This is a genomic window from Martinezella dioscoreae (assembly GCF_009176305.1).
GTDB lineage: Bacteria > Pseudomonadota > Alphaproteobacteria > Rhizobiales > Rhizobiaceae > Rhizobium > Rhizobium dioscoreae.
In genome coordinates, this window is record NZ_BLAJ01000012.1 from 56,898 (window position 1) to 106,960 (window position 50,063).

The 50,063-nt window shown below is 59.2% G+C and carries 58 protein-coding genes, 2 tRNA genes and 1 pseudogene (1 of these 61 only partly in view); 32 read left to right on the forward strand and 29 right to left on the reverse strand.

Annotated elements, in window-relative coordinates; translation table 11 throughout:
• The 3 genes in view from fabI to fabA are tightly spaced (at most 53 nt apart) and all read right to left on the reverse strand, a layout consistent with a single transcriptional unit that may run on beyond the window.
• Positions 1-694: the 5' portion of an enoyl-ACP reductase FabI gene (gene fabI / locus GDN47_RS27855; RefSeq protein ID WP_112722932.1), read on the reverse strand. Its footprint begins 113 nt before the window's first position; only the first 694 of its 807 coding nucleotides appear in the window; it begins with the start codon at positions 692-694; its stop codon lies off the left edge, out of view.
• Positions 695-698: 4 nt separating this feature from the next.
• A complete protein-coding gene (gene fabB, locus GDN47_RS27860) occupies positions 699-1,922 on the reverse strand; it encodes a beta-ketoacyl-ACP synthase I (protein ID WP_112434869.1) in 1,224 nt (407 codons plus the stop codon).
• Positions 1,923-1,975: 53 nt separating this feature from the next.
• The gene (gene fabA / locus GDN47_RS27865; protein WP_015338264.1) at positions 1,976-2,491 is read right to left on the reverse strand and encodes a 3-hydroxyacyl-[acyl-carrier-protein] dehydratase FabA; all 516 of its coding nucleotides are present in this window, start codon (positions 2,489-2,491) and stop codon (positions 1,976-1,978) included.
• A gap of 297 nt (positions 2,492-2,788) precedes the next feature.
• Between fabA and irrA the strand changes: the two genes are divergently transcribed.
• Positions 2,789-3,211: an iron response transcriptional regulator IrrA gene (gene irrA / locus GDN47_RS27870; protein ID WP_113332404.1), complete on the forward strand. Its 423-nt coding sequence runs from the start codon at positions 2,789-2,791 to the stop codon at positions 3,209-3,211.
• A gap of 62 nt (positions 3,212-3,273) precedes the next feature.
• On the opposite strand, the gene GDN47_RS27875 is transcribed toward irrA, so the two are convergent.
• The gene (locus tag GDN47_RS27875) at positions 3,274-3,909 is read right to left on the reverse strand and encodes a trimeric intracellular cation channel family protein (protein WP_113354148.1); all 636 of its coding nucleotides are present in this window, start codon (positions 3,907-3,909) and stop codon (positions 3,274-3,276) included.
• Positions 3,910-4,049: 140 nt separating this feature from the next.
• On the opposite strand from GDN47_RS27875, the gene GDN47_RS27880 reads away from it, so the two are divergent.
• A complete protein-coding gene (locus GDN47_RS27880) occupies positions 4,050-4,529 on the forward strand; it encodes a hypothetical protein (protein ID WP_113332405.1) in 480 nt (159 codons plus the stop codon).
• A gap of 61 nt (positions 4,530-4,590) precedes the next feature.
• Here the strand turns inward: GDN47_RS27880 and GDN47_RS27885 are convergent, their stop codons facing one another.
• Positions 4,591-5,382 carry a YdcF family protein gene (locus GDN47_RS27885; RefSeq protein WP_113397394.1) on the reverse strand — a complete coding sequence of 264 codons (792 nt, stop codon included), beginning with the start codon at positions 5,380-5,382 and terminating at the stop codon, positions 4,591-4,593.
• 99 nt (positions 5,383-5,481) lie between these two features.
• Complete coding sequence (locus GDN47_RS27890; protein WP_162751074.1) at positions 5,482-5,742, reverse strand: hypothetical protein; 261 nt, start codon at positions 5,740-5,742, stop codon at positions 5,482-5,484.
• A 626-nt stretch (positions 5,743-6,368) separates the two neighbouring features.
• Here GDN47_RS27890 and GDN47_RS27900 point away from each other — a divergent pair.
• Positions 6,369-6,713: a YdcA family protein gene (locus GDN47_RS27900; protein ID WP_152094683.1), complete on the forward strand. Its 345-nt coding sequence runs from the start codon at positions 6,369-6,371 to the stop codon at positions 6,711-6,713.
• On the opposite strand, the gene GDN47_RS27905 is transcribed toward GDN47_RS27900, so the two are convergent.
• Together GDN47_RS27905 and GDN47_RS27910 are read right to left on the reverse strand one after the other, a co-directional pair.
• The gene (locus GDN47_RS27905; protein ID WP_186450379.1) at positions 6,710-6,967 is read right to left on the reverse strand and encodes an SOS response-associated peptidase family protein; all 258 of its coding nucleotides are present in this window, start codon (positions 6,965-6,967) and stop codon (positions 6,710-6,712) included. The two genes, GDN47_RS27900 and GDN47_RS27905, sit on opposite strands and share 4 nt — an antisense overlap.
• A 570-nt stretch (positions 6,968-7,537) precedes the next feature.
• The gene (locus GDN47_RS27910; RefSeq protein ID WP_113397391.1) at positions 7,538-7,777 is read right to left on the reverse strand and encodes a hypothetical protein; all 240 of its coding nucleotides are present in this window, start codon (positions 7,775-7,777) and stop codon (positions 7,538-7,540) included.
• Positions 7,778-7,919: 142 nt separating this feature from the next.
• On the opposite strand from GDN47_RS27910, the gene GDN47_RS27915 reads away from it, so the two are divergent.
• Complete coding sequence (locus GDN47_RS27915) at positions 7,920-8,483, forward strand: hypothetical protein (protein ID WP_152094684.1); 564 nt, start codon at positions 7,920-7,922, stop codon at positions 8,481-8,483.
• Between the two features lie 239 nt (positions 8,484-8,722).
• Positions 8,723-9,025, forward strand: a pseudogene (locus GDN47_RS27920) (phospholipase D-like domain-containing protein); the annotation flags it as partial.
• A gap of 178 nt (positions 9,026-9,203) precedes the next feature.
• On the opposite strand, the gene GDN47_RS27925 reads toward GDN47_RS27920, so the two are convergent.
• From GDN47_RS27925 to GDN47_RS27950, 7 genes are all read right to left on the reverse strand, one after another.
• Entirely contained in the window at positions 9,204-9,695 is a 492-nt protein-coding gene (locus GDN47_RS27925; RefSeq protein ID WP_145637055.1) for a hypothetical protein, read from the reverse strand.
• A complete protein-coding gene (locus GDN47_RS27930; protein ID WP_173002588.1) occupies positions 9,688-10,104 on the reverse strand; it encodes a helix-turn-helix domain-containing protein in 417 nt (138 codons plus the stop codon). Before GDN47_RS27930 ends, GDN47_RS27925 begins: the two co-directional genes overlap by 8 nt.
• On the reverse strand, positions 10,091-10,627 hold the full coding sequence (locus GDN47_RS32155) for a hypothetical protein (protein WP_162751071.1): 537 nt from the start codon (positions 10,625-10,627) through the stop codon (positions 10,091-10,093). The genes GDN47_RS27930 and GDN47_RS32155 overlap by 14 nt, the downstream gene beginning before the upstream one ends.
• 375 nt (positions 10,628-11,002) lie before the next feature.
• A complete protein-coding gene (locus tag GDN47_RS27935; protein ID WP_152094685.1) occupies positions 11,003-11,305 on the reverse strand; it encodes a hypothetical protein in 303 nt (100 codons plus the stop codon).
• Positions 11,306-11,333: 28 nt separating this feature from the next.
• Positions 11,334-11,708 (reverse strand): hypothetical protein, encoded by a 375-nt coding sequence (locus tag GDN47_RS27940; protein WP_113397385.1) that lies wholly within the window; start codon positions 11,706-11,708, stop codon positions 11,334-11,336.
• 117 nt (positions 11,709-11,825) lie between these two features.
• Positions 11,826-11,901, reverse strand: a tRNA-Ala gene (locus GDN47_RS27945).
• Between the two features lie 151 nt (positions 11,902-12,052).
• Positions 12,053-12,433, reverse strand: coding sequence for a TIGR02300 family protein (locus tag GDN47_RS27950; protein ID WP_095436113.1), 381 nt, complete (start codon positions 12,431-12,433; stop codon positions 12,053-12,055).
• Between the two features lie 273 nt (positions 12,434-12,706).
• Between GDN47_RS27950 and aroA the strand changes: the two genes are divergently transcribed.
• The 4 genes from aroA (at position 12,707) to rpsA (ending at position 17,333) form a co-directional block, all read left to right on the forward strand.
• The gene (gene aroA / locus GDN47_RS27955) at positions 12,707-14,056 is read left to right on the forward strand and encodes a 3-phosphoshikimate 1-carboxyvinyltransferase (protein WP_113397470.1); all 1,350 of its coding nucleotides are present in this window, start codon (positions 12,707-12,709) and stop codon (positions 14,054-14,056) included.
• 95 nt (positions 14,057-14,151) lie between these two features.
• Positions 14,152-14,802, forward strand: a complete 651-nt coding sequence (locus GDN47_RS27960) for an FMN-binding negative transcriptional regulator (protein WP_113354152.1) — start codon at positions 14,152-14,154, stop codon at positions 14,800-14,802.
• A 14-nt stretch (positions 14,803-14,816) separates the two neighbouring features.
• On the forward strand, positions 14,817-15,449 hold the full coding sequence (cmk, locus tag GDN47_RS27965; RefSeq protein WP_152094686.1) for a (d)CMP kinase: 633 nt from the start codon (positions 14,817-14,819) through the stop codon (positions 15,447-15,449).
• Positions 15,450-15,629: 180 nt separating this feature from the next.
• On the forward strand, positions 15,630-17,333 hold the full coding sequence (gene rpsA, locus GDN47_RS27970; RefSeq protein WP_112722941.1) for a 30S ribosomal protein S1: 1,704 nt from the start codon (positions 15,630-15,632) through the stop codon (positions 17,331-17,333).
• A 101-nt stretch (positions 17,334-17,434) separates the two neighbouring features.
• Here the strand turns inward: rpsA and GDN47_RS27975 are convergent, their stop codons facing one another.
• From GDN47_RS27975 to GDN47_RS27985, 3 genes are all read right to left on the reverse strand, one after another.
• Positions 17,435-19,123, reverse strand: a complete 1,689-nt coding sequence (locus GDN47_RS27975) for a hypothetical protein (RefSeq protein WP_152094687.1) — start codon at positions 19,121-19,123, stop codon at positions 17,435-17,437.
• 236 nt (positions 19,124-19,359) lie between these two features.
• On the reverse strand, positions 19,360-19,986 hold the full coding sequence (locus tag GDN47_RS27980; RefSeq protein WP_095433486.1) for a ribonuclease D: 627 nt from the start codon (positions 19,984-19,986) through the stop codon (positions 19,360-19,362).
• A gap of 83 nt (positions 19,987-20,069) precedes the next feature.
• The gene (locus GDN47_RS27985) at positions 20,070-20,900 is read right to left on the reverse strand and encodes a MerR family transcriptional regulator (RefSeq protein ID WP_113354155.1); all 831 of its coding nucleotides are present in this window, start codon (positions 20,898-20,900) and stop codon (positions 20,070-20,072) included.
• A gap of 222 nt (positions 20,901-21,122) precedes the next feature.
• Between GDN47_RS27985 and GDN47_RS27990 the strand changes: the two genes are divergently transcribed.
• Entirely contained in the window at positions 21,123-22,394 is a 1,272-nt protein-coding gene (locus GDN47_RS27990; RefSeq protein WP_152094688.1) for a 4-aminobutyrate--2-oxoglutarate transaminase, read from the forward strand.
• Positions 22,395-22,465: 71 nt separating this feature from the next.
• Positions 22,466-23,947 carry an NAD-dependent succinate-semialdehyde dehydrogenase gene (locus tag GDN47_RS27995; RefSeq protein ID WP_152094689.1) on the forward strand — a complete coding sequence of 494 codons (1,482 nt, stop codon included), beginning with the start codon at positions 22,466-22,468 and terminating at the stop codon, positions 23,945-23,947.
• Positions 23,948-23,954: 7 nt separating this feature from the next.
• On the opposite strand, the gene GDN47_RS28000 is transcribed toward GDN47_RS27995, so the two are convergent.
• Entirely contained in the window at positions 23,955-24,728 is a 774-nt protein-coding gene (locus GDN47_RS28000; RefSeq protein WP_152094690.1) for a metallophosphoesterase, read from the reverse strand.
• A 378-nt stretch (positions 24,729-25,106) separates the two neighbouring features.
• Between GDN47_RS28000 and copD the strand changes: the two genes are divergently transcribed.
• Positions 25,107-25,991 carry a copper homeostasis membrane protein CopD gene (gene copD / locus GDN47_RS28005; RefSeq protein ID WP_152094691.1) on the forward strand — a complete coding sequence of 295 codons (885 nt, stop codon included), beginning with the start codon at positions 25,107-25,109 and terminating at the stop codon, positions 25,989-25,991.
• Between the two features lie 97 nt (positions 25,992-26,088).
• Here copD and GDN47_RS28010 read toward each other — a convergent pair whose 3' ends face one another.
• Together GDN47_RS28010 and GDN47_RS28015 are read right to left on the reverse strand one after the other, a co-directional pair.
• Entirely contained in the window at positions 26,089-26,859 is a 771-nt protein-coding gene (locus GDN47_RS28010; RefSeq protein WP_113397379.1) for a TIM barrel protein, read from the reverse strand.
• 60 nt (positions 26,860-26,919) lie between these two features.
• Positions 26,920-27,873 carry a helix-turn-helix domain-containing protein gene (locus GDN47_RS28015; protein ID WP_233788792.1) on the reverse strand — a complete coding sequence of 318 codons (954 nt, stop codon included), beginning with the start codon at positions 27,871-27,873 and terminating at the stop codon, positions 26,920-26,922.
• Between the two features lie 86 nt (positions 27,874-27,959).
• Between GDN47_RS28015 and GDN47_RS28020 the strand changes: the two genes are divergently transcribed.
• From GDN47_RS28020 to GDN47_RS28040, 5 genes are all read left to right on the forward strand, one after another.
• The gene (locus GDN47_RS28020) at positions 27,960-29,234 is read left to right on the forward strand and encodes an ABC transporter substrate-binding protein (protein ID WP_069615354.1); all 1,275 of its coding nucleotides are present in this window, start codon (positions 27,960-27,962) and stop codon (positions 29,232-29,234) included.
• A 177-nt stretch (positions 29,235-29,411) separates the two neighbouring features.
• A complete protein-coding gene (locus GDN47_RS28025; RefSeq protein ID WP_069615394.1) occupies positions 29,412-30,272 on the forward strand; it encodes a carbohydrate ABC transporter permease in 861 nt (286 codons plus the stop codon).
• Positions 30,269-31,105 carry a carbohydrate ABC transporter permease gene (locus GDN47_RS28030; protein ID WP_069615353.1) on the forward strand — a complete coding sequence of 279 codons (837 nt, stop codon included), beginning with the start codon at positions 30,269-30,271 and terminating at the stop codon, positions 31,103-31,105. The genes GDN47_RS28025 and GDN47_RS28030 overlap by 4 nt, the downstream gene beginning before the upstream one ends.
• Positions 31,106-31,120: 15 nt before the next feature.
• Positions 31,121-32,209, forward strand: coding sequence for an ABC transporter ATP-binding protein (locus GDN47_RS28035; RefSeq protein ID WP_113354163.1), 1,089 nt, complete (start codon positions 31,121-31,123; stop codon positions 32,207-32,209).
• A gap of 50 nt (positions 32,210-32,259) precedes the next feature.
• On the forward strand, positions 32,260-34,263 hold the full coding sequence (locus GDN47_RS28040; RefSeq protein ID WP_152094692.1) for an aldo/keto reductase: 2,004 nt from the start codon (positions 32,260-32,262) through the stop codon (positions 34,261-34,263).
• A gap of 294 nt (positions 34,264-34,557) precedes the next feature.
• On the opposite strand, the gene GDN47_RS28045 is transcribed toward GDN47_RS28040, so the two are convergent.
• Complete coding sequence (locus tag GDN47_RS28045; RefSeq protein ID WP_113332434.1) at positions 34,558-35,091, reverse strand: methylated-DNA--[protein]-cysteine S-methyltransferase; 534 nt, start codon at positions 35,089-35,091, stop codon at positions 34,558-34,560.
• 250 nt (positions 35,092-35,341) lie between these two features.
• Here GDN47_RS28045 and GDN47_RS28050 point away from each other — a divergent pair, with 250 nt between their 5' ends.
• Positions 35,342-35,677 carry a DUF6665 family protein gene (locus GDN47_RS28050; protein ID WP_113332422.1) on the forward strand — a complete coding sequence of 112 codons (336 nt, stop codon included), beginning with the start codon at positions 35,342-35,344 and terminating at the stop codon, positions 35,675-35,677.
• Positions 35,678-35,680: 3 nt separating this feature from the next.
• On the opposite strand, the gene GDN47_RS28055 is transcribed toward GDN47_RS28050, so the two are convergent.
• Positions 35,681-36,883, reverse strand: coding sequence for an ROK family transcriptional regulator (locus tag GDN47_RS28055; protein ID WP_113354164.1), 1,203 nt, complete (start codon positions 36,881-36,883; stop codon positions 35,681-35,683).
• Between the two features lie 212 nt (positions 36,884-37,095).
• Here GDN47_RS28055 and GDN47_RS28060 point away from each other — a divergent pair, with 212 nt between their 5' ends.
• The 9 genes from GDN47_RS28060 (at position 37,096) to GDN47_RS28095 (ending at position 44,737) form a co-directional block, all read left to right on the forward strand.
• Positions 37,096-38,334 carry an extracellular solute-binding protein gene (locus tag GDN47_RS28060; RefSeq protein ID WP_113354165.1) on the forward strand — a complete coding sequence of 413 codons (1,239 nt, stop codon included), beginning with the start codon at positions 37,096-37,098 and terminating at the stop codon, positions 38,332-38,334.
• Positions 38,335-38,407: 73 nt separating this feature from the next.
• Positions 38,408-39,292 (forward strand): carbohydrate ABC transporter permease, encoded by an 885-nt coding sequence (locus tag GDN47_RS28065; RefSeq protein ID WP_069615347.1) that lies wholly within the window; start codon positions 38,408-38,410, stop codon positions 39,290-39,292.
• Entirely contained in the window at positions 39,292-40,137 is an 846-nt protein-coding gene (locus GDN47_RS28070) for a carbohydrate ABC transporter permease (protein ID WP_152094693.1), read from the forward strand. Before GDN47_RS28065 ends, GDN47_RS28070 begins: the two co-directional genes overlap by 1 nt.
• A complete protein-coding gene (locus tag GDN47_RS28075) occupies positions 40,134-41,156 on the forward strand; it encodes an SIS domain-containing protein (RefSeq protein WP_113397376.1) in 1,023 nt (340 codons plus the stop codon). The genes GDN47_RS28070 and GDN47_RS28075 overlap by 4 nt, the downstream gene beginning before the upstream one ends.
• On the forward strand, positions 41,157-42,086 hold the full coding sequence (locus tag GDN47_RS28080; RefSeq protein WP_152094694.1) for a PfkB family carbohydrate kinase: 930 nt from the start codon (positions 41,157-41,159) through the stop codon (positions 42,084-42,086).
• On the forward strand, positions 42,083-43,147 hold the full coding sequence (locus GDN47_RS28085) for an ABC transporter ATP-binding protein (protein WP_113389906.1): 1,065 nt from the start codon (positions 42,083-42,085) through the stop codon (positions 43,145-43,147). The genes GDN47_RS28080 and GDN47_RS28085 overlap by 4 nt, the downstream gene beginning before the upstream one ends.
• 18 nt (positions 43,148-43,165) lie before the next feature.
• Complete coding sequence (locus tag GDN47_RS32625) at positions 43,166-43,300, forward strand: hypothetical protein (RefSeq protein ID WP_267904840.1); 135 nt, start codon at positions 43,166-43,168, stop codon at positions 43,298-43,300.
• Between the two features lie 270 nt (positions 43,301-43,570).
• Positions 43,571-44,200, forward strand: a complete 630-nt coding sequence (locus tag GDN47_RS28090; protein WP_113354169.1) for an outer membrane protein — start codon at positions 43,571-43,573, stop codon at positions 44,198-44,200.
• A 264-nt stretch (positions 44,201-44,464) separates the two neighbouring features.
• Positions 44,465-44,737: a hypothetical protein gene (locus GDN47_RS28095; protein WP_113389904.1), complete on the forward strand. Its 273-nt coding sequence runs from the start codon at positions 44,465-44,467 to the stop codon at positions 44,735-44,737.
• Positions 44,738-44,793: 56 nt separating this feature from the next.
• On the opposite strand, the gene GDN47_RS28100 is transcribed toward GDN47_RS28095, so the two are convergent.
• On the reverse strand, positions 44,794-45,165 hold the full coding sequence (locus GDN47_RS28100; protein ID WP_371865539.1) for a hypothetical protein: 372 nt from the start codon (positions 45,163-45,165) through the stop codon (positions 44,794-44,796).
• Positions 45,166-46,089: 924 nt separating this feature from the next.
• Here GDN47_RS28100 and GDN47_RS28105 point away from each other — a divergent pair.
• Positions 46,090-46,302: a hypothetical protein gene (locus tag GDN47_RS28105; RefSeq protein ID WP_113354173.1), complete on the forward strand. Its 213-nt coding sequence runs from the start codon at positions 46,090-46,092 to the stop codon at positions 46,300-46,302.
• Between the two features lies 1 nt (position 46,303).
• Here GDN47_RS28105 and GDN47_RS28110 read toward each other — a convergent pair.
• Positions 46,304-46,387, reverse strand: a tRNA-Leu gene (locus tag GDN47_RS28110).
• A gap of 294 nt (positions 46,388-46,681) precedes the next feature.
• Between GDN47_RS28110 and GDN47_RS28115 the strand changes: the two genes are divergently transcribed.
• From GDN47_RS28115 to GDN47_RS28125, 3 genes are all read left to right on the forward strand, one after another.
• A complete protein-coding gene (locus GDN47_RS28115) occupies positions 46,682-46,975 on the forward strand; it encodes a hypothetical protein (RefSeq protein WP_113354174.1) in 294 nt (97 codons plus the stop codon).
• Positions 46,976-47,268: 293 nt separating this feature from the next.
• A complete protein-coding gene (locus GDN47_RS28120) occupies positions 47,269-47,712 on the forward strand; it encodes a hypothetical protein (RefSeq protein WP_145637029.1) in 444 nt (147 codons plus the stop codon).
• Between the two features lie 47 nt (positions 47,713-47,759).
• The gene (locus GDN47_RS28125) at positions 47,760-47,951 is read left to right on the forward strand and encodes a hypothetical protein (RefSeq protein ID WP_113354176.1); all 192 of its coding nucleotides are present in this window, start codon (positions 47,760-47,762) and stop codon (positions 47,949-47,951) included.
• Between the two features lie 56 nt (positions 47,952-48,007).
• On the opposite strand, the gene GDN47_RS28130 is transcribed toward GDN47_RS28125, so the two are convergent.
• The 3 genes from GDN47_RS28130 to GDN47_RS32230 form a co-directional block, all read right to left on the reverse strand.
• The gene (locus tag GDN47_RS28130) at positions 48,008-48,298 is read right to left on the reverse strand and encodes a type II toxin-antitoxin system RelE/ParE family toxin (RefSeq protein WP_113354177.1); all 291 of its coding nucleotides are present in this window, start codon (positions 48,296-48,298) and stop codon (positions 48,008-48,010) included.
• Complete coding sequence (locus GDN47_RS28135) at positions 48,295-48,540, reverse strand: CopG family ribbon-helix-helix protein (protein ID WP_113354178.1); 246 nt, start codon at positions 48,538-48,540, stop codon at positions 48,295-48,297. Before GDN47_RS28135 ends, GDN47_RS28130 begins: the two co-directional genes overlap by 4 nt.
• Positions 48,541-48,604: 64 nt before the next feature.
• Positions 48,605-49,363, reverse strand: coding sequence for a site-specific integrase (locus GDN47_RS32230; protein ID WP_210386775.1), 759 nt, complete (start codon positions 49,361-49,363; stop codon positions 48,605-48,607).
• A 149-nt stretch (positions 49,364-49,512) separates the two neighbouring features.
• On the opposite strand from GDN47_RS32230, the gene GDN47_RS32465 reads away from it, so the two are divergent.
• Positions 49,513-49,836: a hypothetical protein gene (locus GDN47_RS32465; protein WP_233790163.1), complete on the forward strand. Its 324-nt coding sequence runs from the start codon at positions 49,513-49,515 to the stop codon at positions 49,834-49,836.
• Between the two features lie 48 nt (positions 49,837-49,884).
• Here GDN47_RS32465 and GDN47_RS32630 read toward each other — a convergent pair whose 3' ends face one another.
• Complete coding sequence (locus GDN47_RS32630) at positions 49,885-50,010, reverse strand: hypothetical protein (protein ID WP_267904028.1); 126 nt, start codon at positions 50,008-50,010, stop codon at positions 49,885-49,887.
• Positions 50,011-50,063 lie beyond the last annotated feature (53 nt).

Below are 50,063 nucleotides of genomic sequence, written 5' to 3' on the forward strand. Positions count from 1 at the left end.
GGTAGAGCGACGACGAGCCGACCTGATCGATGGTGACGGACTTGCGCAGCGGCGCGTTGCGCTGGTTCCAAGAGAGGATGGCGCGGGCGTCGGAAATGCCGGCGCCGGCGAGCGTGCGGATCGGACCGGCGGAAACGGCGTTGACGCGAATGCCGCGCGGGCCGTAGTCCGCAGCGAGATAGCGGACGGAAGCCTCGAGTGCCGCCTTGGCGACGCCCATGACGTTGTAGTTCGGGATCACGCGCGTCGAACCATTATAGGTCAGCGTCAGCATGCTGCCGCCTTCCGTCATCAGTTCGGCGGCACGCTTGGCAACCTCAGTGAAGGAGAAGCAAGAAATCACCATCGTGCGGGTGAAATTCTCCCGCGTGGTGTTGGCATAGAGCCCCTTCAGCTCGTTCTTGTCGGAAAAGCCGATGGCGTGGACGATGAAATCCAGCTTGCCCCAGCGCTCCTTGATGGCGTCGAAGACGGCATCGACCGAAGCGAGATCCTCGACATCGCAAGGCAGTAGGAAATCCGAGCCGACTTCGGCTGCGAGCGGCTTGACGCGCTTGCCGAGCGCTTCGCCCTGAAAGGTGAAAGCCAGTTCAGCGCCTTCGGCGGCCAGTGCCTTTGAAATACCCCAGGCAATCGAATGGTTGTTTGCGACGCCCATGATGAGGCCGCGCTTACCCTGCATAATTCCCGTCATTGCCTTATCCGTTATAGCGCTGGAATACGAGCGTGGCGTTGGTGCCGCCGAAGCCGAAGGAGTTCGAAAGAGCGATATCGAACTTGGCATTGTCGATACGCTTGCGCACGATCGGCACGCCTTCGAATTCCGGATCGAGTTCGGTGATATGGGCGCTTTCGCCGATGAAGCGCTCCTGCATCATCAGGATCGAGTAGATCGATTCCTGAACGCCCGCTGCGCCGAGCGAATGGCCCGTCAGCGACTTGGTCGACTGGATCGGCGGGATCTTGTCGCCGAAGACTTCGCGGATCGCGCCGATTTCCTTGCTGTCGCCCACCGGCGTCGATGTGCCGTGGGTGTTGATGTAGTCGATATCGCCCTTCACGGTGGCGAGCGCCTGGCGCATGCAGCGCACGGCACCTTCGCCTGACGGCGCGACCATGTCGTAACCGTCCGAGGTAGCGCCGTAGCCGATGATTTCGGCATAGATCTTGGCGCCGCGTGCCTTGGCATGCTCAAGCTCTTCCAGAACCAGCACGCCGGCGCCGCCGGCGATGACGAAGCCGTCACGCTTGGCGTCATAGGCGCGCGAGGCGGTTTCCGGATGGTTCTCATTGAAGTCCGACGACATGGCGCCCATGGCGTCGAAGAGGTTCGACATGGTCCAGTCGAGATCCTCGTGGCCGCCGGCGAACATGACGTCCTGCTTGCCCCACTGGATCATTTCGGCAGCATTGCCGATGCAGTGCGCCGAGGTCGAGCAGGCAGACGAGATGGAGTAATTGACGCCGTGGATCTTGAACCAAGTCGCAAGCGTGGCCGAGGCCGTCGACGACATCGACTTTGGCACGGCGAAGGGGCCGATGCGCTTCGGGCTGTTGTTCTTGCGGGTGATGTCGGCAGCTTCGATCAGCGTGCGCGTCGACGGGCCGCCGGAGCCCATGATGATGCCGGTGCGCTCGTTGGTGATATCGCTTTCCTCAAGGCCGCTATCGGCGATCGCCTGCTTCATGGCGACGTGGTTCCAGGCACCGCCCTGCGACAGGAAGCGCATGGCGCGGCGATCCACCAGGTCGGTCGTATCGATCTTAGGCGCGCCCCAGACCTGGCACTTGAAACCGTGCTCGGCGAAATCGGGGGAGAAGGAAATACCGGATTTGGCGTCGCGCAGCGAGGCGGTCACTTCTTGAGCATTGTTTCCAATCGAAGAGACAATACCCAGACCCGTAACAACTACCCGTCTCATGTCGATGACCTTTTCTAAAACATCTGTCTTTGTGGAGGCGGCGGTGCCGCAGTTCAGGCAACCTTGTCCTTGGACAGGCCCACGCGCAGGTCCGTCGCCTGATAAATGGTCTCGCCATCGGCCTTCAGCCAGCCGTCGGCGGTGCCGAGGACGAGGCGGCCGCGCATGACGCGCTTGAAGTCGATGCCGTATTCGAGAAGCTTCGTGTCCGGACGAACCATGCCCTTGAACTTCACTTCGCCAGTGGAAAGCGCCATGCCGCGGCCGGGCTCGCCGAGCCAGCCGAGGAAGAAGCCGGTCAGCTGCCACATGCCGTCGAGGCCGAGGCAGCCCGGCATGATGGGATTGCCGGCAAAATGGCAGGGGAAGTACCAATCATCGGGACGCACGTCGTATTCGGCGCGAATATAGCCTTTGTCGAAGGCTCCGCCCGTTTCGGAAATATCTGTAATGCGATGGACCATCAGCATCGGTGGCAGGGGAAGCTGTGCGTTGCCCGGGCCGAACAGTTCGCCGCGGCCACAGGACAGGATTTCCTCGTAATTGAAGCTGGATTGTCTCGTCGTCATAAAAATTCCGTTTCCCCCGCATGAATGCCGATGGATGTGAAGCTTTAGTGCAAGATCGACAGAAAATGAAGCGTAACCATCACACTCTCATTCAGCCGTTCGATCGAACACAGTAGCTCCTATGTGGTGGTCGCATACAGGAACGCCAGAGCTGCTACCAGTGCCAAATGCGGCAAAAGCCCGATTTTTCCGGCTTTTGAGCACCTTCCCACCCCATGGAAACTATTGAAAGCAATCAAGGCAAAAGTTATATGGCTTAGTAAAGAATTATAGAGATCAGGAATCCGGAGTCCCTGAATGGCGGAAGAAGCCGAAATCGCGATCGAAACCAGGCTGCGCAATGTCGGCCTGAGACCGACCCGACAGCGGATCGCACTGGGAGACCTCCTCTTCGCCAAGGGCGACCGGCATCTGACGGTGGAAGAACTGCACGAGGAAGCCGTTGCCGCCGGCGTTCCGGTTTCGCTCGCGACCGTCTACAACACGCTGCATCAATTTACCGAGGCGGGCCTGATCCGCGTGCTCGCCGTCGAAAGCACCAAGACTTACTTCGACACCAACGTCTCCGACCACCATCACTTTTTCGTGGAAGGCCACAACGAAGTGCTGGATATCCCGATCAGCAACCTGACGATCGACAATCTGCCCGAACCGCCGCAGGGCATGGAAATCGCCCATGTCGACGTGGTGATCCGCCTGCGCCGTAAGCAGAGGCAATAGGAAATAGAATTGTTTCATAGCGTCCCGCTATTGCCCACTGCCTAATTCCTGATGCCTCGCGTCTACATCACATCGTCCGGATGCCGGCCTGGCTTGTGGTGATAGGTCGGAAAGGTCCAGCCGAACCAGAGCGCGCCGCCGCGCACCGCGAAGGCCGCGATCACGCCCAATCCCGCAGAGACATAAAGCGGCAGCGTCGTCGCATTGGCGGCGGTGAAGACGCCGGCGCCGACGATTGAGGCCGTCACATAGATTTCCGGGCGCAGCAGGACCGAAGGTTCATTCGCAAGCAGATCGCGCAGGATGCCGCCGAAGGTTGCCGTCAGCGCGCCGGTGACGATCGCAACGGTGGGCGAGCCCGTGGCTGCCATACCCTTGGCCGCTCCCATCACGCAGTAGGCCGATAGCCCCACGGCATCGAGCCAGATGAGCAGCCGATAGCGCGATTCGAAGAGATGAGCGGTGAAGAAGACCAGAACGCCGACCATGGCGCAGATGATGATATAGGTCGGGTTCAGCACCCAGAAGACCGGCACCCGGCCCAGAACGATATCGCGCAACGTGCCGCCGCCGATACCGGTGACGGCCGCCAGGAACAGGAAGCCGATCAGATCGAGCTGCTTGCGCGAAGCCGCGAGCGCGCCGGTTGCGGCAAAAAGGGCGACGCCGGCATAATCAAGAAACGAGAGAAGCGACATCGAAAACTCCAACGGGAGGCCGGCAATTTTTCCGAAATGAATCACGACGGCAAGGGCCGCGCAAGCAGGCGCGTGCAAAGATGTCGCAGCGGCTGCGGTTGCTATCGTGGCCGTAACGGCGCTTCGAAAAGGAATCCCCCGTGAAATCCCTGCTGATCGTAATCCTCAACCTCTTCGCTCTCGTGATCATGCCTGCCGTGGCCGAGGCGCAGCAATCGATCCTGCAGGACCCCGTGGCCTTCGAGAAGGATCACTTCACCAAAAGCTGCGACGGCCAGGTGAGCTTCGGCGATCATTTCGCTACCCAGCAGGACATCAACAACGACAAGCTGATGGATATCGTCATTAATGAGGGCGAGATCACCTGCAAGGGCGAAAAAGGCCCCTACTGCACGGACGAAGGCTGCCCCTACAATTTCTACGTCCAAGTGGCCGAGGGCGGCTATCTGCTCGTCGCCACGGCGAAGATCTACGGCTACGATTTCATCCAGCGTTTCGGCAACATGGTGCTGGTCATGAAAATGCATCCGCGCTTCTGCGACCGCAAGGATGGCGAAGCCGCTTGCGAAATCACCGTCAGGGTGCGTGGCGTCAAATTCGTCACCATATCTCAGAAATAGAATTTGCGGTGCGTGCACGTCATTCGGCCCGGACATGTGGCGACGGTCCGGCCACATAATATTATGGTCCGGGATAGATTGCCGAGGTCCGGCCGACCGCGTAATAGCCGACCAGACCGACCCATTCGCGCAGGCCCGTCGCCAGCAGTTGGGCATTGCGTGATGGCTGGGTAAAATCGAGGCCGAGGCTTTCCTTGCCGGTGCTGCGATAATCGACCGGCCAAGGCACGACATCGATGCCCTGTTTGCGGAAGATGCCCATCGAGCGCGGCATATGGAAGCCCGAGGTGATGAGCAGGCAATTCGAAAGACCGTTCTGCGCCAGCAGCTCCTTCGTATTGACCGCATTCTCAAAGGTTGTGCGTGAAGTCTTGTCCTCGACCATGCGGCTTGTCGGAATGCCGAGTGCAGTGAAGAAGCGTTCGGAAATCACGGCATCGCCCTCATAGGTGCCGCCGATCGAGCCATCGCCGCCCGAGATCACGATGCGTGACTGCGGGTATTTCTGCGCGAGACGCAGCGCTTCTATCAGCCGATCGCCGGCCGAATCAAGCTCATAGCCGCCGCGCGCCGTCGTCACTTCGTTTTGCGTGGCGCCGCCCAGAACGATCATGCATTTGAGATCGGCGGGATCGGCTGCGGGGTGCGGAAAACGCTCTTCCAGCGTCTGAACAACATAAGCGCCGGCCGTCGTATACAGCGAGACGAACAGGATCAGCGCCGACAAGAGCGCCGAGGTGATGACGGTAGCGCGCCAGCGCAGCAGTGCGGCGATAAATGCCAGCAGGACAAACAGGAAGGCCAGCGACAGCGGCTGACCGAAAATCCAGACAAGTTTCGAAAAAACGAACACGGCACATCCTTACGCTTGTCGGTAAAACGATTCGTTTTCCTCCCTAGCAGATTTTGTGCGCTGCAATGTGGCTATTTCGCTCGCCGCGCCGTCGGGCGGTCACCGCAATTTCCCCTTTACCGGGTCAAAATTCAAATGGGCTGCTTTTTCAGTCAGTTGCAAGGCATTCAGCGGCCCTTTACTATCGCGTCGAGGTATACCAGTCAGCTCGAAAAGTGCTTGAATTCCTTTATGTTGATTAAAGAAATGAATCGCGCTTGGGTCGCGATTATCTTCCTCCGTCGATTCGATTATTGGACTAAAAGCAGCCCCTACCATCACCAACCGCCGGGCCGGGACATAGCGCTTCGGTTGCCACATAAAGTTCCATCGGTCGCCCGGTCGTAATACGAATAGCAGTTGCCCGGATATCGCGGCGCGGGCGTGTAATATGATCCACCCCCGCAATTATTGTTGGCGCAAACTGCCACCGCAGTTCCAACCAGGGCGACGGCGACTAAAGCTGCAGCTGCCTGCCTCTGTTGGATGACCATTTGCTGACACTCAGGGATGCTTATCCGGCGCCGGTTTAGCTCGGTTAAGAGTTGTTGCTGAAACACAGGATCTTGTGTTTCGAGCACTGTCTTACATAGCGCTGCCTTGCTTACCGCCGCCGGCTTCTTGCTAAATTCTGCTTGGGTTGTGGTGCAACTCGCAAGCGCAATCGAAATCGCCACGGCGCTTACGCGTCGAGTCAGAAATTCTATTTTCACGGATAACCCCTCAGTTGCCCGAGGATACCATCGCATAATCTATTGCTACGTCAAATTGAATTTTAATATATCATTAACACAGCCTTTGGGAGTATGCGAAAGAGATGTTGAGGCTGGTTGGGCATCGCAAGGGAAGAATTTTATTGTGGCTGCATCGACTGTACTCGGGGCAGCCGGCAAGCACTACGACCGACGACATAGACAGACATCGTGCGGTTCAAGTTAGGGAAAGCAATGGGAAAACCGACTATCGTCCTTGCTACAGCACTCTTGCTGGCCCCATTCATTGCGCATGCACAAAATACGCCCTGCAGCGGTCATAAGGGCGGCATCAACCATTGCCAGGGCAATACCTTCGTCTGCAACGACGGACCTGTCAGCGGCAGTAAGAAATCCTGTCCAGCCTATACTGGAGGCCTCGGGATGGCGGCAGGTCTGATGGGATCGGGCTCAACCGAAATGGCGCCGACGGAGACCGGCGACTGTTCCTGCGACAGCGGCGAATATTGCACCGGCCCTCGCGGCGGCCGCTTCTGCACGACCCATGAAGGAACGAAGAGCTATATGCGGCATGATTAGTTCACTTCCTTGCCTTTGGCGCGCAGCTTATCGGCTCGCTTCGTGGCGGCGTCCAGCTGCGCCTTCTGAGACGACGGCAAGCCCCAGCGAACCTTCGCCAGCTCTCGGCCGGCCGGCGTGTTCCGCACGATCGGCCCCATCTGATCCGAATAGAGATCCAGCTCCGGCTCAAGGTTGCCGATGTTGTCGATCATCGCCCTGGTGAGCTGCCGAATGGCTTCCTGGTTCGTCGTCACATTATAAAGATTGCACATGGTCTTTCCCCCTAATCCCGTGGGGGCGAGCGGACGATGATCTTTGCCGAACCCTTTACGCCGCATTTTTTGCAAACAAGCTTGCCGGCGGCGTCAGAAATCAAGGCTTCCTTTCCCGCCGATTTCTCAAGTCGCTCACGATCGAGCTCGTTTTTCCGTCCGCAGCTGCATGCACGTAAAGCCTATGCCATCGGCTCAGGTCGGAAAAGCGAAGCTGTCCGCGCTTCTGCTCTCGGGGATCGATGTACCCCATGCGCTTCGCCCATTCGCCTGGCGAGAAGTGAAAATGCATCTTGCATCGGTCATAGAAGGCGTTCTCGGTGCGCTTGCATCCCAGCGACTTCGCGACAAGCGGCGGGAGCGACGGCATCGTCTGGTTACCGTATTGCTCCAAGAGAGCCGATGGTTTCAGCCACTTCAGAATCTCGCAATCCTCGCAGATGAAATCGACCGTTTCCCCCTTATGATCTGCAAGCATGTTTGGTGGGGAAGTGGCAGGTTCAGCGTTGCGCACGTCTCCGCTCCCGCCGCATTGCAGCAGGCCCTTTCTCATCAAATTTTCAATCTATCTCAGGCGGCGTTCAGGTCGGCGATTTCGCCGTGTTTCGCCAGCAGACGCGGCGACGACATATCGCCGGTTTCCTCGTCGACCATGACGGCGTAAGCCGCAACACCGATAAACCGGGCAGACATAGCCGTGGCAATCTTCTCGGCACTGACGGCGTTCGAAGCCTGTCGCATCTCGCCTGGAACAAGGTTCCCGCGATTCTTTCGATACGGCAGCACGATGAATTTTTCGGCGGTGCTCATTGCGTCTCCCTTAATATGTTCTATAAATGTTCTCATTTTGGGGAAGAGTCAAGTCTAGCGAAACTGATGAGAAAGAGGCCTTGCTAGTGCAACTGAGGGTGTGCAAGAAATGATGCGCATGGCCCGAGGCAGAGGCGATCCTATGAACGACACAACAAAGAAAAGATCGGCTCGCTGGATGCTCGCTTGCCTGGGCCTTGTGCTTCTCTTTTCGCTGGTTCTTTCCCTAATAAGCGCGTTCGCGCATCAATTTGGATACGGGTACGTGCCATCGAAGGCTTGGACGACTACTTCGAGCTATTTCCGCGTGGCGGCCGGCATTATCGCTACGGGATTCGTAACTGGTAAATTTGTGACGAGTCCGGAAGTCGGGGCGCTCCAAAAGATTCTTGGGATATTTATCGTTCCATTTATAGGCTACTTCCTGGGAAGTGCGCCAATACTGGCGGGGGTGCCGATGCTGGTTGCAGCAATTGCAGGCCACCATGTTGAACTGATCTACACCGTGACGAAAGCAGACAGCCGCGGTGGTAGAGGATGCTATTCGCCGATTGAACTTCGCGATTTGCCATGGTTCTTCGACAGTCTCTGTTACGTGCCGAATGACTTACGGCAACCGCTGAAGCCAGGCATGCAAATTGTAGTGGAAGGCAGGGGTACAAGCTTGGGCGTCTACGCGAAATCAATTCATCGCCTGGGCCTCTAATGCAGGGATTTCCGCGTTTCAGATCTATCACAACCCTTATCGTTCTGCTCGTGACCGCCTCAAGCACACTTGCCGGGCAGCCAGTTGCGGCGAAAATCTCCGTCTGCTTCACACCTGGCGAACAGTGCGAGACCAAGATCATCGCTCCGATCGACGGAGCTCGGTCATCCTTTCACGTTCAGGCTTACGGCTTTACGTCCCTTCCGATTATCCACGCGCTGTAACGAGCTGCAGGCAGGGGCGTCGAGGTGCTTGCGATCCTCGACAAGACGAATGAGAGGAAATATTCCGGCGCGACATTGCTCGAAGCCGCCGGCGTTCCGGTGTGGATCGATTTCGAGCCGGCGATAGCCCACAACAAGATCATCGTGATTGACGGACACCTGACCATAGGCGGCTCGTACAATTACACGACCGCAGCACAGAAGCGGAATGCAGAGAATGTGACGTTTACGGACAGCCGCGAACTGGCGCGCGAGTATCTAGCGAATTGGGATAGTAGGTTGAGAGTTTCGCGGACGTTTGAGGGAGCAATAAACTAAGGACGCTTTTCCGCGCGATGAGCGTCCTGAAGACTTCGTAGCTCAAAGCTTGAGGATATGCAGGGGAAGCCTTATAAGAGCATTTTCCAGATGCCGGTTGTGGAGCCGTGAGGGCTTGGACATTGAAAAGTGGGTCGCACAAAAAGAAACCCGCCGAAGCGGGTTCCGGTCCTAGAATTTAGTTTATTTTAATGGGTATTCGCTCGTTTGCATCGTTGGATTCTGGCGATGGCGCGATAGCCAGTGATCCTAATGGTACGAAATTGCCATTCCATATAGCAGCTACACGAATTCGCCCGTACCGAGTGATTGGGTAGGGTGCTCCCCCCATCTTAACAACTACATGCGCCCGAGGTCGAATAGGATGATCTCCTATTTCGGGAAGGCTCAGGAGCTTAAATTCTGGCTCGATCTCAAAAGAAATAGTAGGATTATCAAAATCTTCGCCAGGATGGGCTACTTTAATTACGATGTGCGCGGGGTGATCTCTTGGTTCATCAAATAAATGAACCGCCATACATAATTGATTGAGTTGGATTGGGAGCGGCTGACCAATGAACATGGCATCGCCGTACACTCCAACGTACGTTGTTTGGCCAGAAGTCTCCTCGCGCAGATCTTCACAGAAGATTGTGAAGCCATGAGGCTTGAAAGGGTCTATCTCAGGCACCGACTTTCGTCCCACGAAGTTCCACCGGGTTACCAGTAGTGCTGGACCAAACACGTAGCCCACTATCCATCGTTACGACATTTGACCTCGTGCTAATTGCAGCATGGATTTTCACCACCTCACCTGAGCACGTGAACATCTGACCAGTGGCTCTGTCCACCGCTGCAATTCGGATATCCAGTTCAAGCGCATCCGCTATATCCGCAATGGTGTTCAGTTCCCAATTCGGGCTTTTACCAGAAAACCATCTGGATACCGCTGACTTGTTTATCGAAAGCTTGTCAGCAAGGCCTTTCAGGCTGCCGCCATCCTGTTTTTTCTTGGATATGACAGACCAGAAAAGGCTAGCGAAAGCTGATTTCAGCATTTCGCGCTGATATTCCTTCGCAATCTTGTCAGTCTTTGTCATCGACATCGCGGTAAACCCCACCAAAATATTCATCAACTGTATTTGCGTCATATCGAACGCAATTACCAAGTACCTCGTTCCAAAGGGCCGGAATATCAGATGCGACGGCATTGTAATTTTCGCGCCACCCCAGGAGTATGCGCTCGTACAAGCCGAGACCTATGAAGGTTCCTTTGGAAATAAAGCGGCCAAAAATTCGCACCTGCCACATTTTTGGCTTTCTGGCGCAAATGGCCCAAACTTCGTCTAGGCCCTGAAGTCTCTCAAAATCGGGCTTTGCCGCCCCATTTCCAGAGAGGCTTGCGGTGACCAAATGGCCCGCACAAAACCGGCCGATGATCGCTTCCGTTTCCACCATAGGAAGATGTTTGAATTTTTCATCATCACCATCCAGAATCCTATTGACATCAGGTGTTACGAACAGCCTTCGCACGGATGCGCTTTGCCTAAGAGGTTCCCTTGCTACAAGGCGCCCCGTATCCACGGCTTGATACAATATGCGTTCGGTTGCCTTATAAGTCAACTATGCTTGCCCCAAATAGTTGACTTCAAGTTGTGACCTATGTTCATTCTGGAATAGTCTCGGAAAACAGCGCGGCTTAAAAATTGACCCTTTTCTGCCCGGCCCATCAGTGAAGAAGGTGTTAACCAAGAATCATAAGGTTCGATTTTGGGTTGTAAATTGAAACAAGTAATGACGAACAGTCAAGTATGTTGGCCGCTTCATCCTCACGTAGAAACGTATCCGGCTTCGGTCACATCTATCGCGGCTCTAAAGGCAATCCGGCCTAAGCTTAGAACGGGATGCGGCCTTCCGGTTTGACATCCGAGCGGGTTGCTACAGTTACCGGTTTCGCGTCAGCGCCAGCCGTCGATAGGACGAACGAGTAAAAGATATTCAGGCGTTACCCGAACAGGCCCTGCGCCCCATGAACGGCTCAAATTCATCATCGCCGTCCAGATATTCTAGCTCATGGTCGATATGGTCGATTGCCCAGCCCAGCGGCTCGATCTGACTTTTCAGGTGGTGGGCCAAGTCCTCGGTAATGATGGCGATATCGGCCGCCGGCAGCGATGCCCTGTTGTTGATGATTTTGATCGCGTCAGCCTCTAGGCGTAGCAGATGGTAATTGGCCTGCTTGATCTGGAACAGCAGCTTGTCGCGGTGGTCGAGCACGTATTCTCTCGTTTCGTCGAGCATCGTGGCGTCTCCAGTTTGCAGCAATTTTCTATATTTCAACGGCTCTCAAATGGTTTCTCGGATCAAGCAGAATAACCTTGTCGAAGGAATGTGTGACCTGTGTTTGAGCCACAAACAACGAAAGTTCAAAATCATCCATCCCGTAAGCGATATGGTCAGGCAAAATAAGCCACCAGCTCGGGTATTCGGCCCTATAAGGTGCGATTTTCGCAGTCTTCTCTTGGATTACGATGTGAAGATTTGTTTCAAGCTCGCCGAGAAGCCACCCTCCGGATTCTTCATCACTATGTCCAGCAGGGACGAATAAGGTGGGATGGGGTGACGGGGACGCCATAACATTCAGCTTGAAGCCGTCGCCCAGATCTCGATCGAAACCAGTCGCTGTAGTGATGATAAGCGTCATAGTACCGTCCTCTCGAGAACGAGATTAGTTCGCGCTTCCCCCGTGCTTCCCCGCAGATGCAAAAGGAGACGGGCAAAAATTACGAATTCATAAGCAACTGATTCTTCTAGGAAAATTTGGTGGAGCTAAGCGGGATCGAACCGCTGACCTCTTGCATGCCATGCAAGCGCTCTCCCAGCTGAGCTATAGCCCCATCAAGATGGTGCCGTTTGACCGGCCCTGGGTCCCTTCCGAGCGCTTCGCCCGTCGGGGTGGCGGCTTATTACTTGTGGTTTTCACAGATAGCAAGCCGAAAAATTCGGCCCGGGAAATTTTTTCTTTCACCGGGCCGACTGTCTTTCAGATCAGACGTCGTCTTCGTCGCCGGTGACGCCGATGATGTCGCTCATGTCGTCATCATCTTCATCTTCGTCGGCTTCGAGGAAGGTGTCGTCATCATCGTCGCCGATTTCGACGTCGTCATCGCCAATATCCGGAATGTCATCGCCGCCGGCAGCATCGTCGGCATCCTCGAGCGAGACCAGCTCGACTTCCGTGTTTTCGGTATCGACTTCGGCCACTTCGTCTTCTTCCGGAACTTCCTTGGAAGCGGAGGTTTCCTCGAAGAAGGACAAGGGCCAGGACTTGCCGGTATAGGGCGAGACCACCGGGTCCCGGTTCAGGTCATAGAACTTCTTGCCGGTATCGGGGTCGGTACGTTTTGTTCCAAGTTCCGCTTTCGCCACTGTCAAAGCCTCATGAATGGCCGAATGAAAATTCGGCAATGCCGGGGAAGCCGGCGTTTTAAGGGAAATATCAGCCGGTCCCCTTAATCGTTGCGGCCGTTTCTGTCAAAGCTAAACTTCAAGCCGCCTCGCACGTGCTTTTTGCGCATGGCGGGATGACTGGGGAACGGGCCTGTGCTAACCAGCTGGCGTGAACCGCAGAACATCTGGCGCAAGAGCAACGCAGCCAGCACAGAATGCGGATGGAATACCGGCATCGCAAAGGAATTGCCCATGCCGCACGATACCCTTCCCCAACCAGCCGTGGCACGACGCTCGGCCGGCCTTTCCGGCACGATACGCATTCCCGGCGACAAATCCATTTCCCATCGCTCCCTCATGTTCGGCGGCCTTGCCGCAGGCGAAACCCGTATCACCGGCCTGCTCGAAGGCGAGGATGTGTTGAATACCGGCAAGGCCATGCAGGCTTTAGGCGCCACAATCCGCAAGATCGACGACGAATGGATTGTCCGCGGAACCGGCAATGGCGGGCTACTGGCCCCGGAGACACCGCTCGATTTCGGCAATGCCGGCACCGGTTGCCGCCTCACCATGGGCTTGGTCGGCTCCTACGATTTCAAAACAACCTTCGTCGGCGATGCTTCGCTGTCGAAACGGCCGATGGGCCGCATTCTCGATCCGCTGCGCCGCATGGGAACGCAGGTCAGCGCCGCTACGGGCGACCGGCTGCCCGTCTCCCTACATGGGCCAGGTGTAGCGAGCCCGCTGACCTATCGCGTACCGATGGCTTCGGCGCAGGTCAAATCGGCGGTGCTGCTGGCGGGCCTCAATGCGCCCGGCATGACAACAGTCATCGAACCGGTCATGACCCGCGACCACACGGAAAAAATGCTGGCCGGTTTTGGCGCAGCGCTTTCGGTCGAGATCGATGCGGCGGGCGTCCGCACCATTCGCCTTGAGGGTCAGGGCAAGCTCACCGGCCAGACGATCGATGTCCCCGGCGATCCCTCCTCCGCGGCCTTCCCGCTGGTGGCGGCATTGATCGTGCCCGGCTCCGACATAACCATCCGCAACGTGTTGATGAACCCGACGCGCACCGGCCTCATCCTGACGCTGCAGGAGATGGGCGCGGATATCGAGATGCTCGACCGACGCATGACGGGCGGCGAGGATGTCGCCGATCTCCGCGTGCGCTCCTCTGCGCTCAAGGGCGTCACCGTGCCGGCCGAGCGCGCGCCGTCGATGATCGACGAATATCCCGTGCTGGCCGTCGCGGCTACTTTTGCAGAAGGCACGACCATCATGCAGGGGCTGGACGAGCTTCGGGTGAAAGAATCCGACCGGCTTTCGGCCGTCGCCGAGGGCTTGAAGCTCAACGGTGTCGACTGCATCGAAGGCATAGATATGCTGACGGTTCAAGGCAGGCCTGACGGCAAGGGTCTCGGCAACGCCGGCGGTGCCAAAGTGAGTACCCATCTCGATCACCGCATCGCCATGAGTTTTCTCGTCATGGGACTTGCGAGCGAACATCCTGTCACGATCGATGATTCCGCCATGATCGCCACCAGCTTTCCGGATTTTTTTGCTATGATAACAAGATTGGGCGCGACGATCGAAACTTAAGCCCGGTAGACCGTGCCATTGGCCATTCGAAGCCTTGTCACACAGGGTTTCCCGGCAGGGTTCCCTGGGAATGGCACAGCAAACGGACCGACGCCATGTATCAGCCGCCCCATCACCGCGAAGACGATCTCGACACGCAGCACCAGCTGATCCGCGCGCATCCGCTGGGGCTGCTCATCACGGCTGGTGACGGCGGGCTGATCGCCAATGCCGTGCCATTTCACCTGAATGCCGAGCTCTCGCCGAAGGGAACGCTGCAGGCGCATGTTGCCAGGGCGAACAGCCAGTGGAAGGAGATTGCGGCCGGCGCGCCCGTGCTCGTCGTCTTCCAGGGCGCCGATACCTATATCACGCCTTCTTGGTATGCGACAAAGCGGGAGACCGGCAAAGTGGTGCCGACCTGGAACTATGCGATCGTGCAGGTGCGCGGGAGCGCGCGAACGATCGACGACCCCGCCTGGCTGCGCGCGCAGATCGGCGCGTTGACCGGCGAGAACGAGAGCGATCGTGCGCAGCCCTGGGCGGTGGAAGATGCGCCGCCAGAGTTCATTGCCGCCCAGCTGAAGGGCATTGTCGGCATCGAAATCGACATCGAGACGATTGACGGCAAATGGAAGGTGAGCCAGAACCGGCCGCTGGCTGACCGACAGGGCGTGGCCGAAGGTCTTGGCGCAATCGATCGAACAGATGCCGCCGAGATGGCCGATCTGGTGCGTCGCTACAGCAAAAAACGAGATATCGGGTAGGGACGGAAGAAGACATGATCATCGCCATCGACGGACCAGCGGCTGCCGGTAAGGGAACTCTGGCACGTCGGATCGCCGAGGCCTATGGCTATCATCATCTCGATACCGGCCTCACCTATCGCGCCACCGCCAAGGCCCTGCTCGATGCCGGACTGCCGCTCGACGACGAAGCAATTGCCGAAGGCATGGCGCGCAAGGTCGATCTCGCCGGGCTCGATCGAGCCATTCTATCCCGGCACGAGATCGGCGAGGCCGCATCGAAGATCGCCGTCATGCCGGCCGTGCGCCGCGCTCTGGTCGAAGCGCAGCGCCGTTTTGCGCAGAAGAAGCCGGGCGCCGTGCTCGACGGCCGTGATATCGGCACCGTGGTCTGCCCGGATGCGCCGGTAAAACTCTATGTGACGGCTTCGGTCGAAGTCCGGGCGAAGCGGCGCTACGAAGAGATCATCGAGGCCGGCGGCAGTGCCGATTACGATGCCATTTTCGAGGATGTGAGGCGGCGCGACGAGCGCGACATGGGCCGCACCGACAGCCCTTTGAAACCAGCTGAAGAGGCGTACTTGCTAGATACCTCAGAAATGAGTATAGAAGCGGCGTTTCAGACGGCAAAATCGATCATCGACGCTGCTCTGAGCCGAAATGCCTGAAAATTTGAGCGGCTTTCGCGCGCCTCGCGCCGGAAACTGCCGATTTCAAGATAGCCTGACATTCCGTCCAAGCGCCGGATAGCTTCCTTAAGGGAGGCGGACTGGGGTCAGGCCTGTTCAACGCGAACCACCGGCGCATCAGTGTCCAGATTGCATGATCGGGACACGCCAGGAGATTTTATGTCTGTAACTTCCCCCTCTCGCGAAGATTTCGCGGCCCTTCTTGAAGAATCCTTTGCCAAGAACGATCTGGCTGAAGGCTATGTCACCAAGGGCATCATCACCGCCATCGAAAAGGATGTCGCCGTTGTAGACGTTGGCCTCAAGGTCGAAGGCCGCATCGCGCTGAAGGAATTCGGTGCACGCGCCAAGGACGGCACGCTCAAGGTTGGCGATGAAGTCGAAGTCTATGTCGAGCGTATCGAAAACGCGCTTGGCGAAGCCGTTCTCTCGCGCGAAAAGGCTCGCCGCGAAGAAAGCTGGATCAAGCTCGAAGCCAAGTTCGAAGCTGGCGAGCGCGTTGAAGGCGTCATCTTCAACCAGGTCAAGGGCGGCTTCACCGTCGATCTCGACGGCGCTATCGCCTTCCTGCCGCGTTCGCAGGTCGACATCCGTCCGATCCGCGACGTCACCCCGCTGATGCACAACCCGCAGCCCTTCGAAATCCTCAAGATGGACAAGCGCCGCGGCAACATCGTCGTTTCGCGTCGTACGGTTCTGGAAGAGTCCCGTGCCGAGCAGCGTTCTGAAATCGTTCAGAACCTCGAAGAAGGCCAGGTTGTTGACGGCGTCGTCAAGAACATCACCGATTACGGTGCGTTCGTTGACCTCGGCGGCATCGACGGCCTGCTGCACGTCACCGACATGGCATGGCGCCGTGTGAACCATCCGTCGGAAATCCTGTCCATCGGCCAGCAGGTCAAGGTACAGATCATCCGCATCAACCAGGAAACCCACCGTATCTCGCTCGGCATGAAGCAGCTCGAGAGCGATCCGTGGGATGGCATCCAGGCCAAGTATCCGGAAGGCAAGAAGATCTCCGGTACGGTCACGAACATCACCGACTACGGTGCGTTCGTCGAGCTGGAGCCGGGCATCGAAGGCCTGATCCACATCTCGGAAATGTCCTGGACCAAGAAGAACGTTCACCCCGGCAAGATCCTGTCCACGAGCCAGGAAGTCGAAGTCGTCGTTCTCGAAGTCGATCCGACCAAGCGTCGTATCTCGCTCGGCCTGAAGCAGACGCTGGAAAATCCGTGGGCAGCATTCGCCCGCAACCATCCGGCTGGCACCGAAGTCGAAGGCGAAGTCAAGAACAAGACCGAATTCGGCCTGTTCATCGGCCTCGACGGCGATGTGGACGGCATGGTTCACCTCTCCGACCTCGACTGGAATCGTCCGGGCGAGCAGGTCATCGAAGAGTACAACAAGGGTGACGTCGTCAAGGCTGTCGTTCTCGACGTCGACGTCGAGAAGGAACGCATCTCGCTCGGCATCAAGCAGCTCGGCAAGGACTCGGTTGGTGAAGCTGCTGCTTCCGGCGACCTGCGCAAGAATGCAGTCGTTTCCTGCGAAGTCATCGCAGTCAACGACGGCGGCATCGAAGTGAAGCTCGTCAACCACGAAGACATCACCTCGTTCATCCGCCGCGCCGATCTGTCGCGTGACCGTGACGAACAGCGTCCGGAGCGTTTCTCGGTTGGTCAGGTTGTCGACGCTCGCGTCACCAACTTCTCCAAGAAGGACCGCAAGATCATGCTGTCGATCAAGGCTCTGGAAATCGCAGAAGAGAAGGAAGCCGTTGCTCAGTTCGGTTCTTCCGACTCGGGCGCTTCGCTCGGCGACATCCTGGGTGCGGCTCTGAAGAACCGCAACGCCGAATAATCCTCGGTCGAAGCCTGAAAACAAAAACCCGCCGGAGCGATCCGGCGGGTTTTTCTTTGTCCGCTCTGCGACGTCTGCGCCTGCTATTCCATTTTGGCGCTTTATTCCCAGGTCACCATGCGCCGATAGAAATCGAAGGCGTGGTCTTGAAGCGGGTCGCGCAGAGGCTGCGGCAAGGCAACGAGTTCCGGTCTGACGTTATCGTCCTCCGCAGAGGCCGGGCCAGCTTCCGCTTCGTCGGATACCTCGCCCTCTGCCTGTGCCGACGATTCCTCTGCATGGGCCTGCTCTTCATCCTGATCTTGCGGGTTCTCCTCGTCCTGAGCTTGTCCGCCCTCCTCATCGCCGACGGGATCGACGCGATTGAGCAGCTTCGACTCGCTATTCTTGGCGGAAGTGTCGACCGGCAAATAGCTAGCCACGACGAAGGGAACGCCGAGTGGCAGGGGCGCCGACATCGTCGCCTGCTCCGCAGCCTCATATACCGCCACCGGCGTTGCAGGCGACGTCTGCGACGGCGGCTTGCCGGAAGCGATGGGAAGAGCACCGGATGTTTCGGGCCCTTCCGCCAATGACGCCGGCAGGGCCGCCACTGCGACCGGGCGATTGGAGCCTTCGTTAACGATCGGCGGCTGCGTTGACGATGCCTGCGTCGCGCTATTGCCGGTCAACGCCTGGGCGATGATCTTCTCCACGGAAGAGGAGGGATTGTTGATGATCTGCAAAAGGTCGGGATCGGCCGCCATCGCGGGCGGACTGATGACGACCTGCAGGCCCTGTTTGATGTCGGCTTCTATCTGCTGGATATCGCGCGGCACCGGCGGCGGCGTCAGCGGCGACCGGATCAATGCAATTTCGGTCGGGAGGTCGACTTCGGCTGCGATTGCCGTCAGCAGCGCGCTTGCAGTCAGATCATCGACAAGAGAAGCGAGTACGGAAGGCTGGACAGTGGCGGCCGCCGTAGCGGCAGGCGTGGCTTGCGGGGCGGCGGGGCCGTTTTGCGCGACCGTCTGCGCTTGGGTCGGCTGTGCTTGGGCCGCTTGTGCGGAAGCCGGCGCGGGTTGAGATTGTGCGGGGATGCCCACTTGCGGCGTCTGCTGCTCCGCAGGTGCTGGCTGCGCGGCGGGCTGGGCCGTCGCCGGTGTAGCCACAGCAGGCGCAGGTGTCGGGATAGCGGAAGCCGGTTCGTCTGCAGCAGCGGCGAGCGCCGTTGCCACGGCGGCTAGCTCGGCCGCCTTCTGCAGCGGGGCTGATACGGGTGTCTGGGAGGCTGGCGTTTCCACTTGGCCGGCATTCTGCCCATAGGAATTGACGACTGCCTTCAGCACGGCATCCGGCTCGGCTACCGACGTCTGTTCAAGGCTGAGAGCCAGCTGCACCGCCTGCGGACTTTCCGGGTCCTGCAACGCCGCTGCCAGAACCGGCAATGGCACCGGCGTCCTTATCTGCCCATCCATACGCTGCTGCGCGGTGGCGAGCTGTGGCGGCGTCAGGCTGCGGATTGCGGCGGCAACACGCTGGGCATAGGCGGCATTGCTTTCGCCCGGCTCACGGGAAACATTCACCACCTTGCTGGCGGCATCGATCGCGGAAAGCAGACTGTCGAGCATGCGTTCGCGAGCCGCGACCAGCAGCATGTTCAGCTTGCCCTCGACGCTGGCATTAACGGTACTCGACAGAACGGCGAGCGGCGTTGCCGTCGTCTGAAGCCCGGAGGTCTCGGCCGTTGCGGCGATCGGCTTCTCAATGGATACACCCACAGCGGACACGGCACCAACGGGAAGCAACATGACATGCTCCTTTGTCTGGCAAGGCGACGATGGAAGCGGGAAGCAGGTTCAATCGAGGTCCGCTCATGCGGCCTGTGGACTTCCTAGCGCCGAGTGGCCGAATTGGCGAGGCGCGAACGCGCAGACCTGGAAATCATCCGCAAAATAGCAGTCAAGTCCTTAACATATCCCTAAATAAAGGAGCCGATGCCGCTTGCGCAGCACCGGCTCAGGAATTCCTGTCGCAAGCGAAGCAATCAGCTATGCGCGAAGATATCCGCCTCTTCCCAGCCGAGAAGGTCGAGCTTGGCACGCGTCGGCAGGAATGCGAAGCAATCATCGGCATAGTCCATGCGGCCGTCGCGCAGCAGGCGCTGGGTCAGCTTCTCGCGCAACGCGTGGAGATAGAGTACGTCGGAGGCAGCATATTCGAGCTGCGCCGGGGACAGCGTTTCCGCGGCCCAATCCGACGACTGCTGCGCCTTTGAGATATCGACGTCCAACATCTCCTTGAGATTGTCCTTCAGGCCGTGACGGTCGGTATAGGTGCGGCAGAGGCGCGAGGCGATCTTGGTGCAGAAGACCGGGGTCGTGGTGACGCCAAACGTATGAAACAGGACGGCGATGTCGAAGCGGCCGTAATGAAAGATCTTCTGATGCGTCGGGTCGGCGAGCATGGCGACGAGATTGGGCGCCTGCTTCTGACCGGCGGCGATACGGATGATATCGGCCGTGCCGTCGCCGGGCGAAAGCTGCACGAGGCAAAGCCGGTCACGGCGTGGAACGAGGCCGAGAGTTTCGGTATCGATGGCAATAGCGCCGGTGTAGCGTGCGGCATCCTCAGTGGAAATATCGCCTTCGTGATAACGGATGGTGGCAGCCATGAGATTCTCCCGGCTCTGTCCTTCTGAATTCGCTTTTCGTCCGTTCTATAGAACAGACGGGGTGAGAACCATACCGGCGCCTGTCAAAAAGTCGGCGGCGTATTGATCCAGAGCAATATGGTCTCACCATCATGGCGGTTGCGCCAGGAATGATAACGGCGGCTTTCAAAATAAAGCGAATCTCCCGGCAGTAGATCGAAGAATTGATCGCTGTCGAGCACCAGTTCCAGGCGACCGGCGAGAACATGGATGAACTCTTCTCCCTCGTGCCGATAGGCGCCTTCGCTTGTCGCACCTGGCGCGAGCACGAAGCGATGGCAATCCATCATCGTCGGTCCTTCGGCAAGAAGCTGGACAGTGACGCCCGGCGTCGTCGCTGGCCAGGAACGCCATTCGCCTGACCGGATGAGTGCGGGAACATCCTCGCGCTCCTCACCAGACAGGCGCGATACCGTTGTGCCATAATAATCCGCGAGGTCATGCAGCGTCTTGAAACTGACACCCTGCGAGGTGCGCTCCAGGGTCGAGAGCGTCGACGACGTCATGCCCATGTCGGCGGCGACTTGCTCCAGCGTCTTGCCGGCGGCGTGGCGCAGCGAGCGAAGTCTGCGGCCGATATCCGAAGAGGCCAGTTGCTCGCCATTCTCCGATCCGGCGGCACCGCCCTCCTCCATCTCGAGCGCTTCGCGAATCGCCGCCGGATTGAGGCCACGCTCGGCGCGGAACCAGGAGATGCGCTTCAGCCGCGCCACGTCGTCGGCGCTGTACTGGCGGTGCCCGGTCTCGGAGCGGGAGGGGACGACAAGCCCCTGGCTTTCCCATAGGCGCAAGGTGGAGGCCGATACGCCGGCAAGACGCGCCGCTTCCGCCACCTTGTAGCGCACGGGGTAGCGCTCCGGCTCGATGCTGCTCATTTGCCAATATCCCTGATTTTCGTCTTTCGATCCGTTTAGCATGGATTGCGCGGCTTAGCGCGCCTTAAAAGCCGCGCGGCGCTCCATGGGAGCCTTTCGCACATTCTTGTCACCCGCACAAAATCCCGCTTGAAATCTTGCAGGAAAAATGTAGGAGTTTTCTAAATAACTTGCAGAACTTCTGCAAGATAATTCGAAAACGCCTTCCTGGGAGCCCCTGCAATGATCCTGACCGAGCGGAAGAACGCCGCCATTTCTCGCGGCGTCGGCATGACGACGCAGATCTACGCCGACCGCGCTGAAAACGCCGAGATCTGGGACAAGGAAGGCAATCGCTATATCGATTTTGCCTCCGGCATCGCCGTGGTGAATACGGGCCATCGTCATCCCCGCGTCATTGCTGCCGTCAAGGAACAGCTCGATCGCTTCACGCATACCTGCCACCAGGTCGTACCCTATGAGAGCTATGTTCATCTGGCCGAGCGGCTGAACGCGATCGTCCCCGGCAATTTCGCCAAGAAGACGATCTTCGTGACGACAGGCGCGGAAGCGGTCGAAAACGCCGTGAAGATCGCCCGCGCCGCCACCGGCCGCTCCGCCATCATCGCTTTCGGCGGCGGCTTCCATGGCCGTACCTTCATGGGCATGGCGCTGACCGGCAAGGTCACGCCCTACAAGATCGGCTTCGGCCCGATGCCGGGCGATGTCTTCCATGCGCCCTTCCCCGTGCCGCTGCACGGCATCAGTGTCGAGCAGTCGCTGGCGACGCTGAAAAAGCTCTTTGCAGCCGATGTCGATCCGCAGCGCGTGGCCGCGATCATCCTCGAGCCCGTCCAGGGCGAAGGCGGCTTCTATCCGGCGCCGTCAGCCTTCATGAAGGCGCTTCGCGAGATCTGCGACCAGCACGGCATTCTCCTGATCGCCGACGAGGTACAGACCGGCTTTGCGCGCACCGGCAAGATGTTTGCGATGGGTCACCATGAGGTGGCGGCCGATCTCGTTACCATGGCAAAGAGCCTCGCCGGCGGCTTCCCGCTTGCCGCCGTCACCGGCCGCGCCGAGATCATGGATGCACCCGCTCCAGGCGGCCTTGGCGGCACCTATGGCGGCAATCCGCTCGGCATCGCCGCAGCCCATGCCGTGCTCGACGTTATCGCAGACGAGGGTCTGTGCGACCGCGCCAACCAGCTCGGCTCGCGCCTGAAACAGCGGCTGGAATCGCTGCGCGACAAGGCGCCTGAAATTGCTGATATCCGCGGCCCCGGCTTCATGAATGCGGTGGAATTCAATGATCCGGCGACCAAGCTGCCGAGCGCGGATTTTGCCAACAAGGTGCGGCTGATCGCGCTCGACAAGGGGCTGATCGTTTTGACCTGCGGCGTCTTTGGCAATGTCATCCGCTTCCTGTCGCCGATCACCATTCAGGACGGCATCTTCAGCGAAGCCCTCGACATTCTCGAAGCATCGCTGATCGAGGCGAGCGCCTCGCATTAACGAAGCCGACCCGCGTATTTCCCTTATCCGTCCGTGCAGCCTGCCGGGCAAAATCTATCGGAGTGCATAGCATGTCCTTTACAACAGCAATGACCAAGCATGTTCCCTTCTCTTCGCGCCTCCTGCGCGCCGCCGGCTATATCAACGGCGCATGGACGGGCGGCGGGGCGACGAAGACCTTCGATGTCATCAATCCCGCGACCGGCGAAGTGCTTGCCTCGCTGCCGGATATGGGCGCTGCCGAGACGGCGGCCGCCATCGATGCCGCCTATATCGCCCAAGTCACCTGGGCCGCCCGTCCTGCCAAGGAACGAGCAGCAACCTTACGCAAATGGTTCGATCTCATGATCGCCAACGCCGATGAGCTGGCCGCCATCCTGACGGCCGAGATGGGCAAGCCGCTGCCGGAAGCCAGAGGCGAAATCCTCTACGCCGCCTCCTATGTCGAATGGTACGCGGAGGAGGCCAAGCGCATCTATGGCGAAACCATCCCCGCGCCTTCGAACGACAAGCGCATGGTCGTCATCAAGCAGCCGGTCGGCGTCGTCGGCACGATCACGCCATGGAACTTCCCGGCCGCCATGATCGCCCGCAAGATCGCGCCGGCCCTTGCCGTCGGCTGCACCGTCGTCTCGAAGCCCGCCGAGCAGACGCCGCTGACGGCGATCGCGCTGGCCGTGCTTGCCGAAGAAGCGGGCATTCCCGCTGGCGTCCTCAACATCATCGTCGGCCTTGACGGCCCGGCCATCGGCCGCGAACTCTGCGGCAATGCGAAGGTGCGCAAGATCAGCTTCACTGGCTCGACGGAGGTCGGCCGCATCCTGATGCGCCAGTGCGCCGACCAGATTAAGAAGGTCAGCCTCGAGCTTGGCGGCAATGCGCCCTTCATCGTCTTCGATGACGCCGATCTCGACGCCGCCGTCGAGGGGGCCATGGCTTCGAAATACCGCAATGCCGGTCAGACCTGTGTCTGCGCCAACCGCATCTATGTGCAATCCAGCGTTTACGACGCCTTTGCCGCCAAGCTTGCCGCGAAGGTCGGCGAACTTAACGTGGGCGACGGCTTCAAGCCGGGCGTGACCGTTGGGCCGCTGATCGACGAACAGGGTGTCGCCAAGGCCGAAGACCATGTGCGGGATGCCGTCTCAAAGGGTGCTCGCGTCGTGCTCGGCGGCAAGCGCATAGAAGGCACCGGCACATTCTTCGCTCCGACCATCCTGACCGGTGTCGACCGAAGCATGAAGGTTGCCCGCGAGGAAACATTCGGTCCAGTTGCACCGCTCTTCCGCTTCGACACCGCCGAGGATGTCATCGCACAAGCGAACGATACCGAATTCGGCCTTGCGGCCTATTTCTTCGCCGGCGACATGAAGAAGGTGTGGCGCGTGGCGGAAGCGCTGGAATACGGCATGGTCGGCATCAATACCGGCCTGATGTCGTCGGAAACGGCACCCTTCGGCGGCATCAAGCAATCCGGCCTTGGCCGCGAAGGCTCGCGCCACGGCGCCGACGACTATCTGGAAATGAAATACCTCTGCATCGGCAATCTATAGCCGGCTATCAGGTTGAGGTGATGTGAATGCGGCTCTGCCACAGCCGGGCCGCGCTCAGCCGGTCGCTGTAGAAGGCTCCAGTATCGAGATTGAGCCTGAGACCATTGACTTCGGCCCGCTGGACTGGCGTGTGGCCGTGGATAATCAACTTCGGCAGTGGCTGTGCGCTGTCGTAGAAGCGGGAGCGGATGAAGACGAGGTCGTCGTCTTGCTGATCGGCAATCGACCGATCCGGATCGATGCCGGCATGGACGAACAAAGCTTTCGGCGTGTCCAGCAAGATCGGCAGGCGGCGCAGGAAATTGACATGATCGTCCGGCAGCCAGGTTCGGATGAACGTATCGAGCTTCTTCCGCTTGGGATATAACTGCTGTAGACGAGGGATATCCACGCCATAGGAGGCGAGTGTCGCATCACCGCCAAGCGCCACCCAATCCTCGAGCGATATCTCACCATCGACATAGGCTAGCATCGCCATCTCATGATTGCCGGTGAGGCATATGCGGTCGAAACCGTTCGGCGGCGGCGCCATGAGGCGGCCGACCACCTGCGCCGACGCGGGACCACGATCGATGAAATCCCCCAGCATGATGATGAGCTTTCGGCCGGGAAGCCCCGCCGCGTCTGCAAAAATCTTGCGCTCCAGTGCACTGAGGAGATCGTAACGGCCGTGGACATCACCGATGACGTAGGTGGGCATGTCGAGATTTTCGAGCCACTCCCGGCGCCGACGGTGGCCAAAGCCATTGGCCATTTTTTCGCGTATCCTGGATGCCGCCATGAAACTGCCTTTCGAGCGTACACCCCGGAACGCCTCAACTGTGTCTGCAAAAAGGACTCAAAAGCGACGATTCTTTGCCAGAAAGGCGGAAATCATCGCTGATGATGGTTCCACGGCAGACCTCGGCCTGCGACACCAACCCGCCTTGCGGCAAAGCGTCCCGAACGGCGCCTTTATGCATGGAGAAAGTTGACAGTGCGTATCCGCAATCTTATCGCGCTGACCACGTTGGCGCGAGAAATTCCCGCCGTTCAACCCGAAAAAAACATGAGTGCCGGGCAGCTTCAGCATATTGGCTGCCGGATTGCCGACGCAAACAACATGCCTCAAACTGGAACGTCCCATTCATGGCGCCTGTAAACTTATCGTGAAACCCTGATGGAAACGACGACAGCGCTCCAACTCTGCCGCTTCCTGCATGACGCGTCCCTGATGTTTCTATGGGGCGCCTGTGCCTATCTATCTCTGTTCGTGCCGAGAGCGCTTGCCGACACCGTCTGGCGTATAGCTGCAAAACCGCTTTTGCTGATTGTTGCGATTGCGGTTTTAACGGCACTGGCCGCATTGCCGGTGACGACGGCGAATATCGGCAACGGCTGGAGCGATGCGCTCAATGCCGACATGATGCATGACGTGGTTTTCGAAACCACGGTCGGGATTGCATGGCAGGCACAAGTGCTGGCGGCCATCGTGATGGTTTGCACCTTGCTGTTGCCGCAGAGCCGGCGCCGCCATGGGCTGACCCTGGGCGCCGGCCTCGGGCTCGCCTCGCTGTCACTGACCGGGCATGCCTCGATGCTGGAAGGCTGGGCGCGGCAGGCGCACCGGGCCAATGATATCCTGCATGTGCTTGCAGGTGGTGGCTGGCTGGGGGCGCTGGTGCCGCTGATCCCTATCCTCAAGCTTCTCGGGCGGCCGGAATGCCGGGCGGAAGCGCAAGTGGCGTTGCGCCGGTTCTCCAATGCCGGGCACATAGCAGTCGCGCTCGTCATCCTCTCCGGTATCGTCAATACGCTGCTGATCCTGAAACGCCTGCCGACGGACTGGTCTTCGTCCTATCAGAAGTTGCTTGCCATCAAGATCGCGCTGGTCGCCGTCATGGCGATGCTGGCCATCATCAACCGCTACGTCTTCGTTCCCTGGATCGGCCGCAAGCCGGCTCGCGCGCTGCTGGCCCTCCGGCTTGGAAGCATCGCCGAGATCGGCATCGGCATTGTCGTCATCGGGCTCGTTGCCGTCTTCGCCATGCTGGAGCCGGTCTAGAGCCGTTTCGCTTTTCTTCGAATCGCGAAAATGCTCTATCTCCTTGTTTTACGCAGTTCCTGAGGGAAAACCGCTACGCACTTTTCCTGGAATCGCTCTAACCGCCGAGCGATTTCACGACAGCGCGAACGGCCGCCGGATCTTGCGTCGCCGGTTTGTATTCCAGACCCACCCTGCCACGATAGCCTTGGGCGTATAGCCAATCCAGCCGCTTCGTCAGATCGATATGGCCAGTGCCGGGGTCGTTACGGCCGGGATGATCGGCAACATGGAGATGGATGATGCGGTCGATTTGATCGGCGACGACCTCACGCGTATCCTCGCCCATGACGGCCGAATGATAGAGATCGTAGACGATGCCCACTTCCGGGCGGTCGACCTCATCGACGATATCGAGGCCTTCCGCGGTCGAGGACAGATAGTAGCCGGCATGGTCTATCTTTGTGTTCAGCGGCTCGAGGCCAAGCCGCACGCCCGATCCTTCGAGAATATCGGCACCGGCACGGAGGGTGGCGACGATGGCCGCCCTCTGGTCGGCACGAGAAAACTCCGCCAGATCATCGCCGGCCTGCGCGATCAGCACCGGCGCGCCGAGACGCTGGGCGACAGCAACGGACTCTCGCAACCCCGTCAGCCACGCCTCTTTGTTTGCCGGATTCGTCAGCGCGATCATCGGCTCCGCGACGAGGCCGGACACGGCAATGCCGGTCTCGGCTACGGCAGCCGCGATCGCGTCCAGGTCCTTGTTAGTCCAGTGCCAGAATTCGACCGCATCGAGCCCCGCGGCATGTGCCAGCCGGACACGATCGGCAAAGGCATCGCCGTCGCGTGCAAACAACCATTCGATACAAGCTGAAAACTGCCGCATGAGATACTCCTCCCTCAATCGGTGAGGAGCAATGCGCGAGATCGCCCATGACTGCAAGTCTCACGAACGATAATGTTGCTGTGGCGGTCGATGCATCGAAGGCTTGATGGCTTCGACATTCATTGCCGACAGCACGCGCATGTCGCGGCGGAAATCGGAAGGCGTCATGCCGGCAATATGGCGGAAGGATTTGTTGAAGGCGCTGATCGAGCCGAAGCCACTATCCATCGCCACCTGCAGCACATTGGCGCCGTCCCGCATCAGCATCGCCTGGGCGCGCGACAGGCGCAGCAGGTTCACATATTTCGCCAACGTCATGCCGGTGGATTTCTTGAAGAGGTTCATCGCGTATTTCGGATGGAGATGCGCCGCCTTGGCGATATCGACGGTATCGATGTCGTGCAGAAAATTATCGGCGATGAAATCGCACATGCGCGCCAGGCTGCGCGAGGATTGCGGATGGGCCTGATCGTTGGTCAGATTTTCCTGCTTCTCCGGCACCATGCGATAGGGCTCGAAAGCGATGCGCTCCAGGCGCAGGAGAAGTTCCGCGACGGCATGTTCGGCCTTGGCGCCGTCCTCGGACATGACATAACGATGCCATCGGGCGAAATTTTCGTCGTCTGCGGCATCGGTCGCCGAGCTTATCAGCGCCTGCCCGCGAATGAGGCGACCGGAAATATCGAGCGGCAGCCGCAGGCGGAAGAAATGCACAAGCGGCAGATGCGCGCCCGCATAGATCGAATCTTCCGACAGCTCGTCCAGCTGATGCGGTTGGCCACCCCAGAAAAGGCAGATCTCGCCGGCTCTCAAAGTAAGCTCGTGATCGCCGATGCGGTAATGCACGGTGCCGCGGACGATGTAATTGACTTCCACCTGCGCGTGCCAATGCGGCTTTGCCATCGGCAACGGGTGGTTATGAAACATCTGCAGGACGTTTGGGAGCCCTTCGACACTGCTCGCCCCCGGCTGATAAACCGCCCGTTGACCCACCTTACTTTTCGCCAAGTCGATGTTCCTTTTTTAGGAGACAGAAGCGTACCGACAGCTAGTTTAAGCGTGTTCTCTTGAGGACGGCAATTGAAAAGGGAGGATTTTCAATGCGTTTAAAACTTGCTGGAGCGACGGCCCTTGCTGCCCTGCTCGCTTCCGGTTCTGCCTTTGCTGAGCAAACCACCATTACGGTCTGGAGCTGGAACATCGCCGCATCGGCGCTGAAGTCCACAGTCGAGGGGTTCAACAAGAAATATCCTGACATCAAGGTCGAGGTTCAAGACATCGGCAACCCGCAGGTCTTCGACAAGATGCTGGCCGCTTGCGCCGCCGGCGGCGACGGCCTGCCTGACGTCATGTCGATCGAAAACCACAAGGCTTCGATCTTCTGGAACCGCTTTCCGGACTGCCTGACCGATCTCACGAAGCTTGGCTACAACGACGAGCTGAAGAAGCAGTTCCCGGATTTCAAGCGCGCCGAGCTTGAAGTCGGCGATGCCGCCTACGCCATGCCGTGGGACTCCGGTCCGGTCACCATGTTCTATCGCCGCGACATGTATGAAAAGGCCGGCGTCGATCCGGCAACGATCAAGACCTGGGACGATTTCATCGCCGCCGGTAAGAAGATCTCCGCCGCTAATCCTGGTGTGGTCATGACGCAGGCCGATCTAAACGGCGACAGCGAATGGTTCCGTATGCTCGCCAACGAACAGGGTTGCGGCTATTTTTCGAGCGACAGCCAGAGCATCACCGTCAACCAGCCCGGCTGCGTCAAGGCACTGGACAAGGTGAAGGAGATCAAGGACGCGGGCCTGATGACCGCGGCGAACTGGAACGAGAAAATTCAGGCGAACACTGCAAGTAAGGTGGCATCGCAGCTCTATGGCGGCTGGTATGAAGGCACCGTCCGCTCCACCTCGCCGGATCTCGCCGGCAAATGGGGCGTCTATCCGATGCCGAGCATGACGGCTGACGGCCCGCATGCAGCCAATCTTGGCGGTTCCTCGCTCGCAATCGCCAGTGGCTCCAAGCACAAGGAAGCCGCCTGGAAATTCCTTGAATACACGCTTGGCACCAATGAGGGCCAGGTGACGATGCTGAAGTCCTTCGGTCTCGTGCCGTCGCTGTTGACGGCGGTCAAGGATCCCTTCGTCAACGAACCGCAGCCTTATTGGGGTGGGCAAAAGGTCTGGGCCGATATCCTCGCCACCCTGCCGAAAATCCACCCGAGCCCAGGTACCCAGTATTTCAGCGACGCCGATGAGATCATCAAAGCCGTTCAGACGAAATATCTTGCCGGCGGATATCCAAACGGCAAGGCTGCGCTCGACGACGCGGCCCAGCAGATCGCCTCGGCGACGGGCCTGCCGCTCGCGAAATGATTGACACCACCGGGCGTGCCTCCCAAGCCGCGCCCGGCATCCCCGCCGCTCTAGAATCAAAGAAGCAGAGCGCGGCGTCGTCCGAAAATCGCCTACACTTTTCGGCGTCACGCTCTAGAGGGCGGCGGGGATGTGATGTTACGCATCATTTTTCTGCGCATAAAGGAGAAGGCTTTCATGCGGTTGCGAAACCGGAGCGCCTATGCGTTCCTTGCACCCTATCTTCTGGTATTCGCCGCTTTCTGGGTCTGGCCGATCATCGATTCGTTTCTGATCTCGTTCCAGAATACCCGTGTTAATCCGTGGACCTTCAATCTGTCGCTCAATTGGGGGCGGCTGTTCGGTGATCCGGCATTCTACAACGCGCTTGAAAACACGTTGATTATCCTGATCGTCCAAGTGCCGGTCATGATCACACTCGCCACGGTCATGGCGGTGCTGCTGAACTCACCGCTGTTGAAGGCCCGTGGCATTTTCCGCTTCGCTTTCTTCGCGCCCGTCGTCGTTGGCGAGGTCGCCTATGCCGCGGTCTTCCGCCTGATGTTCAACGTCGATTTCGGCATCATCAACAAGCTGCTCGGCAGTGTGGGCATCGCGCCGGTGTCGTGGTTCGCCGATTCCCACGCCGCCATGGTGCTCATCGTTATCGCCGTCACCTGGCGCTGGGCGGGTTACAACGCCATCATCATTCTGTCCGGGCTGCAATCGATCCCGGAGGATGTTTATGAGGCCGCAACCCTCGACCGCGTCAGCCGCTTCAAGCAGTTCATCCATATCACACTGCCACTCCTGAAGCCGATCATCCTGTTCTGCGTGGTCCTGTCCGTCATCGGCACCATGCAGCTCTTCACCGAACCATATCTGATCACCAACAGAGGAGGCCCCGGCGGCGGGACGGAAACGCTCGGTCTGCTGCTCTATCGCCAGGCTTTCCAGTCGACCAACTTCGGCTATGCCTCGGCGATCGCCTATACGATGGCGGCGCTTGCGGTCGTCATCTCTCTTCTCAATCTCTGGGTGGGGCGCGAACCGAAATGAAATCAAAATCCAGATCCACTCTGATCCGCTCGATCGCCTTGCATGGCCTGCTGGCGCCGCTCGCCATCATCTGGCTGTTTCCGCTCTGGATGATGTTCGTCTTCTCCACCATGCCCGATTACGGCATTTTCAGTCCCGGTATCATCCTGACACCGTCGACGGGTTTCATGGACAACTTCCGGAACCTGCAGGCCGACACCAACTTCGTCGGCGCGATGACGATCTCCATCGTCGTTGCGGTCATCTACACCTTCCTGTCGGTGCTGCTGACATCGATGGCCGGATGGGCGCTAGCGCGCTATCAGTTCGCCGGCCGTTCGGGCGTCATCGGCATCATCCTCGGCACCATCACGCTGCCCTACTCCGTCGTCATCATTCCGCAATTCATCATGGTGGCGCGCGATTTCGGGCTGGCGAACACATGGGTTGCGCTGATCGTGCCGCCGCTCTTCAACTCACTCGGCGTTCTCTTCATGCGTCAGGCTTTCTCGATGATGCCGGGCGAACTCTTTGATGCCGCCCGCGTTGAGGGCGTCAAGGAATGGCAGATCTTCCTGCGCATCGCCCTGCCGCTCGCAAGGCCGACGATGGCAGCACTCGCCATCATCCTGTTCCTGGCTTCCTGGAACAACTATCTCTGGCCGCTGCTCATCAACTCCCGGCCGGGGATGATGACAGCGCCTGTCGCGCTCGGAACGCTGATCGGCCTCACAAGGGTCTCCTGGGGCGGCATCATGGCCGGTGCCGTAATGCTGACGGCGCCGATTCTCATCATCTTCGTTCTCCTGCAACGCCACTTCATCGCCGGCATTGCCGCCGGCGCAATCAAATAATTCCGGGAGATCCGTATGGCTGAACTTTCTCTCACCAATATCGTCAAACGCTATGGTTCGCTGGAAATCATCCACGGCGCCAATCTCGAGGTGAAGGACGGCGAATTCGTCGTCTTCGTCGGGCCGTCCGGATGCGGCAAGTCCACGCTGTTGCGCATGATCGCTGGGCTGGAGGATATTTCCGGCGGCGAGCTCAAGATCGGTGGCCGAATCGTCAATGACGTGGAACCGGCCGATCGCGGTATCGCCATGGTTTTCCAGTCCTATGCCCTCTACCCGCATCTGACCGTCGAGCAGAACCTCAATTTCGGGCTGCGCATGAACGGCAATCCGAAGGCCGATACCGACCGCCGCGTCAAGCAGGCCGCCGAGATCCTGCAGATTACGGAACTCATGCAACGCCGGCCGAAGCAGCTTTCCGGCGGCCAGCGCCAGCGCGTCGCCATCGGCCGCGCCATCGTGCGCGAGCCGCAGATCTTCCTGTTCGACGAGCCGCTGTCCAACCTCGATGCCGAGCTGCGCGTGCAGATGCGCGTCGAAATATCGCGCCTCCATAAGAAGCTCGGCACGACGATGATCTACGTCACCCACGACCAGACGGAAGCCATGACGCTTGCCGACAAGATCGTCGTGCTACGCGGCGGCAATATCGAGCAGGTAGGCGCGCCGCTGGACCTTTACGACGACCCGGCCAACCAGTTCGTCGCAGGCTTCGTCGGCTCGCCGAAAATGAACTTCCTGCAGGCCGAAGTGGCTGACAATCAGCAGGGCCGCATCGCCGTCGTGCTCAAGGGCCAGCGCAACATCCGCCTGACGTTGCCCGCCTCCTCGGCAAAGGTGGAAGTCGGCCAGCCGGTGACGCTCGGCGTCCGCCCGGAACATTTTCTCGAGGCCGGACGCGGCGATGTGGACATGACCGTCGATGTCGATGTCGCAGAGCATCTCGGCAATACCAGCTACATCTACGCCAATATCGAAGGCGGCGAGCAGATCGTCATCGAGCGCGAGGAATCCCGCAACACGGGCAACCGCGACAAGCTCACCGTGGCGCTCTCGGCGACAAAGACATTCCTGTTCGACAGCGCCGGCAACCGATTGCGATAGGCGCTGCCAATCCTCCCAAGACAGCATGCAGATTTAGAAAGGATCGTTCCATGACTACTGAGACACCAATCCGCTGGGGCATCATCGGCCCCGGCAGGATCGCACAGACTTTTGCCGATGGTATCGCCCATTCCAGCAGCGGCAAGCTGGTGGCCATCGCCAGCCGCAACCCGGACAAGCCGGGTCTCGGCGACGGTTTCCCGGGCGCGCGCATCGCCAATGGTTATGAAGCCCTGCTCGCCGACAAGGAAATCGACGCCGTCTACATCGCCACGCCGCATACCGGCCACGCCGAATGGGCGATCAAGGCGATCCGTGCCGGCAAGCATGTGCTCGTCGAAAAGCCGATCGCGCTTTCTGCCTTCGATGCCGAAGCTATCTATTACGAGGCCAAGAAGGCCGGTGTCTTCGCCGGCGAAGCCTTCATGTATCGCGTCCATCCGCAGACGGCGAAACTGATCGAGCTCGTCAAGAGCGGCGTGATTGGCGAGTTGCGCATCATCCGCACCTCCTTCGGTTTCAACATGGGTAAGGTCAATCCGGAACACCGGCTGTTTGCCAATGAGACTGCCGGCGGCGGCATTCTCGATGTCGGCGGCTATCCGGTCTCTATGGCCCGCCTGATTGCCGGCGCGGTCGACGGCAAGCCGTTCCTCGATCCGGAAAAGGTATCGGGCGTCGGCCATCTCGGTCAGACCGGCGTTGACGAATGGGCCTCCGCCGTCCTGAAGTTCCCGAACGACATCATTGCCGAAGTGTCCTGCTCCATCATGGCCAATCAGGACAACACGCTGCGCATCATCGGCTCCGAAGGCCGTATCGAAGTCAAGGACTTCTGGTTTGCCTCCGGTCACAAGGGCGGTGTCGGCAAGATCGAAGTCATCAAGGGCGGCGAGACCCAGACGATCGAAGTCAAGGAAGATCGCTGGCTCTATTCCTTCGAAGTCGATGCGGCCGGCGATGCCATCCGCGCCGGAAACAAGGAATTCGCCTATCCCGGCATCAGCTGGGCCGATTCGATCGGAAACCTCAAAGTGCTCGACCAATGGCGCGCATCGATCGGCCTTGAATATAGTATCGAGAAAGCAGCGAAGCGCACGAAGAACATCGCCGGCGGGACCGTCACCAAGGGCAACAGCATTCCGAAGCGCAGCATTCCCGGCATATCCAAGCCGGCATCGCTTGTTACGCTCGGCTTCGAATTCTTCCCAAATTTCGCAGCCGCCTCGCTGACGCTCGACGCCTTCTATGAAGCCGGCGGCAATGCCTTCGACACTGCCTATGTCTATGGTGGCGGCAAGACGGAGAGCATCTTCGGCGACTGGCACACCAGCCGCAGCGTGCCGCGCGAGGAGATCGTGCTGATCGGCAAGGGTGCGCATTCACCACTCTGCTATCCGGATGTGATCGCCAAGCAGCTCGACCAGTCCCTCAACCGCCTAAAGACCGACTATGTCGATATCTACTTCATGCACCGCGACAATACCGACGTTCCGGTCGGCGAGTTCGTCGATGCCATGGATGCCGAGGTGAAAGCCGGCCGTATTCGCGGCATCTTCGGCGGCTCGAACTGGACGCGCGCCCGCTTCGACGAGGCGATCGCCTATGCCGAGAAGAACGGCAAGACGGCACCGGCTGCCCTTTCCAACAACTTCTCGCTGGCGGAAATGCTCGACCCGATCTGGGCCGGCTGCATCGCCGCCTCGGACGATGAGTGGAAGGCCTGGCTCAATGCCAAGCAGATCCCGAACTTCGCCTGGTCGAGCCAGGGCCGCGGCTTCTTTACCGACCGCGCCGGCCGCGACAAGCGCGACGACGAGGAATTGGTCCGCGTCTGGTATTCCGACCGCAATTTCGGCCGCCGCGATCGGGCGATCGAACTGGCGCAGAAGCTCGGCCGCAACCCGATCCATATCGCGCTTGCCTATGTCGTCGCACAGCCCTTCCCTGTGATACCGCTGATCGGACCGCGCACGATCGCCGAGCTGGAAGACAGCCTCTCGGCGCTCGACATCAAGCTGACGCCAGAGCAGGTGAAGTGGCTCGAGGGCTGAAACGGGGCGGCCGGCTGATGACGTTCACGGTCGGCCGCTGAGCTTGGATATACGAAATGAAAGCAGCCCATCCGAAATGCCGGATGGGCTGTTTTCATATGGGAAGAGCCCACTGCCGCGCACCTCCTTCTCCCCGAGGGGAAAGGTGCCGGTAGGCGGATGAGGGGGATTCGCCCGGAGCATAAAGGCTTATGAGTCGAGGCGATTAGCCCCCTCATCCGACCCTTCGGGCCATCTTCTCCCCGAGGGAGAAGGGATTTACGGCAGGCAATGCGCCATACAATCGCCGCGAGATCAAGCGGCAAAATCGAATGTCTTCTCATCAGCCCCTTCGAGCCGCAGCAGATAGGCCTTGCGTTCGAGACCGCCGGCGAACCCGCGCAAATCACCAGCCGATCCCACCACGCGGTGGCAGGGCGCGATGATCGAGATCGGGTTGCGGCCATTGGCGGCACCGACGGCGCGGATCGCCTTGGCCGAGCCGATCTCGGTCGCGATCTGGCGATAGCTGCGCGTCTCGCCGAAGGGGATGGCGAGCAGCGCCTGCCATACCTTCTGCTGAAACTCAGTTCCGGCAAAATCGAGCGGCAGATCGAAAACCTGTCGTTCGCCGGCGAAATATTCACGGAGCTGCCGCTCGGTTTCCACGAGCACCGGATGGCTGTCATCCTCAGTCACGATGAGCAAGGGCACACGGCCTGGGCGATCATTGTCCCAAAGGATCGCGGCAAGTCCATCATCGCTGCCGACGAGCTTCAACGCGCCGACGGGCGAGTCCATGATCCGATAGACATACTGCTTTTCCGCATTTTTCGAGGCTTTGGTCATGCCGATATCCTTTCTTTGAATTGCGCTCATGGCATCGGGCGAGATTGCCTCTGATGGAGCGCTTATGCCCCCATTGGACCTCAAATGACCGTCGCCAACCACCCGAAAACGGACGGCGGGCAGGAAAATCCCGGCATTTCCGGATTCATGTGCTCAGCCGCAAGATGACGCAACCTCCATGCGCTTGGGGAATGGGCTGGAATTGTGTAGAATCGGCGAAGAGACAGATCGCCAGCTTGCGGAACCCGATATGACAGTTCGCCCGCCGCGCAATTTCAATCCATCGCAGACAAACGAGACCGGCCTCGGCATTCTCGAATATGAGATGATGTCGGAACGCGCCAGTACGCTCGGGCATCACGGCATGAAGGTGGAAGCGGCGCTTGCAGCCTTGCAGGAGGGCGAGGCCAAGGGCAAGGAGGGCGTCGAACACGAGCGGCTGGTGGATATCGCGGCGCAAGCCGTCTGGGCCATGTTCATCCATCGCGAGATCTGCGGCCTGCGCAACGGCCGTGACGTCATCCAGCGCTATGGCATTCCCAACAAGGTGCTTGCGCGCCTCGGCGCCAGCCCGAGACATCTCTAAATATTAGGATTTCAGGATCGCCTGGAAGCGCGGATCGAAGGCATGGCCGATCGGCTCTGCCGCCGCACCGCGCGCCACGGCCCAAGGATCGGTCATGCCGAGCTGGAGGCGCGGCAGCAATCGATCGGGACGATCGGCATTGGAGGGCAGGAGCGGCTGCATCGCGGCCATCAGCCTAGTTGCGAGCGCCGGGGGCGCGCCACCGCACAAAATCACCGTCTGCGGATCGAAGATGGTTTCGATGAGCTGCACGCTCCAGCGCAGGTCGATCGCCGCCCTTTCGATCCAGGCGAGAATATCTGGATCGTCGGCAGCGGCCCGTTTGTCTATCAGCGAATAGATATCCGGCGCCATCGGATCGAGGCCGAGGTGATCGTAGAGTGAAGCCAATGATGCGCGATGCTCCAGCTGCGTCTGTTTCCCGCCTGATGTCAGCAGCGCCATGCCGATTTCGCCGGCATTGCCATGCGCACCGCTATAGAGCTCACCACCGAGGATGAGCCCGGCACCGATACCATAGCCTACATAGAGGCAGACGGCATGGTCGAGGCCATGTGCGGCGCCGACCATGCGCTCGGCGGTCGCGCAGGCCGCGGCGTCATTCTGCAGGGTAACGTTAAGGCCGGTTCCGACCGACAACGTTTCCAGCAGCGGAAAGCGCTGCCAGGCGCCCATCATCCAGGGATTGTCGGCATCCTCCTGCTCGATACCAAACGGGCCTGGCATCGCGACACCGAGGCCGACGAGGCGCTTCTCCGCCTGAGCCGCTCGCTGCTTCAATTCGCTGCGCACGTCCTCCACGAGCTGCAAGACGATGGGCGTACCTGTCGCCGGTCCACCTCCCGGCAGGTTCGCTTCCTTGCGTATCAGCACATTGCCGACGAGATCGACGGCGATGGCGCGGGTGATGTGACGGTCGATCTGCAGGCCGATGGCGCAGGCGCCTTCCGGTACAAGACCGTAGGGCGTCGAGGGCTGACCGCGGCCGCGGCGCACCGTTTCCCTTGATGTGACGAGACCGTCGTTTTCCAGCTCCTCCATGATGTTGGAGACGGTCTGTTTCGTCAGGCGGGTGGCGCGCGCGAGATCTGCGCGGGAGAGCGCACCATTGAGCCGCAAGGCGTCGATGATCACCCGCCGGTTATGGGCGCTGGTCCCCTCGTGGTTCGTTCCGCTGGTAGCCCTGATCGGGCGAATATCGTGCATCCGCTTTTGCCCTCTTGACAGCAATAGAATATTGAAGAACAAATTAGTCAAGACAATTGACTTAAAAGAAACCACAGAGTTTCACCAGGGAACTTAAGCGACGCTCCGATCAATGTTCGGCAGCCAGCCCGGCCAATTGCCTGCTCGACAACCGATGGCGACGTCAGCCGCCTTTGGAAAAATCGCGTGACTGTCAAAAACTGGAGGATGGAATGTTGAAATCATTGAACAAGACATTGCTGGGCGCAGCGCTGATCGGCGTATCCTTCGCCTCGCACGCCCTTGCCGAAACGACGATCAATGCCCTCTTCATGGCGCAGGCTGCCTATAGCGAAGCCGATGTGCGCGCGATGACGGATGCCTTCTCCAAGGCCAATCCGGACATCAAGGTCAACCTCGAATTCGTCCCTTATGAAGGCCTGCACGACAAGACGGTGCTGGCGCAGGGATCTGGCGGCGGCTACGACGTCGTGCTCTTCGACGTGATCTGGCCGGCCGAATACGCGACCAACAAGGTTCTGGTCGACGTTTCATCGCGCATTTCGGACGAGACGAAGAAGAACGTGCTGCCGGGTGCATGGACGACGGTGCAGTATGACGGCAAGTACTACGGCATGCCGTGGATCCTCGATACCAAGTACCTGTTCTATAACAAGGAAATCCTGGAAAAGGCCGGCATCAAGACGCCACCGAAGACCTGGGACGAACTGAACGAGCAGGCCAAGATCATCAAGGACAAGGGCTTGTTGGCAACGCCGATTGCCTGGAGCTGGTCACAGGCCGAAGCCGCAATCTGCGACTACGCCACGCTCGTCAGCGCCTATAAGGGCGATTTCATCAAGGATGGCAAGCCGGACTTCCAGACCGGTGGCGGCCTCGACGCCCTGAAATACATGGTCACCAGCTACAAGTCCGGCCTGACCAACCCGAACTCCAAGGAATTCCTTGAAGAAGACGTTCGCAAGGTCTTCGAAAACGGCGACGCCGCCTTCGCGCTGAACTGGACCTACATGTACAACATGGCGAACGACCCGAAGGACAGCAAGGTCGCAGGCAAGGTCGGCGTCGTGCCGGCACCGGGCGTTGCCGGCAAGAGCGAGGCTTCGGCGGTGAACGGCTCGATGGGTCTCGGCATCACTACTGCCAGCAAGCATCCGGACGAGGCCTGGAAATACATCTCCTTCATGACCTCGCAGGCAACGCAGAACCAGTATGCGAAGCTTAGCCTGCCGATCTGGGCATCGTCCTACAGTGATCCGGCCGTCACCAAGGGTCAGGAAGAACTGATCGCGGCCGCAAAGGTCGGCCTCGCTGCCATGTATCCGCGTCCGACGACGCCGAAATATCAGGAACTGTCAACCGCACTTCAGCAGGCGATCCAGGAATCGCTGCTCGGCCAGTCTTCTCCGGAAGACGCACTGAAGTCTGCTGCCGACAATAGCGGTCTCTGATAATCTCATCGGGCGGCGCCAATCGCCGCCCGCCTCTAATTTCCTCCATGAAGAATGAAAGAAGGGGCCCGCCATGTCCGGCACCTCCATGACAACTCGCGCCTGGCTTTTGATGCTGCCACTGCTTGTGGTGATGATCGCCGTCATCGGCTGGCCCCTCGTCGACACGGTCGGCCTTTCTTTCACCGATGCGAAGCTTGTGGGAACCGGCGGCAATTTCGTCGGTATCGACAATTACGCGAAGATGTTGGCGAACTCCAATTTTCAGCGCACCCTGATTACCACGGCGTGGTTCGCGATCGTCTCCGTTGCCGCCGAAATGGTGCTCGGCGTGCTGGCTGCCCTACTGTTGAATCAGAATTTTAGGGGTCGCGGCGTGCTGCGTGCACTAATGATCCTGCCCTGGGCGTTGCCGACCGTCGTGAACGCGACGTTGTGGCGGCTGATCTACAATCCCGAATATGGCGCGCTCAACGCAGCCCTCACCCAGCTTGGCCTCATCGACGCCTACCGCTCCTGGCTCGGCGAACCGGGCACGGCGCTGACAGCACTCATCGTCGCCGACTGCTGGAAGAATTTCCCACTGGTGGCGCTCATTGCACTTGCCGCCCTGCAGGCGGTACCGCGCGATATCACCGCCGCGTCGCTGGTCGATGGCGCCGGCCCCTTCAAGCGCTTCCGCTTCGTCATCCTTCCCTATCTTGTGGGACCGCTGATGGTGGCGCTGGTGCTGCGCACCATTGAGGCTTTCAAGGTCTTCGATATCATCTGGGTGATGACACGCGGTGGGCCGGCAAACAGCACGCGCACTCTATCGATCCTCGTCTATCAGGAAGCCTTTTCCTTCCAGCGAGCGGGGTCGGGCGCATCGCTTGCCCTCATCGTCACGCTGCTGGTCACGCTGCTTGCCGCCGCCTATGCCGCCCTTGTCCGCAAAACCGCAGGGAGTGCCGCCTGATGGAACGCCAGAGCCCGCTCTTCACCTGCTTCATCTATGTCTGCGCCATCCTGCTCGCCGTCGTGATCCTGGCGCCAATCGCCTGGCTCTTCATCATGAGCATTTCGCCGGCTGCCGATCTCGCCGCCAAGCCGCTGCGCTGGTGGCCGCAGACGGCGGACTTCTCGCGCTACAAAGTGCTCTTGTCCACGCTGGAAAACAGCGAGGGTGCAGCCTTCACCTCGTCGCTGCGCAACAGCATCGAAGTCGCAGGCATGGCGACGATTGCCGCCATCGCGCTCGCCATCCCGGCCGGCTGGGCTGTGTCGCGCACGCCGTCCGTCAGATGGTCGCTCTCCATGGTCATTGCCACCTACATGCTGCCGCCGGTGGCGCTTGCCGTGCCGCTCTATATGGGGCTTGCCCATCTCGGCATGCTCAACAACGTTTTCGGCCTGGCGCTTGTTTATCTGACGATTCTCGCGCCATTCACGACCTGGCTGATGAAATCCGGCTTCGATTCCATTCCGAAGGAGATCGAGGCTGCGGCAATGATCGACGGCGCCGGGCTGTTCCAGACGCTGCGAATCATCACGCTGCCGCTTGCCATGCCCGTGATGGCGACTTCGGCGCTTTTTGCCTTCCTGCTTGCCTGGGATGAATTCTTCTACGCGCTGCTCTTCACGTCAGACCAGCGCGCCAAGACCCTCACCGTCGCCATCGCGGATCTCGCCGGCGGTCGTGTCTCGGATTACGGACTGATCGCGACTGCCGGCGTGCTAGCCGCCCTGCCCCCGGTGCTGATCGGCCTTGTCATGCAACGTGCCCTTATCTCGGGCCTGACCAATGGCGGCGTAAAGGGATGACCATGACCCAAGAGAAAACCCGCCCCGAAGGCCTTGCCGCCATCGACCACGAAATGGCGCGCCAGCATAGCGATGCGCTTACCTCCTTCGAGACGGCCGCCGACATGGCCGCCAAGGCCGCCGCCTCGCTGAAACGCACCGGCAGGCTGCTGCTGCTCGGCATGGGCGGTTCCCACGCGGTCAATCGCGCCGTCGAGCCGCTCTATCGCGCCGCCGGCATCGATGCGATCGCCCTGCCGCTTTCCGAACAGCTCGGCCAGCCGCTATCGCTGGAGGGCCGTACGATCTTCATGACATCGCAATCCGGCGAAAGCGCCGAAGTGCTGCGCTGGTTCAACGAGACGGGCGGCACTGCCGAGACCTTCGGCCTGACACTGGAGAGTAGCTCCTTCCTCGCCAAGACGGCGCCTTCTCTTGTCGGCGCCGGCGGCACGGAGCTTGCCTTTGCCGCTACACGCAGCCTCACGGTCACCTTCGCGCTGCATCTGGCTGTATTCGCCGCCCTCGGTCAGGATCCGGCGCCTGCGCTTTCCGTGCTTCGCGCGCCCGAAACGCTCGATATCAAGCCGGCGCTTGCGGCTCTCGCCAATGTGGCGACGGTTGTAACCTCCGGTCGGCATCTACAGGGTATTGCCGAGGCTCTGGCGCTCGGACTTACCGAACTTTCGCGCCGCCCGTGCTTCTCGCTCGAAGGCGGCCAGCTGCGCCATGGCCCGATGGAAATGCTCGGGCCTTCGATCGGCGTCGTTCTCTTCCGTGGCAATGATGCGACGGCTGGTCTCGTAACGGCCATGGCTGTTTCCGCGGTGGCAACCGGTGCGCCCGTGATCGTCTTCGATGGCTCCGGGGAAGAACCGGTTCCCGGTTGCGTCACCCTGCGCTTCAAGCCGGAAACCGGTCTTGCGGCGATCTTCCAGATGCTGCCTGTCGCCCAGTCGCTGATGATCGCCTTTGCCGACGAGCGGGTGGAGAATGCCGGCACGCCGGTGCGCTCCACCAAGATCACCCGGAGCGAATGAATGAAGCCGCTTGCAGTCATCGGCAACGTCAATATCGACCTGATCCTCGGGCCGGCAGCGCCGTGGCCGAAAGCCGGCACCGAGATCATTGTCGATCACGACGAGCTGCGCGTCGGCGGCCAGGCTGGCAATAGCGCCCTTGCCTGGGAGGGTCTCGGCGTTGATTACGAGATCGCGGCTAATGTCGGCAACGATCAGTTCGGCCGCTGGCTCAGCGAAGCCTTCGGCGCGCGCAGCAGCAAGTGGCCCGTACGACCGGAGAGCACGACGCTCTCGGTCGGCATTACCCATCCCGATGGCGAGCGCACCTTCTTCACCACGCGCGGCCACCTGCCAAGGTTCAATCTCAATGACGTGTTTACGGTTCTCAATGGCGAGAAGCTTGCCGGCGGCTATGCACTGCTCTGCGGCGCCTTTCTGACCGAAGATCTTACACGCGACTATGACGCGCTGTTCAACTGGGCCGACAAGCATGGAATCACAGTCGCGCTCGATACCGGTTGGCCGCTCGACGGCTGGACCAAGGAGAATTGCAATGCCACGCGGCGTTGGCTCTCCCGCTGCGGAATCGCGCTGATGAACGAAGTTGAAACGACGACCTTAGCCGGCATAGATGATCCCGCGGAGGCTGCGCGCGCGCTCCATGCACTGATGCCAGAAGGCGCGATCTTCGTCGTCAAGCGCGGTCCGGACGGCGCGATCGCCGTCGATGCCGACCGCAAGCTCGTTTCGGCCGCAGCACCAAAGGTCACGGTCGTCGACACGATCGGCGCCGGCGATGTCTTCAATGCCGGCTTTCTGGCCGCCCTTGCCCGCGGCGAGCCACCTGCGGCCTGCCTTTCGGCCGGGACCGCGGTCGCGTCTCGCGCCATTTCCACTCTGCCGCGCAGCTATGGCCCGGCCAACGCATCCGAGGAGGCCCTTTCATGAGCGCGCTCGAAATCCAGAACATCCGCAAGAGCTACGGCGAAGTGGAGACATTGAAAGGCATTGATATTTCGCTCGAAAGCGGCGAGTTCCTGGTGCTGCTCGGCTCGTCTGGCTGCGGCAAGTCCACGCTTTTGAACATCATCGCCGGGCTTGCCGAGGCGACCAGCGGCGATATCCGCATTGGCGAACGTTCCGTGCTTGGCGTGCATCCGAAGGACCGCGACATCGCCATGGTGTTCCAGTCTTATGCCCTCTATCCGAACCTCTCGGTCCATCGCAACATCGGCTTCGGCCTGGAGATGCGCAAGGTGCCTGCCGCCGAGCGCGACAGGGCTGTGCGCGAGGCGGCGAAGCTCTTGCAGATCGAAGCGCTGCTGGAACGCAAGCCGAGCCAGCTTTCCGGCGGCCAGCGCCAGCGCGTGGCGATCGGCCGGGCGCTGGTGCGCAAGCCGGAAGTCTTCCTCTTCGACGAGCCGCTCTCCAATCTCGACGCCAAGCTGCGCATGGAGATGCGCACCGAGCTGAAGCGCCTGCACCAGATGCTGAAGACCACCGTCGTCTACGTGACGCACGACCAGATCGAAGCGATGACACTCGCAACCCGCATCGCCGTGATGCGGGACGGACGGATCGAACAACTCGGCAGGCCGGACGAAATCTACAATCATCCGGCAACACTCTATGTCGCGACCTTCGTCGGCGCGCCGCCGATGAACCTTTTGAACGCGACTGCCGATCACGGTTTGCTGCGCATCGACGGAACATCGATCACGCTGCCGATGCCGGCGACGAAAGCTGGGATCAACCAAGGACAGCAGCTGGTGATCGGCATCCGGCCGGAAACGCTGCGCCTAGAGGAAGGTGGCAAGCTTGAGGCCATCTGCGAGGTCGCGGAACTCACAGGCCCCGAGCTTATCGTTACGGCGCAAACCGGTTCGCAGCGGCTGATGGCCTGCCTGCCGCCGCGCACCGAGATTGCCGAAGGGCAAACGCTCACGCTCGCCTTCGATGCCAGCGCGCTGCATCTCTTCGATCGCGCCACCGGCCGGCGTTGCGAGTAGACCTTTCGAATACAGATAATGGTCGCCGAGGATGGCGCCCGCGATCCCGAAGATGGTGCGATCGGGATTCCTGTCATCAGCAGCATGGAAGGAGGCGGCATGGCGCATATCATGCCGATCTGCCCCATTTCGCCCGGCATTCCGCGACGGTAGCCCTCAGGGCCGGACAGCATTCCATCCTTAAAAAATGATTAAAAAACTCTGCTCAACCCTATAAAAATATTCGATAATTTTTCAATATTTCCGAATTCTGCAATGTACCCGCAATTCTCACCGGCAAAATGACCAGCATCTCCTGACGTTGATCCGCTCCCAAGACGGACAGCACCGGAGAACAGCAGGAACCGATGTCCGGTTCTCCAACGCAAACAGAGACCTTGCGAGCGCCCAGGGATGGCGCATGGGTTTCGTATGGAGTTAGCAATGTCGCTCAGCGCAAAATCTATTCTGTTCGCGGCTCTGGCCATGACGGCCGCGTCCAACGCTTCCGCAGCCGATCTCACCACCTATCAGGCCCCGGATGCGGGCTATGACCGGCCGCCGGCTTTCCAGTGGAGCGGCGCCTATTTCGGCGCCCATGGCGGTATCGCCTCGCCGAAATTCAACCCTTTCGCCAGCGGCAAGGGCCTGACCGGTGGCGTGCAAGCCGGCTACAATTTCCAGGTAGGACCAGGCATCGTCGGCGCCGAGCTGGAGGGCTCATACCTCGGAAACAACGAGATACGCGTACCAAACGGCAGGGTGGAAGAGCGCTTCCGGGGTGCTGCCAAGGCGAAGGCCGGCCTAACCTTCGATCGCACGCTCGTCTATGGCACGGCGGGTCTGACGATGACGAAGTTCGAAGGCGGCAGGGGTGTTTCCACCTCCGGCGGCTGGAAGCAGGGCTATCTCGTCGGCGGTGGCATCGAACAGGGCTTCGGCGGCGGGCTGTCGGCCAAGATCGAATACAACTACGTCATGACCAACGACGTCTCCACGACGACATCGAGCGGTAAGTCGAAGACCGATCTGCGTGACCATGTCATCAAGGCCGGCCTGAACTATCGCTTCTGATCGCCGATTTGCAGAGGTCGGCACGCCTTTTCAAGCCAGGACGTGCCCGACGGAGAGCGGCGGAGGATGGTTGATCAAACCCCGAATCGGTCCCTTCGCCGCTCTTATTCATGAAAATCAGCCGCTTCATTCGCACGCAATCGAACCAGTCATAGTCACTGCGTCTCGCATGATCGGCGGCCTTGCCGTTGCTCGAAAGTTGACCAACAATGCTGGTGAAGAAGCACAGCGGAATGATGACCGCTCCGCCGAAGGATCGGCAGTATGAGAAACCGAGCCCCCTGGTTCCATGTCAAAGCATACGGCTACGGAGCCGGCCTGCCTTGCCGTTGGCAGGGTTGGATCGCGCTTGTTATCTATGCGCTGGTGCTGATGGCCATTATCTTCGTCGGTGGACCTCATGCGGATAGTCATCCAATCGGCTATGCCACGGCGATCATCTTACCGACTGCACTGCTGATTTCCGTTGCCTGGTGGAAAAGCGATGCCCCATGGCGTTGGCGATGGGGCAAAATTGACAAACCAGGCCGGGATTGAGTTGATCCCTTGCGAGCAGCGGAATCATCCGACTTCCGCAAGGCAGCCGGAGGTATTTATTCGCATTCAAGCGGAGGTTGGCGAAAACTCGTCACAAACCAATCGGAACCGGAGCCTCGGGTATAGAAGGTGTAGAAACATTCCGTATGCTCGACATAGCCCGGCGTTTCGGTGACTTCATAACGCTTGCCGCGGCGCGTATCCCGGATTTCGCCGCTGGATTGACCGGGCACCACCTGCGTCTTCTGCTTGCGCCACTGATAGGCGCGCGCGCCCGGCCCCAGATCATAAACATTATCCGGCGGACCGTAATCCAGCATCACGCTGCTGATCGGCGCGCCGATATAGCTCTTCATGATCTGCGAGGCACAGGCCGACAGGATCAGCAGGACTGCAAGCGCAGCAATCCCGTGAGGGAGCCGCTTCATGCGAATGGCAATCATAGGAACGTCCTTTGCAGCTAAAGGGAGATCGCGGACAGGGGTACGGCTCATGGGTTACGGCAGCATTGCGCTTTGCCGCATCAGCCGCTTTTTTTTCGTGCGCCCAAGGATTTGGCGGATGCCTTCCTTGCGGAAAGGCTGCGCCAGTTGGCCGAGAAAGCTTTTCGACGGTCGATCAGGATGGAAATAGGTGCCGAACAGCCGCTTTAATATCAGTCATTCTCTTCACCGTCTGTTCTTCTGCTGCTCTTGGAACGCGGCGTGTAAAATCTGAGAATAGATTCTTTTTCTCGACTTGAATTCAATCGCTGGATGCGGAATGTTACATTCCTACAGCATTTCATAGCTTTAAATACTTAGTGCCGCCGCGTTATTCACCTTCCCACCATTTCAAGGGATTCGTTATGCGTGCATTGATATTCCTGATGCATATTCCCTTACTGGTAACTTCTTGTGCCGGATTACAGGTCAAGCGCGTTACGTCGCGCGACCAATCTGGTATCCGCTACTGACGGCCCGCACCGTATCTGGCCCTTGTTGAAACCAAGACCGACAAGACCGTAATCTGCGACGTGAAGGCATTCTATTTGCCCGACAAGACCGAGGAATACGCGATCACGATCTCAGCGGGCATGGGCGCGATCAAAGCCACCCCTACCCTCACCGATGGCTGGAACCTAACCAGCCTTAGCACCGACGTTGACAGCAAGACGAACGAGAACATCACCGCCATTACAGGCTTGCTCAAGGAAGCGGCCGGGATAGCTAGTCCAAAACATGACTTTGCTCCACATCCATCAGCCCCGACAAAATGCGAGGGCATTTTCAGGTGGAGTATGACCAATCCGGCAACTTCAAGGGTTTCAAAAGATACCGTTGGCCATCAATTGACGCGACCGGAGAGCGAATATGAGCTTGCAAGGGCACGTCGATGCTATCAAGCGGCACATGCGCAAGGCGGAACAGGCCGACAACCGACAAGACCACGACAGGGAATTGCATCACGCCCGGATCGCCAATCGCAACCTTTGTAGGGAATGCGAGGCAAAAACGGAAAAACAAGTCCAGCGGGATAGCCGTGAAGCTTACAGCATCTGGAAATATGGCGTTCCCGGTCTCTAGCTGGTGCCGGTAGCGGGACTCGAACCCACACTCATAACGCAGCGGATTTTAAGTCCACCGCGTCTACCAATTTCGCCATACCGGCACAGGATCAAGCTACCACAGGAAAGCTCCGCGTGACCAATCTTTGATATCGCATTGCATGCGGAGTGACTGGCAGCGTCAGTATTTGGGCACAAAGACAATCCAAACCAGAGCCCTTATGGCGTCGTGTAAGAACGGAAGCGAACCTCGGCACGATCCGTTTTCATCGAGGAACATTGTAGAATCCTACAATTGACCGCGAACTCATACTTTGCGAGTAGCGAGAGGGCCGGAATGCCGATGATATCCGCCGCGATGGCCACGTAAGGCCTCGGAAAACACGAGGAGACGACGCATGTCTCAAGACAAGTCATTCACCTTCTACACCTATTCGCGCGCCAATAGTGACGAAGATCGATGGAAGCACACTGGCATTCCGGATATCTTCTTTCACGATGAAGAGGAAGCGCGCGAGGCGCTTCACGAGCTGCGCCGCGACGTTATGAGCGATTACGCGGATGACTGGTGGCCGATGCAACTGGAGAAGATCGAAACGCTGCCCATCTCACGGGACAGCATCTTTGCACTGCTGAACGATGGTGTCGGCGCCTTCGTGAAGAGCTATGAGATCATCGACATTATTGACTGATTTGGCGCTTCGCTCCCCCCCCCCCAAAGGCAAGGGGCGGTTCCCGAGGCTGCGCACTGCGTTTGCGCGCTTGCCGCGTGGCCCCTTGCCGTTGCTTCCCCCAGACATCGCCGGTCAGGCAGGGGTGCAGGAGGATTCTTGCACCTGTCTTTCTGATTTCGACTTTTTCCAACGATTGGGTAAAGTGTAGTGATGAAAGAGGCTCTATTTCCAAGTGTAATTACCCACACCTATGATCCGGGTAGTCCCTTTCGAACATTTGCGACTTGGCGCCGGATGAGGCGGAGGCGGTTTTGGACCGCATTCGGCAAGCCGGCGTGCGAAAGATCAAGCCGACATATCTTGCACGGCGCTGCGAAACCGAAGAATGGCTTATCCGGGAACGCCGCCGTCTCTTAGGTAATACTCGACGCGAACGGCCGGTCTACTGCTTCCTTGGCAATTTCGACGACGGCCTCGATCTCACACGGCCAAACGCGCTTGTCATGCCACTTGTCGCTTTTCCGGCTGAGGTGCTCACCTTCACCTATCCGGATAGTATGGCAAGCCTTCCTTATGTAATCCGGGAAGATCTTACCGCCGACCGACGTCCATGCCATGGGCGCGTATTCACTTTTGAAGAGGATAAAACCATCGTGAAGGAACACGGGATGCCGGGCCCAACTGAGCGCTTTATCGAAGTACAGGTTTGGGACGAGCGACCAATCTTGGAATTCCGGTCATCAAGGGTGTCCTGAATCGCTTCGGTAGCGAGCCGTTTACTCTGTGGTGGGATCAAAGTTACGTGTCTGCCTGGCTTCGACATGCCGGACAGGCCGACGATGCGCTTTTCCGCCTTTACACAAGCATCCTCGTACTGGACCTCATGGGCGAATATGGCCATATCTCAAACGGGAACGAGACTCAATCGACACCAGCAGGAGAAGCAGCGCTACGGCTTGCGCTCGAACATAATCTGAAGCTGGCACGGTTGTGAGCGTTTGAGCGGGCGCGCTTCATTTCAAACAGAAGTTTCCGCAATCCGAAAGGCGGCTACAGCTCCAGAGGCCACCGTTGATGAGCGTGCATGACGGTCAGAATCTCGATGTCCTGGCCGACCCGGTAGGGAATGATATAGGGAATATCCGCTAGCACCACTTCACGCGTGCCCTTGATACGACCGGCACGCCCCGTCGCCGGAAACTCCGCCAGCATATCAACAGCCGACACAATGCGCGCGACAACACGCGCAGCAGCGCCCGGATCGTCTTTCTGGATATACTCGCCAATCTGATCAAGCCGCCGCAACGCTCGCAGCGTCCAGCGGATGCGTTTCCGACTCATGATTGACGGGCTGACTTGACGTACTTGCCGACAACCTTCGCCACATCATCATCACTGGCAAATTCGCCCCGGTTGGCTTCGGCCAACCCGGCCTCAATCTCTGCGAGCTGCCACTCCTCGCGAGCGACATAGTCCTCAATCGCCTGAGCGGCCATATACGAGCGGGAGCGGTCGAGCTTTTCCGCGATCTGGTCAAGCTTGCTGGCGGTCTCATCTGAGACGCGAACGGTGAACGCTGTCATGGCACCTAACTTTCCTTGGTTCACTATAATTATTGGTGAACCAATGCGGTTCGTCAAGGTTCTGCTAATGTGAGAAGGCTTTCAATTGATAATAGATTCCGATCATGGGATTTCTGACCCGGTGACCGGATAGGGACTTTTCTCTCTTTAAGGCCCGCCAAGCGGGCTGACAAATCGGCAAGCGATTTGTGACGACACCCGTTCGGGTGTCTTTACCAAACCTTGCGGACCCGGCATTCGTGGTAGGACGGCGGTCCCGCCGTCCTAGGCACCTTCCGTCCGCGACTGCCACGCTTGGGCTTCGGGAATTGATGAACGCGGTATCAAGCGAGGTCTTGATGTGGGCCGCGTAGAATTTTTCAATCATTTCGACGCTGGTGCGGCAATTTTTGGCAATCGCATAAACATCAGCACCTTCCATGAGACGCAGGCAGATATAGGTATGACGTAGGCTGTAAGCTGTTCGCGGCTTGCCGTCCCGGTCCAACTTAAGGTTCTGCGCTTCAAGAAGATTATTGAACATCTTGAGATAATTGCCGGGGAACAGCAGATCGGTCGGTTGCGGAGCCTTAACGACGATCTCGCCGCCCTCTTTATCCTTCCCGCGAACCGGCTTTAGCCGGTCGCGCAAGCGCTCATAGGGCTTCACCGCACCCGGCATAGATTTGCACCAACCGATCCCGCGCTTGCCGCGCACCTCGATTTCAAGAATGCGTTCACGGCTATCGGGATCTTCGACAATGGTCACGTCGCGATGCTGGAGCTGCTTGGCCTCATCCGGGCGCAAGCCCGTGTTACCCATGAACAGGACGAACTCATGCAACTGCTCGGCTTCCCAACGGAAGTGCGGGTTCTTCGGCTCCTGGCATTCTGGCGCGTAGCCTCGTAAAGCTGCTTGTATTCGACCGGGCTGAACCAAGGCCGGTGCGTAATTTTGCCCTGTGTCTTGTAAGGCGGCGACAGATCAGGAAGATGGGTGAGCCACTTGTGGCGGATCGCCGTTTTCAGGACCTGGCGCAACGTGCCGACTTCGTCGTGAAGCGTGCTGCGAGCCGGAGGCTTGCCAGTCACCGATCCCGAGATCCGGTGCACGCGGTAGTCTTGAACGGTCCCGGCATTGATCTCGGAAAGCCCCATCTTGCCGAAGAACGGGACGAGGTGCAGCCGCAGGCGGATACCGTGGCCCTCGATCCATTTGGGGCTTCGCTGGCCTTCGGTGATCACACCATATTCCTGCTCAAACTTCTTGGCAGCCTCGGCGAAGGTGGTCTCCGATTTCAGGATGCCCGCCGCTGACTTGCCGCGCAGGCCGAGATACCAGTCTTCGGCAAATGCCTTCGCCTGCTAAAGCCCCGTTTCCTTGGTGCTGGTGCGATACTGGCGGCCCTTTACGGAGGCCGAGCAATGCCACGTCAGCCCCCCGCGCCGGTAGACGTTGACCTTTCCTCCGAGGATTTCGTGGCTCGCCATAAGGGCCCCCGTCGATCACATGGGAGGCCGACAAAGTATTGATAATCTCTGTA

Coding starts and splice junctions, on each gene's coding strand:
- fabB (WP_112434869.1), bottom strand. CDS start 1,922: ATGAGACGGGTAGTTGTTACGGGTCTGGGTATTGTCTCTTCGATTGGA.
- fabA (WP_015338264.1), bottom strand. CDS start 2,491: ATGACGACGAGACAATCCAGCTTCAATTACGAGGAAATCCTGTCCTGT.
- irrA (WP_113332404.1), top strand. CDS start 2,789: ATGGCGGAAGAAGCCGAAATCGCGATCGAAACCAGGCTGCGCAATGTC.
- GDN47_RS27875 (WP_113354148.1), bottom strand. CDS start 3,909: ATGTCGCTTCTCTCGTTTCTTGATTATGCCGGCGTCGCCCTTTTTGCC.
- GDN47_RS27890 (WP_162751074.1), bottom strand. CDS start 5,742: ATGTGGCAACCGAAGCGCTATGTCCCGGCCCGGCGGTTGGTGATGGTA.
- GDN47_RS27900 (WP_152094683.1), top strand. CDS start 6,369: ATGGGAAAACCGACTATCGTCCTTGCTACAGCACTCTTGCTGGCCCCA.
- GDN47_RS27905 (WP_186450379.1), bottom strand. CDS start 6,967: ATGTGCAATCTTTATAATGTGACGACGAACCAGGAAGCCATTCGGCAG.
- GDN47_RS27910 (WP_113397391.1), bottom strand. CDS start 7,777: ATGAGCACCGCCGAAAAATTCATCGTGCTGCCGTATCGAAAGAATCGC.
- GDN47_RS27915 (WP_152094684.1), top strand. CDS start 7,920: ATGAACGACACAACAAAGAAAAGATCGGCTCGCTGGATGCTCGCTTGC.
- GDN47_RS27930 (WP_173002588.1), bottom strand. CDS start 10,104: ATGACAAAGACTGACAAGATTGCGAAGGAATATCAGCGCGAAATGCTG.
- GDN47_RS27935 (WP_152094685.1), bottom strand. CDS start 11,305: ATGCTCGACGAAACGAGAGAATACGTGCTCGACCACCGCGACAAGCTG.
- GDN47_RS27940 (WP_113397385.1), bottom strand. CDS start 11,708: ATGACGCTTATCATCACTACAGCGACTGGTTTCGATCGAGATCTGGGC.
- aroA (WP_113397470.1), top strand. CDS start 12,707: ATGCCGCACGATACCCTTCCCCAACCAGCCGTGGCACGACGCTCGGCC.
- GDN47_RS27960 (WP_113354152.1), top strand. CDS start 14,152: ATGTATCAGCCGCCCCATCACCGCGAAGACGATCTCGACACGCAGCAC.
- cmk (WP_152094686.1), top strand. CDS start 14,817: ATGATCATCGCCATCGACGGACCAGCGGCTGCCGGTAAGGGAACTCTG.
- rpsA (WP_112722941.1), top strand. CDS start 15,630: ATGTCTGTAACTTCCCCCTCTCGCGAAGATTTCGCGGCCCTTCTTGAA.
- GDN47_RS27975 (WP_152094687.1), bottom strand. CDS start 19,123: ATGTTGCTTCCCGTTGGTGCCGTGTCCGCTGTGGGTGTATCCATTGAG.
- GDN47_RS27980 (WP_095433486.1), bottom strand. CDS start 19,986: ATGGCTGCCACCATCCGTTATCACGAAGGCGATATTTCCACTGAGGAT.
- GDN47_RS27985 (WP_113354155.1), bottom strand. CDS start 20,900: ATGAGCAGCATCGAGCCGGAGCGCTACCCCGTGCGCTACAAGGTGGCG.
- GDN47_RS27990 (WP_152094688.1), top strand. CDS start 21,123: ATGATCCTGACCGAGCGGAAGAACGCCGCCATTTCTCGCGGCGTCGGC.
- GDN47_RS27995 (WP_152094689.1), top strand. CDS start 22,466: ATGTCCTTTACAACAGCAATGACCAAGCATGTTCCCTTCTCTTCGCGC.
- GDN47_RS28000 (WP_152094690.1), bottom strand. CDS start 24,728: ATGGCGGCATCCAGGATACGCGAAAAAATGGCCAATGGCTTTGGCCAC.
- copD (WP_152094691.1), top strand. CDS start 25,107: ATGGAAACGACGACAGCGCTCCAACTCTGCCGCTTCCTGCATGACGCG.
- GDN47_RS28010 (WP_113397379.1), bottom strand. CDS start 26,859: ATGCGGCAGTTTTCAGCTTGTATCGAATGGTTGTTTGCACGCGACGGC.
- GDN47_RS28020 (WP_069615354.1), top strand. CDS start 27,960: ATGCGTTTAAAACTTGCTGGAGCGACGGCCCTTGCTGCCCTGCTCGCT.
- GDN47_RS28025 (WP_069615394.1), top strand. CDS start 29,412: ATGCGGTTGCGAAACCGGAGCGCCTATGCGTTCCTTGCACCCTATCTT.
- GDN47_RS28030 (WP_069615353.1), top strand. CDS start 30,269: ATGAAATCAAAATCCAGATCCACTCTGATCCGCTCGATCGCCTTGCAT.
- GDN47_RS28035 (WP_113354163.1), top strand. CDS start 31,121: ATGGCTGAACTTTCTCTCACCAATATCGTCAAACGCTATGGTTCGCTG.
- GDN47_RS28040 (WP_152094692.1), top strand. CDS start 32,260: ATGACTACTGAGACACCAATCCGCTGGGGCATCATCGGCCCCGGCAGG.
- GDN47_RS28045 (WP_113332434.1), bottom strand. CDS start 35,091: ATGACCAAAGCCTCGAAAAATGCGGAAAAGCAGTATGTCTATCGGATC.
- GDN47_RS28050 (WP_113332422.1), top strand. CDS start 35,342: ATGACAGTTCGCCCGCCGCGCAATTTCAATCCATCGCAGACAAACGAG.
- GDN47_RS28055 (WP_113354164.1), bottom strand. CDS start 36,883: ATGCACGATATTCGCCCGATCAGGGCTACCAGCGGAACGAACCACGAG.
- GDN47_RS28060 (WP_113354165.1), top strand. CDS start 37,096: ATGTTGAAATCATTGAACAAGACATTGCTGGGCGCAGCGCTGATCGGC.
- GDN47_RS28065 (WP_069615347.1), top strand. CDS start 38,408: ATGTCCGGCACCTCCATGACAACTCGCGCCTGGCTTTTGATGCTGCCA.
- GDN47_RS28070 (WP_152094693.1), top strand. CDS start 39,292: ATGGAACGCCAGAGCCCGCTCTTCACCTGCTTCATCTATGTCTGCGCC.
- GDN47_RS28075 (WP_113397376.1), top strand. CDS start 40,134: ATGACCATGACCCAAGAGAAAACCCGCCCCGAAGGCCTTGCCGCCATC.
- GDN47_RS28080 (WP_152094694.1), top strand. CDS start 41,157: ATGAAGCCGCTTGCAGTCATCGGCAACGTCAATATCGACCTGATCCTC.
- GDN47_RS28085 (WP_113389906.1), top strand. CDS start 42,083: ATGAGCGCGCTCGAAATCCAGAACATCCGCAAGAGCTACGGCGAAGTG.
- GDN47_RS32625 (WP_267904840.1), top strand. CDS start 43,166: ATGGTCGCCGAGGATGGCGCCCGCGATCCCGAAGATGGTGCGATCGGG.
- GDN47_RS28090 (WP_113354169.1), top strand. CDS start 43,571: ATGTCGCTCAGCGCAAAATCTATTCTGTTCGCGGCTCTGGCCATGACG.
- GDN47_RS28095 (WP_113389904.1), top strand. CDS start 44,465: ATGAGAAACCGAGCCCCCTGGTTCCATGTCAAAGCATACGGCTACGGA.
- GDN47_RS28100 (WP_371865539.1), bottom strand. CDS start 45,165: ATGAAGCGGCTCCCTCACGGGATTGCTGCGCTTGCAGTCCTGCTGATC.
- GDN47_RS28105 (WP_113354173.1), top strand. CDS start 46,090: ATGAGCTTGCAAGGGCACGTCGATGCTATCAAGCGGCACATGCGCAAG.
- GDN47_RS28115 (WP_113354174.1), top strand. CDS start 46,682: ATGTCTCAAGACAAGTCATTCACCTTCTACACCTATTCGCGCGCCAAT.
- GDN47_RS28130 (WP_113354177.1), bottom strand. CDS start 48,298: ATGAGTCGGAAACGCATCCGCTGGACGCTGCGAGCGTTGCGGCGGCTT.
- GDN47_RS28135 (WP_113354178.1), bottom strand. CDS start 48,540: ATGACAGCGTTCACCGTTCGCGTCTCAGATGAGACCGCCAGCAAGCTT.
- GDN47_RS32465 (WP_233790163.1), top strand. CDS start 49,513: ATGGGTGAGCCACTTGTGGCGGATCGCCGTTTTCAGGACCTGGCGCAA.
- GDN47_RS32630 (WP_267904028.1), bottom strand. CDS start 50,010: ATGGCGAGCCACGAAATCCTCGGAGGAAAGGTCAACGTCTACCGGCGC.